This window comes from Salinicoccus jeotgali (assembly GCF_055379195.1).
Genome location: NZ_AP043830.1, coordinates 1,657,403 through 1,713,644 on the forward strand (window position 1 = coordinate 1,657,403; position 56,242 = coordinate 1,713,644).

At 43.8% G+C, this 56,242-nt stretch carries 62 protein-coding genes and 4 pseudogenes (2 of these 66 cut by a window edge); 35 read left to right on the forward strand and 31 right to left on the reverse strand.

Annotated elements, in window-relative coordinates; all coding sequences use genetic code 11:
- The 4 genes from ACZ43I_RS08585 to ACZ43I_RS08600 all read left to right on the forward strand — a co-directional run.
- Positions 1–189: the final stretch of an MFS transporter gene (locus ACZ43I_RS08585; protein ID WP_464761466.1), read on the forward strand. The gene continues 993 nt to the left of window position 1, outside the view; the window shows 189 of its 1,182 coding nt (coding positions 994–1,182); its start codon lies off the left edge, out of view; its stop codon occupies positions 187–189.
- Positions 190–223: 34 nt separating this feature from the next.
- The gene (locus tag ACZ43I_RS08590) at positions 224–781 is read left to right on the forward strand and encodes a cysteine hydrolase family protein (protein WP_464761468.1); all 558 of its coding nucleotides are present in this window, start codon (positions 224–226) and stop codon (positions 779–781) included.
- Between the two features lie 63 nt (positions 782–844).
- Positions 845–1,768, forward strand: a complete 924-nt coding sequence (locus ACZ43I_RS08595) for a manganese-dependent inorganic pyrophosphatase (RefSeq protein WP_344700626.1) — start codon at positions 845–847, stop codon at positions 1,766–1,768.
- 12 nt (positions 1,769–1,780) lie between these two features.
- Entirely contained in the window at positions 1,781–2,041 is a 261-nt protein-coding gene (locus ACZ43I_RS08600) for a GNAT family N-acetyltransferase (RefSeq protein ID WP_344700625.1), read from the forward strand.
- 131 nt (positions 2,042–2,172) lie between these two features.
- Here the strand turns inward: ACZ43I_RS08600 and ACZ43I_RS08605 are convergent, their stop codons facing one another.
- Entirely contained in the window at positions 2,173–2,460 is a 288-nt protein-coding gene (locus tag ACZ43I_RS08605; protein WP_344700624.1) for an alpha-amylase, read from the reverse strand.
- The gene (locus ACZ43I_RS08610) at positions 2,461–3,480 is read right to left on the reverse strand and encodes a lactonase family protein (RefSeq protein WP_344700623.1); all 1,020 of its coding nucleotides are present in this window, start codon (positions 3,478–3,480) and stop codon (positions 2,461–2,463) included.
- A gap of 139 nt (positions 3,481–3,619) precedes the next feature.
- On the opposite strand from ACZ43I_RS08610, the gene ACZ43I_RS08615 reads away from it, so the two are divergent.
- Positions 3,620–4,006, forward strand: a complete 387-nt coding sequence (locus ACZ43I_RS08615; protein ID WP_344700622.1) for a YolD-like family protein — start codon at positions 3,620–3,622, stop codon at positions 4,004–4,006.
- A gap of 24 nt (positions 4,007–4,030) precedes the next feature.
- Here the strand turns inward: ACZ43I_RS08615 and ACZ43I_RS08620 are convergent, their stop codons facing one another.
- Together ACZ43I_RS08620 and rpmG are read right to left on the reverse strand one after the other, a co-directional pair.
- The gene (locus tag ACZ43I_RS08620) at positions 4,031–4,903 is read right to left on the reverse strand and encodes a bifunctional 5,10-methylenetetrahydrofolate dehydrogenase/5,10-methenyltetrahydrofolate cyclohydrolase (protein ID WP_344700621.1); all 873 of its coding nucleotides are present in this window, start codon (positions 4,901–4,903) and stop codon (positions 4,031–4,033) included.
- Between the two features lie 115 nt (positions 4,904–5,018).
- The gene (gene rpmG, locus ACZ43I_RS08625; RefSeq protein ID WP_344700620.1) at positions 5,019–5,168 is read right to left on the reverse strand and encodes a 50S ribosomal protein L33; all 150 of its coding nucleotides are present in this window, start codon (positions 5,166–5,168) and stop codon (positions 5,019–5,021) included.
- A gap of 342 nt (positions 5,169–5,510) precedes the next feature.
- Between rpmG and ACZ43I_RS08630 the strand changes: the two genes are divergently transcribed.
- A complete protein-coding gene (locus ACZ43I_RS08630; protein WP_344700619.1) occupies positions 5,511–6,431 on the forward strand; it encodes a metal ABC transporter solute-binding protein, Zn/Mn family in 921 nt (306 codons plus the stop codon).
- Between the two features lie 42 nt (positions 6,432–6,473).
- On the opposite strand, the gene ACZ43I_RS08635 is transcribed toward ACZ43I_RS08630, so the two are convergent.
- Positions 6,474–6,650: a hypothetical protein gene (locus tag ACZ43I_RS08635; RefSeq protein ID WP_344700618.1), complete on the reverse strand. Its 177-nt coding sequence runs from the start codon at positions 6,648–6,650 to the stop codon at positions 6,474–6,476.
- A 130-nt stretch (positions 6,651–6,780) separates the two neighbouring features.
- On the reverse strand, positions 6,781–7,179 hold the full coding sequence (locus tag ACZ43I_RS08640; RefSeq protein ID WP_344700617.1) for a secondary thiamine-phosphate synthase enzyme YjbQ: 399 nt from the start codon (positions 7,177–7,179) through the stop codon (positions 6,781–6,783).
- 68 nt (positions 7,180–7,247) lie between these two features.
- Between ACZ43I_RS08640 and ACZ43I_RS08645 the strand changes: the two are divergent.
- Positions 7,248–7,665, forward strand: a pseudogene (locus ACZ43I_RS08645) (DUF2188 domain-containing protein).
- A gap of 32 nt (positions 7,666–7,697) precedes the next feature.
- Here the strand turns inward: ACZ43I_RS08645 and ACZ43I_RS08650 are convergent.
- The 3 genes from ACZ43I_RS08650 to ACZ43I_RS08660 form a co-directional block, all read right to left on the reverse strand.
- Positions 7,698–8,762: an NAD/NADP-dependent octopine/nopaline dehydrogenase family protein gene (locus ACZ43I_RS08650; protein WP_344700616.1), complete on the reverse strand. Its 1,065-nt coding sequence runs from the start codon at positions 8,760–8,762 to the stop codon at positions 7,698–7,700.
- Between the two features lie 95 nt (positions 8,763–8,857).
- On the reverse strand, positions 8,858–9,259 hold the full coding sequence (locus ACZ43I_RS08655) for a (deoxy)nucleoside triphosphate pyrophosphohydrolase (RefSeq protein ID WP_344700615.1): 402 nt from the start codon (positions 9,257–9,259) through the stop codon (positions 8,858–8,860).
- Between the two features lie 222 nt (positions 9,260–9,481).
- Positions 9,482–9,661 (reverse strand): hypothetical protein, encoded by a 180-nt coding sequence (locus tag ACZ43I_RS08660; RefSeq protein WP_344700614.1) that lies wholly within the window; start codon positions 9,659–9,661, stop codon positions 9,482–9,484.
- Positions 9,662–9,768: 107 nt separating this feature from the next.
- Here ACZ43I_RS08660 and ACZ43I_RS08665 point away from each other — a divergent pair, with 107 nt between their 5' ends.
- Positions 9,769–10,650, forward strand: coding sequence for a helix-turn-helix domain-containing protein (locus ACZ43I_RS08665; protein ID WP_344700613.1), 882 nt, complete (start codon positions 9,769–9,771; stop codon positions 10,648–10,650).
- Between the two features lie 33 nt (positions 10,651–10,683).
- Here ACZ43I_RS08665 and ACZ43I_RS08670 read toward each other — a convergent pair whose 3' ends face one another.
- Together ACZ43I_RS08670 and nagE are read right to left on the reverse strand one after the other, a co-directional pair.
- Positions 10,684–11,796, reverse strand: a complete 1,113-nt coding sequence (locus tag ACZ43I_RS08670; protein WP_344700612.1) for an iron-containing alcohol dehydrogenase — start codon at positions 11,794–11,796, stop codon at positions 10,684–10,686.
- Positions 11,797–11,887: 91 nt separating this feature from the next.
- Entirely contained in the window at positions 11,888–13,369 is a 1,482-nt protein-coding gene (gene nagE / locus ACZ43I_RS08675; protein ID WP_344700611.1) for an N-acetylglucosamine-specific PTS transporter subunit IIBC, read from the reverse strand.
- Positions 13,370–13,516: 147 nt separating this feature from the next.
- Here nagE and nagA point away from each other — a divergent pair, with 147 nt between their 5' ends.
- Complete coding sequence (gene nagA, locus ACZ43I_RS08680; protein ID WP_344700610.1) at positions 13,517–14,653, forward strand: N-acetylglucosamine-6-phosphate deacetylase; 1,137 nt, start codon at positions 13,517–13,519, stop codon at positions 14,651–14,653.
- 149 nt (positions 14,654–14,802) lie between these two features.
- Here the strand turns inward: nagA and ACZ43I_RS08685 are convergent, their stop codons facing one another.
- Together ACZ43I_RS08685 and ACZ43I_RS08690 are read right to left on the reverse strand one after the other, a co-directional pair.
- Complete coding sequence (locus tag ACZ43I_RS08685) at positions 14,803–16,419, reverse strand: BCCT family transporter (protein ID WP_344700609.1); 1,617 nt, start codon at positions 16,417–16,419, stop codon at positions 14,803–14,805.
- Between the two features lie 26 nt (positions 16,420–16,445).
- Entirely contained in the window at positions 16,446–16,583 is a 138-nt protein-coding gene (locus ACZ43I_RS08690) for a hypothetical protein (RefSeq protein WP_464761476.1), read from the reverse strand.
- 106 nt (positions 16,584–16,689) lie between these two features.
- Between ACZ43I_RS08690 and exaC the strand changes: the two genes are divergently transcribed.
- On the forward strand, positions 16,690–18,210 hold the full coding sequence (gene exaC / locus ACZ43I_RS08695; RefSeq protein WP_344700608.1) for an acetaldehyde dehydrogenase ExaC: 1,521 nt from the start codon (positions 16,690–16,692) through the stop codon (positions 18,208–18,210).
- The gene (locus ACZ43I_RS08700) at positions 18,211–18,561 is read left to right on the forward strand and encodes a DUF779 domain-containing protein (protein WP_344700607.1); all 351 of its coding nucleotides are present in this window, start codon (positions 18,211–18,213) and stop codon (positions 18,559–18,561) included.
- Between the two features lie 78 nt (positions 18,562–18,639).
- Here the strand turns inward: ACZ43I_RS08700 and ACZ43I_RS08705 are convergent, their stop codons facing one another.
- Entirely contained in the window at positions 18,640–18,945 is a 306-nt protein-coding gene (locus tag ACZ43I_RS08705; RefSeq protein WP_344700606.1) for a thiamine-binding protein, read from the reverse strand.
- 97 nt (positions 18,946–19,042) lie between these two features.
- Between ACZ43I_RS08705 and ACZ43I_RS08710 the strand changes: the two genes are divergently transcribed.
- A complete protein-coding gene (locus ACZ43I_RS08710) occupies positions 19,043–19,216 on the forward strand; it encodes a hypothetical protein (RefSeq protein ID WP_344700605.1) in 174 nt (57 codons plus the stop codon).
- Between the two features lie 31 nt (positions 19,217–19,247).
- On the opposite strand, the gene ACZ43I_RS08715 is transcribed toward ACZ43I_RS08710, so the two are convergent.
- The 6 genes from ACZ43I_RS08715 to ACZ43I_RS08740 form a co-directional block, all read right to left on the reverse strand.
- Positions 19,248–20,120, reverse strand: coding sequence for a DNA-3-methyladenine glycosylase family protein (locus ACZ43I_RS08715; protein WP_344700604.1), 873 nt, complete (start codon positions 20,118–20,120; stop codon positions 19,248–19,250).
- Positions 20,117–20,983, reverse strand: a complete 867-nt coding sequence (locus tag ACZ43I_RS08720) for a peptidoglycan DD-metalloendopeptidase family protein (protein WP_344700603.1) — start codon at positions 20,981–20,983, stop codon at positions 20,117–20,119. The genes ACZ43I_RS08715 and ACZ43I_RS08720 overlap by 4 nt, the downstream gene beginning before the upstream one ends.
- Before the next feature lie 28 nt (positions 20,984–21,011).
- Complete coding sequence (locus ACZ43I_RS08725) at positions 21,012–21,932, reverse strand: ABC transporter substrate-binding protein (protein ID WP_344700602.1); 921 nt, start codon at positions 21,930–21,932, stop codon at positions 21,012–21,014.
- Between the two features lie 95 nt (positions 21,933–22,027).
- A complete protein-coding gene (locus tag ACZ43I_RS08730) occupies positions 22,028–22,429 on the reverse strand; it encodes a PH domain-containing protein (RefSeq protein WP_344700601.1) in 402 nt (133 codons plus the stop codon).
- Positions 22,430–22,454: 25 nt separating this feature from the next.
- Positions 22,455–23,003, reverse strand: a complete 549-nt coding sequence (locus ACZ43I_RS08735; protein WP_344700600.1) for a VanZ family protein — start codon at positions 23,001–23,003, stop codon at positions 22,455–22,457.
- Between the two features lie 18 nt (positions 23,004–23,021).
- A complete protein-coding gene (locus tag ACZ43I_RS08740; protein ID WP_344700599.1) occupies positions 23,022–24,761 on the reverse strand; it encodes an ABC transporter ATP-binding protein in 1,740 nt (579 codons plus the stop codon).
- Between the two features lie 105 nt (positions 24,762–24,866).
- Between ACZ43I_RS08740 and ACZ43I_RS08745 the strand changes: the two genes are divergently transcribed.
- The gene (locus ACZ43I_RS08745) at positions 24,867–25,763 is read left to right on the forward strand and encodes an ABC transporter ATP-binding protein (RefSeq protein WP_344700598.1); all 897 of its coding nucleotides are present in this window, start codon (positions 24,867–24,869) and stop codon (positions 25,761–25,763) included.
- Positions 25,760–26,992, forward strand: coding sequence for an ABC transporter permease (locus ACZ43I_RS08750; protein WP_344700597.1), 1,233 nt, complete (start codon positions 25,760–25,762; stop codon positions 26,990–26,992). The genes ACZ43I_RS08745 and ACZ43I_RS08750 overlap by 4 nt, the downstream gene beginning before the upstream one ends.
- 54 nt (positions 26,993–27,046) lie before the next feature.
- Here the strand turns inward: ACZ43I_RS08750 and ACZ43I_RS08755 are convergent, their stop codons facing one another.
- From ACZ43I_RS08755 to ACZ43I_RS08770, 4 genes are all read right to left on the reverse strand, one after another.
- Positions 27,047–28,594 carry an FMN-binding glutamate synthase family protein gene (locus tag ACZ43I_RS08755; RefSeq protein WP_344700596.1) on the reverse strand — a complete coding sequence of 516 codons (1,548 nt, stop codon included), beginning with the start codon at positions 28,592–28,594 and terminating at the stop codon, positions 27,047–27,049.
- 190 nt (positions 28,595–28,784) lie between these two features.
- Positions 28,785–29,453 (reverse strand): peptide-methionine (S)-S-oxide reductase MsrA, encoded by a 669-nt coding sequence (locus ACZ43I_RS08760; RefSeq protein ID WP_344700595.1) that lies wholly within the window; start codon positions 29,451–29,453, stop codon positions 28,785–28,787.
- The gene (gene nagB, locus ACZ43I_RS08765; RefSeq protein WP_344700594.1) at positions 29,450–30,175 is read right to left on the reverse strand and encodes a glucosamine-6-phosphate deaminase; all 726 of its coding nucleotides are present in this window, start codon (positions 30,173–30,175) and stop codon (positions 29,450–29,452) included. Before nagB ends, ACZ43I_RS08760 begins: the two co-directional genes overlap by 4 nt.
- Before the next feature lie 18 nt (positions 30,176–30,193).
- Entirely contained in the window at positions 30,194–30,793 is a 600-nt protein-coding gene (locus tag ACZ43I_RS08770) for a pyroglutamyl-peptidase I (protein ID WP_344700593.1), read from the reverse strand.
- Between the two features lie 180 nt (positions 30,794–30,973).
- Here ACZ43I_RS08770 and ACZ43I_RS08775 point away from each other — a divergent pair, with 180 nt between their 5' ends.
- From ACZ43I_RS08775 to ACZ43I_RS08835, 13 genes are all read left to right on the forward strand, one after another.
- A complete protein-coding gene (locus tag ACZ43I_RS08775) occupies positions 30,974–31,435 on the forward strand; it encodes a DUF2243 domain-containing protein (protein WP_344700592.1) in 462 nt (153 codons plus the stop codon).
- Positions 31,436–31,437: 2 nt separating this feature from the next.
- Entirely contained in the window at positions 31,438–32,214 is a 777-nt protein-coding gene (locus tag ACZ43I_RS08780; protein WP_344700591.1) for a cytochrome c oxidase assembly protein, read from the forward strand.
- A gap of 149 nt (positions 32,215–32,363) precedes the next feature.
- Positions 32,364–33,323 (forward strand): AAA family ATPase, encoded by a 960-nt coding sequence (locus ACZ43I_RS08785; RefSeq protein ID WP_344700590.1) that lies wholly within the window; start codon positions 32,364–32,366, stop codon positions 33,321–33,323.
- Complete coding sequence (locus ACZ43I_RS08790) at positions 33,313–34,515, forward strand: DUF58 domain-containing protein (RefSeq protein ID WP_344700589.1); 1,203 nt, start codon at positions 33,313–33,315, stop codon at positions 34,513–34,515. Before ACZ43I_RS08785 ends, ACZ43I_RS08790 begins: the two co-directional genes overlap by 11 nt.
- Entirely contained in the window at positions 34,512–35,711 is a 1,200-nt protein-coding gene (locus ACZ43I_RS08795) for a P-loop NTPase family protein (RefSeq protein ID WP_344700588.1), read from the forward strand. Before ACZ43I_RS08790 ends, ACZ43I_RS08795 begins: the two co-directional genes overlap by 4 nt.
- Before the next feature lie 156 nt (positions 35,712–35,867).
- Entirely contained in the window at positions 35,868–36,500 is a 633-nt protein-coding gene (locus tag ACZ43I_RS08800) for a superoxide dismutase family protein (RefSeq protein ID WP_344700587.1), read from the forward strand.
- Positions 36,501–36,703: 203 nt separating this feature from the next.
- Positions 36,704–37,333: a YkyA family protein gene (locus tag ACZ43I_RS08805; RefSeq protein ID WP_344700586.1), complete on the forward strand. Its 630-nt coding sequence runs from the start codon at positions 36,704–36,706 to the stop codon at positions 37,331–37,333.
- Entirely contained in the window at positions 37,334–38,203 is an 870-nt protein-coding gene (locus ACZ43I_RS08810) for a polysaccharide deacetylase family protein (RefSeq protein ID WP_344700585.1), read from the forward strand.
- On the forward strand, positions 38,193–39,371 hold the full coding sequence (locus ACZ43I_RS08815) for a putative glycoside hydrolase (RefSeq protein WP_344700584.1): 1,179 nt from the start codon (positions 38,193–38,195) through the stop codon (positions 39,369–39,371). Before ACZ43I_RS08810 ends, ACZ43I_RS08815 begins: the two co-directional genes overlap by 11 nt.
- Positions 39,372–40,019: 648 nt before the next feature.
- Positions 40,020–40,589, forward strand: a complete 570-nt coding sequence (locus ACZ43I_RS08820; protein WP_344703140.1) for a hypothetical protein — start codon at positions 40,020–40,022, stop codon at positions 40,587–40,589.
- A 760-nt stretch (positions 40,590–41,349) separates the two neighbouring features.
- Positions 41,350–42,255, forward strand: a complete 906-nt coding sequence (locus ACZ43I_RS08825) for a P-loop NTPase fold protein (protein WP_344703142.1) — start codon at positions 41,350–41,352, stop codon at positions 42,253–42,255.
- An 86-nt stretch (positions 42,256–42,341) separates the two neighbouring features.
- Positions 42,342–43,301 carry an IS30 family transposase gene (locus ACZ43I_RS08830; protein WP_380710055.1) on the forward strand — a complete coding sequence of 320 codons (960 nt, stop codon included), beginning with the start codon at positions 42,342–42,344 and terminating at the stop codon, positions 43,299–43,301.
- Between the two features lie 36 nt (positions 43,302–43,337).
- Entirely contained in the window at positions 43,338–44,258 is a 921-nt protein-coding gene (locus ACZ43I_RS08835) for a hypothetical protein (RefSeq protein WP_344700747.1), read from the forward strand.
- A 215-nt stretch (positions 44,259–44,473) separates the two neighbouring features.
- Here ACZ43I_RS08835 and ACZ43I_RS08840 read toward each other — a convergent pair whose 3' ends face one another.
- Genes ACZ43I_RS08840 through ACZ43I_RS08850 form a run of 3 tightly spaced genes read right to left on the reverse strand, consistent with a single transcriptional unit; the run spans position 44,474 to position 47,920 of the window.
- Complete coding sequence (locus tag ACZ43I_RS08840) at positions 44,474–45,094, reverse strand: CadD family cadmium resistance transporter (protein ID WP_344700746.1); 621 nt, start codon at positions 45,092–45,094, stop codon at positions 44,474–44,476.
- Positions 45,091–47,559, reverse strand: a complete 2,469-nt coding sequence (locus ACZ43I_RS08845; RefSeq protein WP_344700745.1) for a heavy metal translocating P-type ATPase — start codon at positions 47,557–47,559, stop codon at positions 45,091–45,093. Before ACZ43I_RS08845 ends, ACZ43I_RS08840 begins: the two co-directional genes overlap by 4 nt.
- A complete protein-coding gene (locus tag ACZ43I_RS08850; protein WP_046513385.1) occupies positions 47,552–47,920 on the reverse strand; it encodes an ArsR/SmtB family transcription factor in 369 nt (122 codons plus the stop codon). Before ACZ43I_RS08850 ends, ACZ43I_RS08845 begins: the two co-directional genes overlap by 8 nt.
- Positions 47,921–48,882: 962 nt before the next feature.
- Between ACZ43I_RS08850 and ACZ43I_RS08855 the strand changes: the two genes are divergently transcribed.
- Entirely contained in the window at positions 48,883–49,497 is a 615-nt protein-coding gene (locus ACZ43I_RS08855; protein ID WP_344703263.1) for a TetR/AcrR family transcriptional regulator, read from the forward strand.
- 16 nt (positions 49,498–49,513) lie between these two features.
- On the forward strand, positions 49,514–50,251 hold the full coding sequence (locus tag ACZ43I_RS08860) for a CPBP family intramembrane glutamic endopeptidase (protein WP_344703264.1): 738 nt from the start codon (positions 49,514–49,516) through the stop codon (positions 50,249–50,251).
- Positions 50,252–50,565: 314 nt separating this feature from the next.
- On the opposite strand, the pseudogene ACZ43I_RS08865 reads toward ACZ43I_RS08860, so the two are convergent.
- The 3 genes and pseudogenes from ACZ43I_RS08865 to ACZ43I_RS08875 all read right to left on the reverse strand — a co-directional run.
- A pseudogene (locus tag ACZ43I_RS08865) lies at positions 50,566–50,676 on the reverse strand (cysteine hydrolase); the annotation flags it as partial.
- 120 nt (positions 50,677–50,796) lie between these two features.
- Positions 50,797–51,381, reverse strand: coding sequence for an AbiV family abortive infection protein (locus ACZ43I_RS08870; RefSeq protein WP_344703266.1), 585 nt, complete (start codon positions 51,379–51,381; stop codon positions 50,797–50,799).
- Positions 51,382–51,398: 17 nt separating this feature from the next.
- Positions 51,399–51,530 carry a helix-turn-helix domain-containing protein gene (locus ACZ43I_RS08875; RefSeq protein WP_425568392.1) on the reverse strand — a complete coding sequence of 44 codons (132 nt, stop codon included), beginning with the start codon at positions 51,528–51,530 and terminating at the stop codon, positions 51,399–51,401.
- 312 nt (positions 51,531–51,842) lie between these two features.
- Between ACZ43I_RS08875 and ACZ43I_RS08880 the strand changes: the two genes are divergently transcribed.
- From ACZ43I_RS08880 to ACZ43I_RS08890, 3 genes and pseudogenes are all read left to right on the forward strand, one after another.
- Positions 51,843–52,067: a helix-turn-helix transcriptional regulator gene (locus ACZ43I_RS08880; protein WP_344703268.1), complete on the forward strand. Its 225-nt coding sequence runs from the start codon at positions 51,843–51,845 to the stop codon at positions 52,065–52,067.
- Positions 52,067–52,354, forward strand: a complete 288-nt coding sequence (locus tag ACZ43I_RS08885) for a hypothetical protein (protein WP_344703270.1) — start codon at positions 52,067–52,069, stop codon at positions 52,352–52,354. Before ACZ43I_RS08880 ends, ACZ43I_RS08885 begins: the two co-directional genes overlap by 1 nt.
- A 133-nt stretch (positions 52,355–52,487) precedes the next feature.
- Positions 52,488–52,706 (forward strand): annotated as a pseudogene (locus ACZ43I_RS08890) (IS3 family transposase); the annotation flags it as partial.
- Positions 52,707–52,788: 82 nt separating this feature from the next.
- Here the strand turns inward: ACZ43I_RS08890 and ACZ43I_RS08895 are convergent.
- Positions 52,789–53,676: pseudogene (locus ACZ43I_RS08895) on the reverse strand (IS256 family transposase); the annotation flags it as partial.
- A gap of 236 nt (positions 53,677–53,912) precedes the next feature.
- Here ACZ43I_RS08895 and ACZ43I_RS08900 point away from each other — a divergent pair.
- The 3 genes in view from ACZ43I_RS08900 to ACZ43I_RS08910 are tightly spaced (at most 3 nt apart) and all read left to right on the forward strand, a layout consistent with a single transcriptional unit that may run on beyond the window.
- Positions 53,913–55,070 carry an ATP-binding protein gene (locus tag ACZ43I_RS08900; protein WP_344703272.1) on the forward strand — a complete coding sequence of 386 codons (1,158 nt, stop codon included), beginning with the start codon at positions 53,913–53,915 and terminating at the stop codon, positions 55,068–55,070.
- Positions 55,070–55,798 (forward strand): DUF6602 domain-containing protein, encoded by a 729-nt coding sequence (locus ACZ43I_RS08905; RefSeq protein WP_344703274.1) that lies wholly within the window; start codon positions 55,070–55,072, stop codon positions 55,796–55,798. Before ACZ43I_RS08900 ends, ACZ43I_RS08905 begins: the two co-directional genes overlap by 1 nt.
- A 3-nt stretch (positions 55,799–55,801) precedes the next feature.
- Positions 55,802–56,242 carry the 5' end (the start) of an SMODS domain-containing nucleotidyltransferase gene (locus tag ACZ43I_RS08910; RefSeq protein ID WP_344703276.1) on the forward strand. 1,026 nt of this gene lie beyond the right edge of the window, so 441 of the gene's 1,467 nt are visible here — the first part of the coding sequence; it begins with the start codon at positions 55,802–55,804; the stop codon falls past the right edge of the window.

A 56,242-nucleotide genomic window follows, 5' to 3' on the forward strand; every position in this document is an offset into this window, starting at 1 on the left:
TTGCCGGCTGGCAATCTGATGGCTGGCATCATGTTCAGTCTCGGCAGTATCGTCGGGCCGGTCATTGGAGGTGCGGTCATCAGTGCCAGCAAAGGGTCCCTCTACTTCATCTTCTTTGCCGCAGCAATCACCCTGGTTCTGATGATGGATATATTATTTAGATACAAGCGCCCAAATGTGGCACAATAAAGGCAGCACTACACCCGACAACATAAAGGAGGAAATGAAATTGAAAAATGCATTATTGGTCATCGACTACTCTTATGATTTCGCTGCACCCGACGGCAAATTGACAGCGGGAGAAGCAGGGCGCGCCATCCAAGGGGACATCGCCGAAAAAATCAGGGAAGCCCACAAAAAAGGCACGCCCATCTTCTTTATGATGGACCTTCACTACGAAGAAGACATGCACCATCCAGAATCCCGGCTGTTCCCGCCGCACAATATAGAGGGCATGCCGGGACGCGAACTCTACGGCACCGTTCTCGAGGCATATGAGACCATCAAGGGAGACCCCGATGTATTCTTCCTCGACAAGCGACGCTACAGCGCATTTGCCGGCACACCTCTGGATCAGCTGCTTCAGGAAAGGGGCATCAACACCGTAACGCTGACCGGACTGGTCACAGACATCTGCATCATGCACACGGCGGTTGACGCCTACAACCATGGTTATGGCATCGTCGTGCCGGAATCATGTGTGGCCTCCTTCAATCCGGAAGGGCACCGTTACGCACTCGACCACTTCAAAAATACACTTGGTGCCACAATAGAACCCTAGCTGAATGCATGGTCCGGTGATAAAATGGGAATAGTAGAACATAACCTAAAGGAGAATGTAACCATGACTCAAACGAAGATATTCGGTCATCAAAATCCAGACACAGATACGATCACTTCCGCCATCGTCGCAGCGGATATTGAATCCAAGCTCGGCAATGATGTGAAAAGTTACCGCCTTGGCGAAGTGAACCCTGAAACACAATACGCACTCGATGAATTCGGCGTATCGTCTCCAGAGTATCTGGAGACGCTTGAAGCGGGCACCCCCGTTATATTGGTCGACCACAATGAATTCCAGCAATCTGCAGAAAACATCGAATCAGCTGAAATAGTGAAGGTTTTCGATCACCACAGAATTTCGAACTTCCACACGGAAGGGCCGCTCTACTACCGCGCAGAACCGGTTGGATGCACTGCAACGATATTGAAGAAAGTGTATGAGGAAAACAGTCTGGAGATTTCCAGGGAAATGGCCGGGCTCATGTTGTCGGCCATCATTTCCGATACGTTGCTATTCAAATCCCCTACAACGACGAAAGAAGATGAAGCGGCGGCAGAAGCACTCCAGAAGATTGCCGATGTTGATATCGAATCCTTCGGCCTGGCAATGTTGAAAGCCGGCGCTTCAACAAGTGATAAGTCAGCCGAGGAATTGATTACAGGAGATGCAAAATCCTTCGATATGGGAGGTAGCACGACGCGTATCGCTCAAGTGAACGTCGTCGATGTCGATGAGGTATTTGAGAGGAAAGCGGAACTTGAAGAGGCGATAAGGGCTCAGATCGAGTCAGAGGGCTATGGTCTGTTCGTCCTCGTCGTCACTGACATCATCAATTCCAACTCAAAGATACTTGCCCTTGGGGAAAATTCAAGTTCCATCGAAAAAGCATTCGATGTTGCATTGGATGAAAACTCGGCAGTTTTGGAAGGCGTAGTATCACGCAAGAAGCAAGTGGTGCCGCAGATCACAAAAGCATTATCCTAGGAGGATGATAATATGATGAAGAAAGAACCGGGCAAACTCTATATTGAAGAAGACGGCCAGTCCATCGCAGAACTGATCTATACAGATGAAGAAGATTACTATGATGTAACCGGCACCTATACAGCACCAGAACAGCGCAACAGAGGCCTTGCAAAAGACCTCGTCGATGAAATTGTCGCAATGGCCCGTGAGAACAATAAGAAGATCAAACCGACATGTCCCTATGTACCGCACGCCATACGCGGTTCAGAGTACGATGATATAAGGATGTAAATCAACAAAGGACCCGCCACAAAAGTGGTGGGTCCTTTGTTTTGAAAGGCAATTTCAAAATCAAATAGTTGAAAAGAATGAAAAATGGTATGAACAAATAATATCACAAATATTCTGAATAGTAAATATGATTATTCCTTTAATATCTTACTTATTACACTCTCTCTGCCCTTCTCGAGCCGTTTTGCTGAGCATTCATCTTTAATCTTATAACCCAGTTCCTCTGTAGCTCTTGCATAGGAAACTTCGTCGATGTAATTCGTCAGACCCGCCTGGTCGAAACAGGCGGGATGGACCAGTTGTCTTTTATTATGATCGATGATGACGCGTTCTGAGCCACTGGTTCGATCAGCAAGCGGCAAGAACAGCAGCAGAATCAAAAACAGAAGCAGAAAAAGCCATAAAAACTTTTTATTCATCTATAAAAACCCTACGAAAACGCCTTCCGGGGCTTCTAGTTCGCCCTCTTGACGGGCAATCATCCCTGCTTCATCGATCTTGAATAGTACTACATTATGAGAGCGTTCATGGGCGCACACAAGAAAATTACCATCAGGAGTAATATTGAAGTCCCGCGGCCAGTCTCCATTGGTCGATTCGATCTGGATGCGTTTCAGTTCCTTACCATCAGATATGATTTCAAACACTGCGATGCTGTCATGCCCTCTGTTTGAAACATAAATGAACTTTCCGTTTGGGTGTTTCCGTATTGCCGCCCCTTGCGAATGTCCGTTGAAGGATTCCGGAAGTGCCGAATATGTCTTTAGTGGGGAAAATTTCCCGTCTTCATAGGAAGCGACGATCACTTCATTCGATAGTTCGGTAAAGATATAGGCATAACGGCCATTGTTGTCGAACACCAAATGTCTTGGTCCACTGCCTGGGGCCACATTTGATTCCGCCACTTTAACAAATCGGTCATCCTTGATCTCAAGCGTTACAATCTTATCTGTGCCAAGGTCGACCGCTACAATATATTTTCGGTCGGGAGTCTCGGCGACAAAGTGCGAGTGCGGATTGTCCTGACGTTCATGGGGGCCTTCACCCTCAGCCTGGAAAACATCCAGCCGTTCTGTCACCACACCACGCTCATCGACGCGATACAGACGGATTTCTCCTGACAAATATACCGCATCGACAAGATAATTCTGGTCTGATGTCAATGTCAGATGACACCCGGAAGCGCCTTCCTCGAGACAATCTTCTATCAGGTTGAGTGCACCGGTGTTCGGGTCGCTGATATCGTAAGTTGCGATGCCTGATTTCGTTTTGCCCTTTTTAATCGCATACAGACGGTCTTTATGAATATCAAGGTACGTTGCATTCGGTGTTTCCGCCGCTACCCTAATATTCCCGAACACACCTTTTTTCAGGTCAAGGTCAAATTGATAGATGCCCTTGCCATGCTCCTTTGTATACGTTCCGATGTATCCAATCATGCATATTCCCCCTAAGGTTCAGTTTGCCTTTATATTAGCATACCTGCTGATTTTAGCTAAACGAAAATATCCGCGGTTGCAAAACAGAACATATGTTCGTATAATAAATGTATAACTCTACTGGAAAGAGGGGATCGCTATGGATTACCGGCAAATGCCCATCGACCAGCTAGACAGCAATATTCCAAAAGGGCGCGGTATGATCAAGTGGGCACCGTTCGCCACCATGCCGGAACAATTTGAACGGGTAGAAGCCATGATCGAGGCGCAATCAAAGATAAGCCGCCCGGAACTATCTGACGACCGCCTGGCGGAGATGGACCGCGCCATGAAAAAGGCAATCCATGAAAAGCGCAATGTTCGCGTCGAATATTATTATGATGGGTTGCGCTTTCATGTCGATCTGCAGATTCTCAGGGTGGATAGATGGAGTATGATGCTGATCGGCCAACGTCTGGCACCTGAAGACGAAATGGTCTTCATCTCTTTCATCGACATCCTCGACATCACCATGCTCGAATATTAAAAAGCCGCACATAGGTGCGGCTTTTTAACGTTCCAAAAATAGAACTGGCTCTTTTTGGTAATCGGTCGCCATCATCAGGTGATAGGCGAGTACAGTTGTCGTAATGGCGCCTACTCCGCCTGGTACCGGAGTGATATAGGACGTCTTATCACGCACTGCGTCATAATCCACGTCCCCAACCATTTTACCCGCATCATTGAAGTTGATGCCGACATCCACCACAACAGCCCCTTCTTTCACGTGATCTGCTCCGATCAGGTTGATGACACCGGCAGCACTGACGATGATATCCGCCTGGCGGCACTTTCTAGCCAGGTCATTGGTATAGGCGTTGCATGTCGTCACTGTCGCATCATGGTTCATAAACAGCAATGATAATGGTTTTCCAACCACTTCACTTGCCCCTACCACGACTACATCTTTTCCTTTCAGAGAAATGTTGTAGAACTCAAGCATCTCCATTACCCCAGCAGGGGTACAAGGTTCCAGACGATTCTCTTCATCCGTCACTACTTGCCCCAGATTAAATGGAGTCATGCCGTCGATATCCTTTATTGGATTCATCAATTCCTCGACCCGCTTCATATCTATATGCTTCGGCAGAGGTTGGAGCAGCAATATGCCGTTGATGGAATAATCTTCATTTATCTCCCTGAACTTGCTGAGGAAGGAACGGGCCGAGACATCATCTGGAAAGTGGTATTGTTCTGTCTCAATAGAAAATTTCTCGAACCTTTTAATCGCCGCCCGTTCATAGGAAATCGAATCAGACCTTTCCCCTACCCTGACGAAAGCCACTTTTGGACTGATGCCATGCTTATCAGACTCACTAAGCGCCTTCTTTATCTTTTCGGAAAGATGTGCAGCAACTGCCTTGCCATCCATAATCGTTGTCATAGAAAATGCTCCTTTGCAGCCTTTTTATCAAATATACCATACTTCACCCCGCTCCACGTAACGGACACTGTCGATCAGTGAAAATAAAAAAACCGCCCAACAGGGCGGCTTAATATTACTTCGTTTCACGGTGCAGTGTATAGTTGTTTGTTCTTGGACAGAATTTTTTCATTTCAATACGCTCAGGATTGTTTTTCTTGTTCTTTGTCGTAATGTAGTTGCGGTCTCCGCAGTCTGTACAAGCCAAAGTTACATTTACTCTCATTCGTTACGCCTCCTTTACTCATTGCCTGTTCCATTTCACACTCATGGTGAGGAACATCCGAATTTCATTGATATTGCAGTCATACCATGCCCGGTTCCTTTTTGAAAGACATCACGGACTCCATTTCAACTGGCCAGTTGATCATCCATTCGGGATGAAACGATGGTATTCGGACAGTATTGCCCTTTTTTGAACCGCCTTAACCATTTTAAAGGTTTATTCAATTTTTTTCAACACTTTTATGGACGAACATAAAAAAATGGGCAAATGCGCTTGCCCGTCCCCACATCATACGCTATAATTATAAATCGTAATCATTCCGTTATATTGAGGGGCTATGCCATGAAAATTTATACAATGACAGCTTTATCCATTCTTATTCTCCTGCTCAGTGCGTGTGGGACGGGCACGGCAGGTGAAGAAAAATCAGAGAAGTTAACCGTCTATACAACAGTTTTCCCCCTTAAAAGCTTCACCGAATCGATAGGTGGCGATACAGTACAGGTGGAATCCATCTATCCCACTGGCGCCGATGTCCATACTTATGAACCCACGCAAAAGGACATTTTGAGCTATGCTGAAGGGGATCTCTTCATCTATACTTCTAAAGCGCTCGATCCTGTTTCAAAGAAGATTGAAGGTTCCATCGGTGACCACACCGAATTCTTCTCTGCCGCAGACAGCATTCCGGAGTCCGCTTATCTCCATACAGAGCATGATCATGATGAGCATGCACATGAGGAAGCGGGCGACCCGCATATCTGGCTCGATCCGAAGCTTTCAATCGAGATGGCGAAATCAATCCAGGATCAGCTGATCGAGATGAATCCGGATCAAAAAGAGTTGTATCAAGACAACTATAAAGCGTTGGAAGACGATCTTGAATCGATCCATGATGCGTTCACTGAGGTTACAGAACAGACCGAACGCGATACAGTATACATTTCCCACGCCTCCCTCGGCTATCTCGCCAACAGGTACCACTTCAATCAGGTGGGCATCTCCGGCTTGAATAACGAGGAACTTTCCCAACAGGAATTGACGCAGATCGTCGAAGAGATCAAAGCGCATGATGTGCCTTATATCCTCTATGAACAGAATATCACATCCAAGGTTGCCGATACTGTCAAAAATGAGACGGGTATAGAACCATTAGAGTTCCACAATCTTTCAGTCCTGTATGATAGCGATGAAAAAGACGCCACCTATCAATCCGTCATGCAGCAGAATATAGAAGTCATCGATAAGGCGTTGAATGATTGATGACTTGTCCCAAATGAAAAAGCTGGCCTGGTAGGCCAGCTTTTATACTTGATTCGGTTCTGCTTCAATTTCTTTCTTCAGCCTTTCAGTGAACTCCCTTATCTCTTTGACATCCTGCTTCAGGAAAAATGCCAATACTGCTACACCAATCACTCCTACTACGATCAATACAGCAATGAGCTTGAAGAGGAATGAGAATAATGATTTAATCGCTTCCATGATGAACCTCCATAAAATGATTTACTGGACTGTACCCGTTCCACTATATTTTAAGCAATACATATCAAAGACATCAACCAAATACTTGAAAACTTCGCATTGTCGCCTTTTCGCCAGAGCGCTTCATCCTTCAGTCACCAATTACTTTAATATGGACCCGTCGTGTCCTCGGTCCATCGAACTCTGCAAAATACAGACTCTGCCATGTTCCGAAAATAACTTCGCCCTTTTCGATTATGAGTGTTTCACTCGCACCCGTAAGGGATGATTTCATGTGGGAGTCCGAATTCCCCTCAAAGTGCTGATATGCCGGCTTGTTGTCGAAGGTAAGATCCATCCCGTATACAAGGTCTTGCACAACATCCGGATCCGCATTTTCATTGATTGTGATTCCTGCGGTCGTATGGGGAGTGAAGATCGTCATGATTCCTGAGCGCACACCACTTTTTTCCAAAGCCTCAAGGGCATAGCTGTCAATATTAACAAATGTCGTACGTTCATGTGTATCGACTTCAAATGTAAAAAGCATATTATCACCTTTATCCTTCCTTTTTCCGGGTATAATGTTACTAGAAAACGATGAAAGGGGATATTCAAATGCCTTATACCATGAATGACTACCCGGATTCCTTAAAGAATTTGAAAGAACTTGAAAGAAAAAAAGCGATCGACATCATCAACGCCATGATGAAGGATGGATACGATGAGGAACGTGCCATCCCGATCGGAACCGAGCAGGCGGAACAATGGTATAAAGACGCTTCCCAAAAAGAGCTTGATGAACTAAAGAATAAAAAAATTACGCAACACAAACCCGACCCCCAACTCACAAGGCGGCAAAATTGCAGATAATGATGTTTCGGTCTTTTATGAAGACGATGAGTGGAAAGTGCAGACCCAAGGGGCAAAACAACCCAGCAACACTTATGATAATAAGGATGACGCCGTTAGGCGCGCTAAAGAAGTTGCCAAAAACCGTGGGGCCCGCACACATATCCACAATAAAGATGAGTAACTAGAGCTCCGGTCAACTGACCGGAGCCCTAGTTATACTTGATGATTCAGGTTACGCGAGGCATCAAGACCTATCTTTTCAAGTGTTGTCCCCTCACTCATGAAATCGACTTCCAACATAAGTGAAGTCAGATGAATAACTGCATCAATCGTCGGCGTGTGGACATCAAGTGCTTCCGCAATGCTTTTCCAAAGCACGAGCCCATGCCCGACGTCCTCGACGATATACCGGTTGTCAAGCGCGGTGGGACCTACAAGATCCTTAAGCACCGGACTTTCATTATATTGCGTCTTCAGCGTTTTCCCAGGTTCAAAATATGTGCTTCTCTCGGATCTCCCTGCTTTATCCAGCACTTCAAAACCGAGTTTTTCGCATATTTCCTGGCGTTCTTCATCAATCGCTTCTATAGCTTTCACTGTGTGTTCCGTCACTCCGTCTCGGTACAAGTAGAAATTTTCACCATCATTGTCGATGACGCCGGCATTCAGGATGGAAGGGGCTGGATGACTTTCCGGATTGCCATTGTTGAGCGTTGTCTCAAGTATGTTCTCAGCCGGTACGAGCGTCTCGTAAAGCACATGCAGTTTCGAGAGCATTGCTTCCGTATCGCTCGCAGGGTAGGCACTGAACAGATTATGACGGCTCCTTAATATGATGTCTGCGTCGTTCGCCGCGTAGTCGTACCGCGCAGCATAGGTCAATGACATCGATTCCCCTATCATGACAGACACCCCCGGAAATGCTCGCGCAAGCTGTCTGGATAACTTCATGCTGCTCATTGCGCTTGCACCGTTGACGAAAATCATCTGGCCATCTTCAAGGTATGGCATGATTTCTTCAAACATACGTGAGAGTATATGGGTCGGCAGACAAGTCATGATGACCTCGGCGCCTGCCACCGCTTGCTTCGGGTCCCTTGTGAATGTATTGATCCTGATTGGTTCCCCCTTAAAATGTACTTTGCCTTCTGTAATGTCGGTGTGCGGATCTTTTATGGCCGATGGTGAATGGTACAGGGTGACCGCATGCCCACGTGATGTCAAGTCAGCCGCGGCTACGATGCCACCATTTCCTGCACCGATTATGGAAACTTTCATTGCAGATGAAACACTCCTTAGAAAATTATAGTTCATATTATACTGAATATTCCATCATTTAGCCACCAAAAAAAGCCCGGATGTGTATCCAGGCGTCATTTCGGCTGATCATTCTTTATTTTTTCTATAGCTGGTATATCGGCAGGTGCCCAATCGAGTGAGTCGATTGCCGTCCTCGGCAGCCATTTCATATCAATGTGTTCAAGAAGTCGGATATCGCCCGAGAGCTGCTCTGCATAATATGTAGTCAATTCCACAACGCCGAAATCATATTCATGTACCGTCGTCACAATTTTATCCCGAACGAGGATATCACACTGCATCTCTTCCATCAGTTCACGCTTTAATGCCGCACTGGGTGTTTCGCCCTCTTCGATTTTGCCTCCTGGGAACTCCCACTTCAACGCCAGGTTCTTACTTTCTGGACGCTGTGCGCACAATATCTCATCCTTGTCATTGACTATTACTGCACCGACTACCCTGATATATTTTTTCATCTGTATCCTCCAAGATATGTTCTGCGATCATTATAACAGATCCATCGCATGGGGAATCAAGATTTATAGAAAGGTTTATGGTATTCTTATGCCTATCATCACCATATACACAGGGCAAAAACAAAAAAAGACCTTCTGCCCTGAAAAGGTTAAGAGGTCGGGTGCATTTGAGGGCAGAAGTATCCAATTAAGGGTAAGGAAAAATGAACTTACTGGGAGTACCTAATAAACATCGATAGGGGCTGGCCGTCCATCAGGAAGGTAACCAGATCCTCTTCCCAAAGTACTGATCACTTCACGGTCGTGCTTGACGACGCTCGCTTCCGCCGTTGGTTCATCGACCACTGCTGTTGAGCCTAATAGCATAGTGCTCAATATTAAAGCACTGAGTATCTTTTTCATGCCCTCACCACCTATCTGTTTATAACTACATTATGGATGATTGCAAATATTCAATCAATATCCACATCCGGGAAAACTGTGAACAATTCATCAGGAAGGGGCTCGACATGGAATACTACACCCGCTTTAAGGAAATGCGTCAGCAGAAAGGGCTCACTCATCTGGAAGCAGCCGAAGGCATATGCGGCAAGACTACGATCTACCGTTTTGAACGGGGGGACGCAGCACTCTCCGCTCCCATACTCCACAGATTGTGCCGGCGCCTTGGCATAAGCATGCAGGATCTTTTCATCGATGAAGCTTCTGAATACGCCCTAATCGACCACTATCTTGATATGATGCGCGAATATGTCTATTTCAGACATGCCGATCTGCTCAAGGTGACGCTTGAAGATGCACAAGAAACGATCAATATAAGGTCGGAATTCGACCTTCAATACCGCAATTACAAGCGTCTCTTCCGTACATATACAGCAATCATGCTGAGGAATGAAGGGCGTCTTGAAGAGTCCGAGCACATTCTCACGACCTTGATCGATGAAACGAAGGCCACCAATATGTTGGAGCTTGAAATCATCAATACGCTCGGTGATCTGTACATCATCACGGATCGCTCCGAAGATGCCCTTATGCTCTACCATAAGCACCGCAACCGCATCCTCGAATCAAGGCATATGAATGAAATGGACCGCTATATGATCATTCAGCTCTACTACGGCTATGCCATCAGCCTCTACAACAATTTCTTCTACGCAGAAGCAGTCGACATCTGCTATAAACTGCTGATCCGGATAGAAGAAAACAATTCACTCTACTATCAAGGCAAGGCAAACCATCTGATGACACTCATCCATGTGGCATTAAACGAGCCAAAATCTGCACGGCATTATCTGGCGAAGGCAGAAGCTGCTTTCTTCCTTGAAAATCTGCAGAATAAGATGGCTGAACACATCGAAATCGCAAAGAACGCAATAGAAGCACTGGAATGATCATTCCAGTGCTTCTTTATATACATCAAAAAGCTATGCCTGCTTTTGTTCAAGCATTTCGATGATTTCACCCCGCGAGAGCTGCGCAATATTATTCTTCATATTCGCCTGCCGCATACTTTCGTCAGCAATTACAGGGATATCCGCATGATCGATGCCAAGGTCCGAGAGTGTCATGCCAAGCCCCAGATTCTGCTTCAGTCCATTGAAGGCACGTGCGAGGTCTTCTGCATCCTCAAAACCGATGTCCTTTGCATGGTCGTGAAGCTGTGGGTTGGCTTGAGCGTTGACTTTGAACCATTCATCCAGGGAAAAGGCACATGCTTCTCCGTGGGGAACGTCGTAGTGGGAGGTCAAGTAGTAGCTCATGGCATGGGACCCGGAAGTCCCCGTCTGGCTGAATGCCATCCCTGCCATCATGCTCGCAAGGGACATGTTGGTCCGCGCCTCCCTGTCCGAAGGCTCGCTATAGGCTGCAAGCAGATTTTTAAATGCCAGATTCGCTGCACGTATCGCCAAAGTGTCGGAGACCGGGTTATGTTTGGTGGATCCAAGGCAATCCAGCGCATGACAGATGACATCAATCCCTGAAATTGCCGTCACCTTCGGCGGGCACGTCAACGTCAGTTCCGGATCGACCAGCGCGACTTTCGGATAAAGTCCAGGTCCGATAAGCGGTACCTTCAGTCCTTGTGACTTATCACTGATGATGCTTGAAGCTGTGACTTCAGAGGCTGAACCGCTTGTCGAAGGGATTGCGATGACTGGTAATGCCCGTGTGAAATCGGTATGTTCGATGATGGACTCAGGTTCCACACCTTGCATATATGCAGCTGCTGCAGCTTTCGAGGCATCCATTGCTGAACCGCCGCCGACGGCGATGACAGCATGGGCATCATGCGCATGGAGTGCTGCTGCAATCTCCGAAACATTTTCAATGGTCGGATTGGCCTCAATATCGGAAATGACCGTTTTTATTTTCTCACCGAGTTCGGTCTCGATGAACTCCGCTAACCCATTCTTCACTTGGGAACGCGTCGCCACCACAACGAGCCTGCTGTACTCGAGATCCGAGATGATTTCACCAAGCTGTGAGATGATGCCTTCGCCGAAACGGATGTCAACCGGATGTTTGAAAGTGAACATGAATATCCTCCTTTATGTTATCTGACTGCTTCCATTGTACCTCAATAGACTGAAAAAACGAAAAACAGGACACCATATGGTGTCCTGCATTCTATACGAGACGCTTCATTTCTTCTGCAACATGTTCGACTTCCGTACCGACGACGACATGGACGTTGTTGCGTCCCGGTCTGATGACGCCATGGGCACCTGCTGATTTGATGACTGCATCATCTATTTTAGCTTCATCCATAACATTGATGCGCAGACGCGTCGTACAGTAGTCAATTGTATCGATGTTCTCTTTGCCGCCGAGTCCGATGAGGATCTGGTCTGCTTTTTTAGAGTACTTATCGTCGAAGGAGGATGACTTCTCATCTACTCCCTCAACTCCTTCCACTCCTTCTCCAGTCGGCGCTTCTGCCGCCAATACCGAATCATCGCGGCCTGGTGTCTTAAGATCGAGCGCTTTGATGATCACCCTGAAGATGACATAGTACAGGACAAAGAATACGAGTCCCTGCAGGATCAGCATGTAAGGCTGGTTGGCGATAGGTACTTGGGTGCTGAGCACAAAGTCGATCAACCCGGCACTAAAACCAAATCCTGCTGTCCATTCAAACGATGCTGCAATGAACAGGGACAGCCCTGTAAGAGCTGCATGCACGACATATAGCAACGGCGCCAGGAACATGAAGGAAAATTCAAGCGGTTCCGTTACGCCTGTAAGGAATGCCGTCAATGCAGACGCAAGCAAAATGGAGCCAGCGGCTTTTTTGAACTGTGTCTTAGCCGTATGGTACATCGCAAGTGCAGCACCTGGTAGCCCGAACATCATGATCGGGAAGTAGCCGGCCTGGTAACGGCCTGTGATGCCCCGCTCACCTTCATTATCCCAGAAGTTGCCGATATCGTTGATGCCGACTGTATCGAACCAGAACACCGAGTTCAATGCGTGGTGCAGGCCGGTCGGAATCAGCAATCTGTTGAAGAAACCGTAGAGGCCGGCGCCGACGGCACCCAGTCCACTGATCCATTCTCCGAATGAGAAGAGACCATTATAGAGCAGTGGCCATACATAGTACAGCACACCACTGAGCACTATCATGACGAATACAGCAATGATCGGCACCGCACGGCGCCCACTGAAGAATGCAAGATAGTCAGGCAGTTTCGTGCCGCTGAAGCGGTTGTATAGAGCCGCACTGATCAAGCCTGTAATGATACCTAAAAATACGTTGTTTTCAATGACTCCGAAAGCGGCCCCCACTTCTTCCAGTTCAATACCGCGCAATAAGGCAATCGAATCTGCCTTCAGCAAGTTGGTCACGACAAGGAAAGATACGAGACCGACAAGTGCCGCCGCCCCATTTTTATCTTTCGACATGCCAAAGGCAAGCCCTACTGCAAACAGGATTGCCAAGTGGTCGAGAATGGCGCCACCTGCATTGATCAGCATGCCGGCGATTGCGTTGCCGCCACCCCATCCATCAGGGTCGATTGCATACCCCAGACCTAGGAGCAATGCCGCTGCCGGCAGTACTGCAACCGGTAGCATGAATGCACGACCCATATTTTGAATATAACGCAACATAGCTAAATCCCCCTTTAATAAAATAAGATATAATGACTGTAACTCGGTTTATCTTAAATATAGCACATGCCGAGCAGTTGATATATAGAAATTTATTTTCAATACATTATAATAGTATTATAAAATATCTTTTGAAAGGATGATACAATGCAGCGCCTTATAAAAAATGCACGCCTCATCACTCATGAAGACACGTACGGTGATCATTGGCTGCTTATCGAAAATGATAAAATAAAATCGTTCGGTCCGATGGAGACTTGCCCGGATGTAGAAACAGTTTTTGATGCGCAAGGAGACAATGTCCTGCCCGGTGGCATCGAGATGCATATACATGGTGCCGATGGCGTGGATGCGATGGATGCGGACGAAACTTACTTAGAGAAAATTTCAGCCCATCTCCCGAGTACAGGTTCCACATCATTCCTGGCTACTACCATGACCTCCCCGATCAAAGACATTGAACGGGCTCTTGAGAACCTGTCCGGCTACACGTACGCGGGAGGGGCAAAAATGCTCGGCATCCACCTGGAAGGGCCGTTCATCTCAAAAGCCCACCCGGGCGCACAAGATCCAGCCCACATCATGCAACCTGACCACGCGTTGGCACGTCGGCTCCAGTCCCTCTCAGGGAATCAGATCCGCCTGATGACATACGCTCCTGAAGAGGATCCCGGCGACTTCATAGAGACACTGAAGGATTTGTCGATCATCCCTTCAGCCGGTCATACAGACGGTTTGTTCGACACATTGAAAGATGCTGAAACAAAAGGCCTCAGCCACATCACCCATCTGTATAATGGTATGCGCGGCCTTCATCACAGGGAACCCGGCACCGTCGGCTTCGCCTATATGGGGAATGCTTTTACAGAACTGATTGCAGATGGCATCCACTGCAGGAAAGAAATGATGAAACTGACCTATGACATCATCACACCAGACAGACTCGTCATAATTACAGATGCCATGCGTGCCCAAGGATTGCCGGACGGGGAATATGACCTCGGCGGCCAAAACGTCCATGTCAAAAATAGTGAAGCGCGCCTCGCCGATGGAACGCTCGCCGGCAGCGTATTAACGATGAAACAGGCCATCAGGAATATGAGGGAAGTCACCGGATGCACATGGCAGGATATCGTTAAGATGACCGCCTATAATCCGGCTGTTGAACTCGGCTTGACTAAATCAAAAGGCGTCATAAGAGAAGGCGCCGACGCCGATCTGGTGATCTACGATGACGCGTCAAATCTGAAGCACACCATTATAGACGGCGAAATATACTATTAGAGCCTCAATTCGCGTTCGTCGCCAAAACCAACGGGAGTTAGGCACCCAATTCGCATTCATCGCCCAAACCAACGGGAGTTAGACGAGATGTTCATCTCAACCTACACTTCTCCACACAAAAAAGCTCCGGAAATTTCCGGAGCTTTTTCCTATTCCCACCAATTGTCGCGTTTTGCGTATGTGATGGACAATGTTTTTCTCTCTTTTTCTTTATGTGCGCTCTGTCTTGCTTCCAGCTTGATGCGATCTTCGCCCAACGTCTTGAGGAAGGAGACCATCAGCATGATGAAGATTATGATGAGTGGCGCACCTGCAACGATGGATGCGGTCTGCAGCAAGCTCAATGAGTCGTCCCCACCTATCAGCAATAATGTGAATGGCAGGAAGGATAACGCAAATGCCCAGAACAGGCGGTTCCATCTATACGGTTCACCATCAACCTTGGTCTGGGTGGATGATGCAAGAATGTAAGAGCCTGAGTCGAATGTCGTCGCCAAGTAGAGAAGCGCCGTGATGATGAAGATCAAAGTCATCAACTTGCCAAAAGGCAGTTGGCCGATGATTGCCATGATCGCCGCTTCCCCACTTTGGTTGTTCAGGACATCCGTCACCGAGAATGTACCGGAAATCTCAAGCCATAGCCCGAAGTTCCCGAGTATTCCGAAGAATAGTACACACCCAAGTGTTCCGTAAAGGATTGTACCGAGCACAACTTCCTTCAATCGACGGCCTTTGGAGATCCTTGCGATGAAGAGTCCAATGAATGGCCCATAGACTAGCCACCATGCCCAATAGAATACCGTCCAGCTTTGAGGGAAATCGGTCTTTTCTATGCCTTTTAGGCCACCAAATGGTTCAAGCCAAGTTGCCATCCGGAAGAAGTCTTTCATCATCAGACCGATACTTGAAACGGTTGTTTCCATGATGAAGATTGTCGGTCCGACGACGAAAATGAAAGCAAGCAGGATAAACGTCAACCATAAGTTCATGTCACTCAGTACCCTGATTCCTCTTTTCAGACCGGAATAGGAACTGATCGCAAAGATTATAGTTGCGATGATAAGTATGCTGAGTCTCAGCACCAGCCCACCGCCGTCTATACCAAATAAGGATTCTACGCCGGCTGCAATCATCGGCGTACCAAGACCCAATGTCGTCCCTGCCCCGCCGAGCAGACCGAATATGAAGAGCACATCAATCAGTTTACCGGGCCATCTTGTTGTATACTTCCCAAGAATTGGCTCACAAGTAAGACTTATTTTAAGTATGGGATTCTTTTTAACATAGAGACTATAGGCAATCGGGAGCGCTGGCAGCACATAGATTGCCCAAGCAATCGGTCCCCAGTGGAAGATGCCATATGCAGCTGCATAGTTGATCGCTTCTTCACTTTCCGGGGCGATATGAAACGGTGGAGCCTGGTAATAGTATACCCATTCAATCGCACCCCAATAGAGGATGCTGGAGCCGATACCTGCTGAGAAAAGCATAGCCGCCCAGCTGAATGTTCCAAATTCAGGTTTTTCATCAGCTTCGCCAAGTGTAACCTGTCCGTACTTGCCGAATGCTATGTAAAGCACGAACAGAAGTGCCGCGACTCCAATTCCAAGGTAAACTGCACCCAACCCGCCAGTCACTAAATCGTTAAGCTGCAGGATGATCGCTTCACTCGCTTTTGGAAAAGCGATGAGCGGAATTATGACAGATAAGAGAATAATGATTGAAGCTATAAACGTTGGCCAATCCATCAATCGAATTTTTTTCATTTCCTCACCTCGTGTAATTTTTTGAATTACTCTTTATAAGTACTTTCCGCCAACTTTCTTATAGTAACATAAGTACAGAGAGAAGCAAGCGCTTGCATGGACTTCACCATAGCGTTGAATGGCACTGCTGTAGGCAGTGCCACACCTTTTTCTGTCATTCCCATTATAATCCAGATATAAATAATCACAATACTTTTTAAAAATGTAAGCGATTGCAATATACTGAATATTAAAATATAATAGCAGTATAACAAACTAGGAGGTATGGCAATGGCATTCGATTTTCCACATAAAAAAGATGCTCAATACAAGATCAATACGCAGTATGAAAACTTCATCGGCGGTGAATGGGTACCGCCTGTAAAAGGGGATTATTTCGAAAATGAATCACCGGTCATCGGTGAGAAGGTATCCAAAGTACCCCGCTCGACGAAAGAAGATATAGATAAAGCTGTAGAAGCTGCACATAAAGCACATGCAGAATGGGGATTGACCTCACCTACGGAACGGAGCAATGTCCTGCTCCGGATAGCAGACCGCGTGGAACAGAACCTGGAGGAACTGGCGGTACTTGAAACATTCGAGAATGGTAAGGCTGTGCGTGAAACATTGAATGCCGACCTGCCCCTCGTGGTCGATCATTTCAGATATTTTGCAGGCGCAATACGCGCACAAGAAGGCGGCATATCGCAAATCGACAACGATACGGTAGCCTATCATTTCCATGAGCCACTTGGCGTGGTCGGTCAGATCATCCCGTGGAACTTCCCGCTTCTGATGGCATCCTGGAAACTTGCACCGGCCCTTGCCGCTGGTAACTGTGTCGTGCTGAAGCCGGCAGAACAGACGCCTTCCACCATTCTTCATCTGATGGAACTGATCAGTGATATCGTACCAAAAGGTGTCATCAACGTAGTTAACGGCTTTGGTTCAGAAGCTGGCCAGGCACTTGCGACACACGATAAGGTCAACAAGCTTGCGTTTACAGGAGAGACAACAACTGGCCGTATCATCATGCAGAATGCCAGTCAGAACATCATTCCGGTTACACTGGAACTCGGTGGTAAATCACCTAACATATTCGCCAAAGACCTTATGGATGAAGATGATGACTTCCTGGACAAGGCGATTGAAGGCCTCGTCATGTTCGCCCTGAATCAGGGTGAAGTCTGTACTTGTCCTTCTCGCGCAATCGTCCACGAAGATATATACGATGCCTTCATGGAACGGGTCATCAGCCGTGTTGAACAGATAAAGGTCGGCAACCCGCTTGACGAGAATACGATGATGGGTGCACAGACTTCCAAGGAGCAGAAAGAAAAAATCAGTTCCTACCTCGATATTGGTAGGAAAGAAGGGGCAGAACTATTGACCGGTGGCAACATCAAAGAAGTTGACGGGGATATCGCTGGCGGTTATTATTTCGAACCTACCATATTCAAAGGCAATAATAAGATGCGCATTTTCCAAGAAGAAATATTCGGTCCCGTGCTCGCCGTAACGACTTATAAAGATGATGCTGAAGCACTCGAAATCGCGAACGACACGCTCTACGGCCTAGGTGCAGGTGTATGGACACGCTCACAAAACAAGGCCTACAGATTCGGTCGCGGTATCCAGGCGGGACGCGTATGGGTGAATACGTACCATGATTATCCTGCGCATGCTGCATTCGGTGGATATAAGATGAGCGGTATCGGCCGCGAAAACCACCTTATGATGCTCAGTCATTATCAGCAGACGAAAAATCTGCTCGTCAGCTACGATGAATCACCAAAAGGATTTTTCTAAATGCCTGAACTAAAAGCAATAGATGCCACCGAAGCGGCAAAAGAACTGATCAGGGATCTGAAGAAAGAGCACGGAGATCTCATATTTCACCAATCCGGTGGATGCTGTGACGGTTCCAGTCCCATGTGCTTGAAGGAAGGCACCATGATCATTGGTGATGCGGATGTCAAGCTCGGTGAGATAGAAGGCGTTCCTTTTTATATGCATCGTAGGCAGTATGAGTATTGGAAACATACCAGTCTAACGCTTGATGTCGTAGAAGGCATCGGCGGCATGTTCAGCGTCGAAGGACCGCGCGGTGTGCGCTTCCACATCCGGAGTGAACCAATTGACAGTACAGAATCATCCTGATCGACACGAAGCAAATCTGTCGATCCAATAAAGAAGGACGAAGGCTTATAAGCCTTCGTCCTTCTTTATCATCGAATATTACTCTTCATCATCAAATTCATAGTAATCGGAAAGAACGTTCTTGATTTCAATCTTCTCTTCCGACTGGACCAATTTAATGTTTGATACGACTGTATCGCAGCCTTCTTGAGCCAGATGGCCATTAAGTTTCTTGACCAGTTTCAGCAGTTCATCGATGTCACCTTCAACTGTCGTTTCCATCGGCCCGATGAAATGCGTCAACTCACTATTTTCGATCAACTCGATTGCACCCTTAACATGAGAGAATGCATCGCTTGTATTTGGATGATGGGGAAGCAACTGTATGCTCATGATATAATTCATCCTGTCACCTCCTTTTCAATATTTAGTTCCGATTTTATGATACCATTATAAAAAAGGGTTTCAAAGAAACCCGCGTTTATATCGAAGGAGCTTTCATATGAGCAAAAACACATTCAAATGGTTGAACTTCACTTTGACTATCATCGCCCTATTTGCCATCTATGTGTTCCTCGATGGTATCATCGATCCATCAATGCATGGCTTTATGTTGATCGGCCTGATAATAGCTGGTCTGGTTTCGCTTGTGCTTGTACTGCGCAATGAATCCTGAAAAATCCCGCCTTTTTATGGCGGGATTTTGTCTAGAATAGTATATGCCACATGTAGAGCGTCGCATAGGCACCATAATCGCCCCAGTCTTCAATGACCGATGCGATATACGCTTTATCGGGCCGCTCTTCTAATCCATCGGTCAGTCTAATTGCGTTGCGTAATCCTGCATCCCCAATCGGCACAGCGTTCCTGTACTTAAGGGTACGCATCAGAACAGTGTTGGCGCTCCACGGCCCGATCCCTTTGAAGCTGGTCATATATTTCAATACTGTATCATAATCACCCATATCAAGGAGCTTCCCTTTTGACAGCTCCCCATTCTTAACCCCTGCCGCGCATAATCCCAGGTACTCGGCCTTCCTATAGGAGACCTGCATGCCACGTAACGTCTCCGGATCAAGCGACGACAATTCCTCCGAAGTCGGCATCAGCCAATACTTCTGTCCCTCATATTCGACATGATGCCCAAAATGTTCCACTATCCGACGCTTTAGTATATATGCAAATGCCATGTTGATCTGCTGGCCAAGAACTGCCCACATGAGTGCTTCCATGATGTCCGGTTTACAGGTCATGCGATAGCCTGTACGTGCCTCTATAATCTGTGACAATCGCGGATCTGCTTCTGCAAATCGATAAAATGCCTCCAAGTCGTAATCAAGATCGAGCCAGTCAACTACATACTCCCTGATATGTTCTTCCTTGACGCCTTCATTGTAGAGTATAACGACGGAGACCGCATCCCTGCTCTGCTCCGTGACCTCAAACAGCACTGCTTTTTTATCAATATGGACTGCTCGCCTCAACTTGCCTTCATGCGCTTCATAGAGGCAATCATCCTGCTTGGCCATGAAATCATAGGTCATCGCATAGTTGAATGGTCCATTCGCTTCTATCCTCATCGTCTGACCCGTCCTTTCACCGTATCTCCCTGCCTTGGTTCCTGACCATCAGCGAATTGGATTCTAATGGCATTTGCCCTATCAGGATCAGCATGATCCATCACATGGAAATGGAGATGCGGGGTATCCGAAGCCCCGCTGTTGCCGCATTGGGCAAGGGGCTCACCGACTTCTACATGGTCGCCTTCTTTTACTGTGATGGAGTGTTTTCTGAGGTGAGCAAGCATGGTGTATTCGTCATACTCGTGGGATAGGATGATATAGTTTCCCTCAGGCTTCGACATATCTGGGCGACCGGGCAGATTGTCTGCTACGCCATCAGTCACATGTATCACCGTGCCACTGCGCGGCGCTGTCACTGCTGAACCGAATGCGTGGTATGCCTCGTTCTTCCCTTCATCATCGCTGTGGGATTGCCCATCTTTTTTTCTGATGAAATCGTAGGCATAGCGTTGGTGGGCATACGGATAATGATAGTTCAGGAACAGATCATTCCCACCCCATAGCACGAACCACTCCGCTTCGAACGGCAGATGATAGGCATTGATCGACAGTTCGCGGTCTGTCTCATATTTCTCGTACACATCGAATTGGATGCCGATGATTGTTTCATCCTCGTCAAAAGCGACTGTAATCATGCGCTCTTTTGCTTCATCCAGCCATTGATATCTGTGTATGCCGGCTTCAAGGGAGTTTTGTAGGTTCAGTGTGAATTGCCTGCCATCCTGGAAATCATTGGCTGCAGCGACGAAAGTGTCCAGATCCATCTGATTTTGGAATGTTGCCGCGGTCTGGCTGTATATGGCTTCAAAATTACCTTCTGAAAAATGACCGCCAAATGCTTCGGGTGATAGGTTTGACATGATGCATCTCCTTTCAATACTGCAGTGCTCATTTGACTTTGTTGATGATCTCTTCAGCCTGATGCTTGACTGAGGAAAGATCGTTAAGCCTGTAGCTGTCGTAATCCTGCATGATGACTTGTGCTTCGCTGATGCCCGCCTGTTCTGCGATGTCTGCGCGCATTTCGTCATCCTTATCTTTGACGTTGACGAATAGATAGTCGGTATCATATGCCCCAATCGCGTCCAATTCGATCGGCAACGGTCCCTCCTCCAATGCCTCTTTAAGTGCTTCGTCCATGCTGAAATCGAGCACGTCGTACACCGCTTCAGTACCGAAGGCGGAAAACTCGCCACGGATGATATACCCTTCCGCCTCTTTAGTCAGGACGATCGCCTTTTTACCGTTTGCCATATCGCCTGCGCTCCGCTGGATGCGTGTCATCTCTTCAAGCCACCCATCACCGATGTTTTGTGCTTTTTCCTGTTTATCCAGGATGACGCCGAGGTTATACAATTGCGTCAGATAAAGGCGCTCCCTGAAGGGACTGAAGATTGAAGTGCTGTAGCTGATCTGCACTGTTGGGGCAATCGATTGGTAGTCTTCTATGTACGCGTCGGGCGCATAGGTGATGATCAGGTCCGGTTCCACGGCTTTGATTCCTTCGATATCACCGTGTTCCAACAGAGTGATTTCAGGATCTATCTTCTCTTCAGCAAGCCACGTATCTGCAACCACGTCACCCACACCTGCAACATCGGCATCCAACAGTTCCGCGTTGCCGACATCTACACCGCGCAGCAGCACGACGCGCTCTGGATTTGCTGGTACTTCAATCTCTTCCGTGTGTTCGGTCACGATCTGTCTCGTCGCTCCATCTTCTGAGACGCCCGTCTCCCTGAAGCCGCTGCATGCCGAGACCAAGAGCATCGTAACGATGAGCAATAGTCTGATTTTCATCTTATGCATCTTCCATCCTTCCTCTGATCCCTTTCATTATACATGAATGGATTTTACAGGGGAAACCAAAAAGGACAGGCATAAGGGATAAGCCCTTCTGCCTGTCACACTGCGTTTTCTTCATGACTCACGGAAATTTCTTCATCCAGTTTCAGCCTTTTCGCCCTATATCTGTAGATGAAGTCGAGAAATTTATCCAGCTTACCGTCTGATACACTTTTCATGCTGATGACGATCTCGTTGCCAATCCATATATGGATGATGTTGCCGACCAGCAGCAGATTTTCGGTCGTGATGCCGGTGATATCCTTGTACTCGACAGCGTGGGTCTCAATTTCCTCTGTCCGCTTCAGTTTGATGAACAGCCTGTGCGTCGTAGGTATGATGCCGCCGTGGAAGGAGTGGTGACCGTCCTTCTCGTATTCTACAGTACCGATCAGTTCCGGGCCGACGACTTCATCTTCGTAAAGTGTCATATCATCGAGATCTTTTAATCTGTTATGCATAAACATACCCCCAGATTGTTTATAATCATTTACCCTTCCTGACTCTATTATAAACTATTCCGAATTTTAAGACAATGACCCCGGCCAACATTCCTATGATGCCGCCCAATGTATTCAATATGACATCATCCACGTTGGAGATGCGACCGATCGGTAATGCATACTGCAGAAATTCTATAGCGGCTGAGAACAAGAAGGCAAAGAATACAGTGATGATCTCCTGGCGGATAATCAAAAACAGAAAGAAGCCAAACGGCACGAATAACAGGATGTTCATGCCGATCGAGTTGATGATCGCATAGTCAGCTGCATATTCGAATGTATCCAGAATACTGTAGAACGGTACCAGCTGAGTGACCTTTTCAGGATTCGAACTTGGCAGCAGGGTCAACAGCAGGGTACCGATTATCGACAACATCAGACCGATGAAGATCAAGTAGTGCACTTTCTTGTTTAGAGTATCAAGTTTGCGTCCAGTTCTTCTATTGATGGAGAGCGTCATGAAGATGATCAGGAACGAGAGCAGTATAAATATCGGAATGATTGATTGGAACGCTTCAAACAGCTTTGACATATATTACCCCCTGCCTCTTCATCCAAATTGTTGTTCTGTAAATGTTTTATACATATCATGCGATGCCATCAATTCCTGATGGGTACCGCTGCCGGTGATGCGGCCTGCTTCGAGGAAAAAGATCCGATCCGAATTGACGACGGTCGACAACCTGTGTGCAATGACCAGCACAGTCCGTCCTGCCATCAAGTCATCAAGTGCTTCCTGCACATATTTCTCGGAACGGGAATCCAGGCTGGCTGTCGCCTCATCCAGCATCAATAATTCAGGATCCTTCAAAAATGCCCGCGCGATGCCGATGCGCTGACGCTGACCACCTGAGAGGCGGATGCCCCGTTCCCCGACCTCGGTATCGAGTCCGTCTTCAAGCTGGTCGATGAACTCATCCGAGTAGGAACGGCTTACCGCAAGTGCGACTTCTTCCTCAGTATACTCCGCTGCCTCAAGGCCATAGGTGATATTGTCCCGGATTGTTCCGGATATGATCGCACTTTCCTGTGCCACGTAGCCGATATTGCGCCTCAGTACAGGGAGCGGGATATTGCGGATATCCACCCCATCTATACTGATGCTGCCGCTATCGATATCATAATACCGCTCGATCAGTGAAAATATGGTCGATTTGCCGCTGCCGCTCGGCCCCACAAATGCGACCTTCTGGTTGGGTTCAGCCTTCAGGCTGACATCTACAAGCACCGGCGTCGACGCGTCATATCCAAATCCGACATTGTCAAATGTCAGCGTTCCGAATTCAGGCGTCTCGCCGGCGGATTCATTTTTCTCTTCTTCCATGCCAAGTATCGTGATGATGCGGTCCGTCGCCCCAAGCGCCTTATTGTATTCGGTGAAGAACATGGCGAACATCGTCATCGGCATGATGATCTGGAACAAGTACAGCAGGAACGCAACAAGCGTACCGATCGAAAGTGTCCCCTCCGATACCCTCAATCCGCCGTAAGCGATGATCAGGATGATGACGAACATCATGACAGTGCTCATGATCGGCGACAAGAAAGCGTTTATCTTCGCTTCCTTCATGCCAAATTCGAATAATCTGCCGATGCCCGCCTTTCCTTTTTCACGTTCATAGCGCTCCCCGTTGAATGCCTTCACAAGGCGCATCTCACCCAAAGTCTCCTGGATCAGACCTGTAAACGATGCCGTCTCATCCTGAAGTGCCCGTGATATGCGGCCCATCCGCCGGCCAAGGGGCAGTATGATCACGATGGATATCGGGACTGCGATGAACATTATGAGCGACATGCGCCAATCCAGTATGAAAAGGATGACCACTGCCCCGATGATTGAAATGATGCCGCTGATCAGCTGGGGGAAATGGCGGGTGATCAAGTCTTTTATGATTGCAGTGTCGTTGACGACTCTGCTGACTGACTCACCGCTCTTCGTCCGGTCGAAATACGGGATCGGCAGTTTAAGGAACTTATGCCACACACGTTCCCTGAGTCCCATGATGATCGTCTGGCCGATATGCGCCAATATGTAGTAGGACACTCCGTCGAGTACGGCACTTATGAGGAAGACACCGATGATTATGCCGATCAGCATCCCTGAAATCATCTCTGGACTGTAGCCATCGATGAATTGCTGCGTCAATAGAGGCACGATCAGCGACCCGATTGTGCCGAACAAAGTCAGCACCATGCCAATGATGAAAAGCCGCCTGTTCAGATCCGTCTGCCTGAGGAGTGCCGTGAAATCACGGAATGTGGCCCGGTCTTCCTGATTTTTCTTTGCCATCCTTTAATCATCCTTCCAAATTGTTTCCAACTGTTACAGTATATATTACTAAATCATTTTGCTCTATGATAAACTATTTTTATATCATACAAAGGGGGAACGTCAATGACTTTGGAACTTTCAGGGTTATCCAAAAACTTCAATGGGGAACCAGCAGTCGATCATATCGATCTCAATGTACCGACAGGCAGCATGTATGGATTTTTAGGGGGGAACGGGGCCGGTAAAACAACTACTTTCCGCATGATCCTCGGCCTGCTCCAGCCAAGTGAAGGGCATATCACCTACAACGGTGAAAAGATCGACTACAATGTAACCAATCAGATCGGCTACCTGCCTGAGGAACGTGGCCTGCATCCAAAATTGAAGGTGGATGAACAGATCCGCTACCTTGGACAGCTCAAGGGGATGTCGAAGCAGGATGTCGATAAACGGCTCGATGAATGGCTTGAACGCTTCGAAGTGCCGGAGAACCGGACGAAGCGCATTGAAAAGCTGTCAAAAGGCAACCAGCAGAAAATCCAGCTCATCGCCTCGATTATCCATGACCCGAAACTCATCATACTCGATGAACCTTTCAGCGGCCTCGATCCAGTCAACGTTGAAATATTGAAGAATGCAGTCAAAGAACTCAACAGCCGCGGTGCCACCATCATCTTCAGCACACACCGCATGGAACATGTTGAAGAGCTGTGTGAATCCATGTGCATCCTGAACAAGGGGCGTCAGGTCGTCAGCGGCAGGATCGACGAAATACGCAAAGACTTCGGCCAAAAGGAAATCATCATCGAAGGTGAACATGACATCTCTTTCCTAAAGGACATGTCTGGAGTCATCGACATGAAACAGATACGCAACAGATACATATTGAAGATTGAAGATGAGAGCTATGCGGAGCCGATTTTCAATGAAATCGTCAAACTTGGCTACTTCAAGCGTTTTCAGGTCAACGAACCATCGATCAACGACATTTTCATTTCAAAGGTGGGTTATGGGATATGAGTAAATTTCTGGCGACTTTCCTGCAGACCTATTCCTCCAAAATACGTGCAAAATCCTTCATCATCAGCACGTTGATCATAGTGCTTGTGATCTTCATCGGGGCGAACTTCGATAAGATAATCGACTTCTTCGATTCATCTGAAGAAGTAACGGCCGTCAAAGTAGAAGGTGATGAAGCAATCTATAGCCAATTCAAAGGCACGATGGACGCGCTCGATTCAGGTATACCTGTGGAACCTTATGAAGGCGATGTGGGTAGTGCGGAAGTGCACCTTTCAATCGAAGATACAGCACCTTTAGCGGTCACCCTCCACAGTGATAATGAAATTCCATCCGAACAGGTCAATAAAATCGAAACCGCACTCGGTCAGGTTCAGCGCAGCAATACCATCATGGCACTCAACTTGTCCGAGGAAGAAGCAGAGCGTCTGAACGCAACCCCTGACATCAGTTATGATATCGCTTCAGAAAGCGGTTCAGCGGATGAAGGAAGCCCAGCATCAGACGACGTGCCCGACATCAATCCATTGAACGCTGTAGTCTTCTACGTCACAGTAATCGTCATGTTTTTCATCATCATCAACTATGCCAGTCAGATCGGCACTGAGGTTGCGATGGAGAAGACTTCGCGCGTCATCGAGATGATTGTATCAAGCGTACCACCGGTCACCCATCTTTTGGCGAAGATCAGCGCAATGATTCTGGTCAGCCTGACCCAACTGTTCATATTCCTCTTGGCCATCGTTGCTGCAGTCTGGATTTTCGACTTCGGCAACATCATAGGTGACCTTGGATTGGAAGCGAATGAGCAGACGGTGACGCTGATTGTATATTCCGGCATCTATCTTGTGCTTGGCCTTGTGCTCTATCTATCACTCTCTGCGATGCTTGGTTCATTCATCAGCCGCATGGAAGACTTGCAGCAGGCGCTGCTGCCGGTGACGATGCTTGCCCTCGGTGGCTTCTATATCGCCATCTTCAACATCTGGGGTGAAGCGGACAACATGCTCGTCAAAGTTTCGAGTTTCTTCCCACTGTTCACGCCATTTGTCATGCCGCTCCGTGCAATGAATGCTGAGACAAGTCAGATGACACTGCTCATCGGCGTCGTTATCCTGATTGTTTCGATTGCGCTCGCAATCATACTGGCTGCAAGCATCTACCGCAACAGTGTCCTGTCGACTTCCGGCGGGATATTCAAGAACTTGAAACGCATACGGAAAGAATAAAAGACAGCTCAATTTTGAGCTGTCTTTTCATATGTTTTAAGCGAGGCACACTGTTCACCTACCGTGCACCTTAAATTGGTCCTTATAGATGAGGTGTTCTTTAGTGAATTTTGTTGGCGAATCAATACCGGCTATCGCTGCCAGATCAAATAACCCTTCCCTCAGTGAAATCAGGTAATTACATACACGGTACTTCTTCTCTTCGATATCGAGCGCCTGCTCTAATTTCGGATCGGTGGTCGCTACTCCGACCGGGCATGTATTCGTATGACATTTATGCGTTCTGATGCACCCTGTACTCATCATGAAGCCACGTGCGATATTCACCAGGTCGGCACCCATGGCAAGGGCCATCGCAACCTTATCCGGCGTCACAAGTTGACCGGAGGCAATGATCAGCGTGCGCTCCCGGAGGCCATATTTTTCAAGCAGCTGGTCCATATAGGGCAAGGCTGCAAATGTCGGCAAACCCACAGAAGCAGCCAGTTCATAATACGTTGCTCCTGAACCACCATTACCGCCGTCGATGGTTATAAAGTCAGGGATGATATCTTTTTCCTTCATGACCTTCACCATGTCTTCCACTTCCGCTTCATTACCGACACTCAGTTTTATACCTACTGGTTTTCCACCGACTTCCCGCATCTCGCTCAGAAAATCGAGTAGTTCACCAGTGTTTCTGATGTTTTCGAAACGGTTGGGGCTGTCAACGGTTTGCCAAGGATGAAGGTTGCGGATTTCTGCTATTTCTTCAGTGACCTTATTCGCCGCTACGTGGCCTCCCCGGGGCTTCGCACCTTGCGCAAGCTTCAGTTCGAATGCCTTCACCTTCTCCTTGCCCGCTTTATTCCTGAACTCTTCCCAGGAAAACTCTCCGTTTTTGGTGCGGACCCCAAAAAGCCCTGAACTGATCTGCATGATCAGATCGACATCCCCTTTTTCATGGTAGGGCGACACGCTGCCTTCACCGGTGTTCATCCATGTACCGCCGGCCATGCCGAGCCCTTTCGACAGTGCTGTTATGGCATGACTGCCGAGCGACCCAAAACTCATTGCGGACTGTCCAATGAGTCCTTTGACCCGAAATGGTTCCGCAACTGTGTTACGGCCGATCACGATGGCATCCTCATCACTCAATAGATACGGATCAATCTTCTCGTCATGGCGATGTTCATCACGGCTGATCAGTCCTTCTTGGGTGATCTGATATAATTTCGTCTCCACTTTTCTGCTCTGATCGATCTTAAGTTCACTATGCTGCAGCGGAAACATCTTATTGACAAGATATAGGCCAGGTTTCTCGAAATCCCTATCTGAGCCGAATCCTATCATCCTGTCTTTATATTTTGCCGCTTTATTGACGAAGACGAACTCATTCCGGTTGAATGGCCTGTCTTCACTGTCGTTGTTATAGAAATATTGACGCATCTCTGGTCCTATCATCTCAAGTATGTACCGCATTTTCCCGAGCACCGGATAATTCCTGAGTATGGAGTGTTGGGTCTGACGCTTATCCACAAAATACAAATAGCCAAAAATCACCAGCGGCGTAAAAAAGACGATGGCCAGTAACAGAACGATTATAATAAGTAATGTGTTCATGGTTATCCCCCCCTACTCTATATTCTTCCATTATAATACTTAGAATTCAATATGATTTATAGTGTGGCTCACCCTCAGTGGATAGATGTCTGTAAAGCTCTCTTAAGTGGATATGTACAAAAAACCCTTTCACCATGAAATCATGATGAAGGGTTCGATAAAGCAGTGATGCACATAAGTCGCCAGCCACTTACCATCTAAGGCCGGACAATATTGATTTCAGCTCATTTCGTGCATGGAGCGGAAGGGGCCAACGGCTGATTTCGGCGAGGAGCTCCACCCGTCCGACATGCCCGCCAACCAGTCCATTCAACCTCGTTGCGAATGTGGAATCCATCAGTTCGGATTCATCCTCAATCAAAAAATCAATCTGCGACAATGCTCCTGGATGACGCTTCAAGTAATATTTCTGATGCCGTGTTTCGGCAGGAGTGAAATTCGTGAACTGAATGATTTCCGTTTTGATGGACGCACCGGTTGCCGCTTCCATTTCATCTTTTACTTCCCTAGCAGAAGCTGCCTGGCCATCTCCCCGGACACATAACAGGGAAATATATTGCCGTCCTTTGTAGGCGGGGAGATCACTTTTATGGTTGCGCCAGAAGTGGCGCAGAATGTCTGCATAGGAAATGATGTTTGGATCATAATCCACTTCAACCATTTCTGTATGGTCACCCATATTACGGTAGGTTGGATTCGGCGTTGTGCCGCCGGCATATCCTGTACGCGTCCTCAACACACCGTGAAGCGCCCCGAACCGGGCATCCGGCCCCCAGAAGCATCCCATGCCAAGGGTTACAGTATCGGATCCGGATCCGGACCACCCACTTTCAAGTTCATGCAATGTAAGTGGCGTCACAATTTACCAATGGCCGCTTCATCTGCCAGCACAGTGACATCATCATGGCGCTGCAGCACGGTTGCAGGCATATCCTCGGATTCCTCTCCATTGATCATGCCATCGATCGCTGCCGCTTTACCTTCTCCAGACGCGATCAGCAGAATTGATTTTGCATCCATAATGGTATCGAGCCCCATACTGATGGCACGCGTCGGCACCTCTTCAATCGTATTGAAGAAGCGGGCGTTGTCCTTGATTGTCGTTTCTGCCAGGTCGACCACATGGGTTCTGGAATCGAACGCAGTGCCAGGCTCATTGAATGCGATATGCCCATTGCGTCCAATGCCGAGCAGCTGAAGATCGACCCCGCCAATTTCTTCGAGCATACGGTCGTAGCGCTTCACTTCCGCATCAAGATCTGTTGCTGCGCCATCCGGGATGAATGTATTTTCCGGTGGAATCGAGACATGGTCAAAGAAGATGTTCTTCATATAATGGTGATAGCTTTGTGGATGGTCACTTGCCAGACCGACATATTCATCGAGATTGACGGTATAGACATGGGATAGGTCTACACTATTCTCGTTCAGCATCTCTGCTAAAATTTCATACATCTTTTCTGGAGTGGAGCCAGTCGCCAGGCCCAGCACCACACGATCGGAATTGACGATCTTATCATATATAGCCTCTGCTGTTTTTTGACTCATCTCATTATAATTTTCTACGCGTTCCAGTTTCATTGTTGATCCTCCTGATTTTCATTTAATATTTTTAATGATATGTTCAACCGCATCGTTGATATCCTGCTGTGACCAGCTTGGTATGTTGAGCTCACTGCCAATCTCATGGTGGGCCGGCACATGGATGAAACCTGCTTTGACGTCCTTTTGCTGGCGCTTCAATATATAAAGCGTCGTATACATGAGCATATTGCACAGATAGGTGCCTGCTGAGTTTGAAATGCGTGCCGATACCATGGCGGATTTCAGGGCTGATTCAAGCTTCTTGATCGGCAATGTTGAAAAAAGACCGTCAGGACCACTCTCCTCTATCTTCTCTCCGTCAGGCTCGAATCCCGTGTTGTCCGGACGGCCATCCATGCAGTTGACGGCGATGCGTTCAATGTCGATGGTATGCCGCCCGCCGGCAAGCCCGAGGTTAATTATCGCATCCGGTGCATATTCTTCGATATCTTCTGCAGCCTTCGCACTAAGCGTTTTAAATTCCACCGGATAGACACGTCCCACTATATGGAACCCTCCGATCTCCTTCCCATCAAAATATTCGACGGCTGAGCCTGTTGGATTTTCCTTGAATTTCAAAAATGGTTCAAAACCGGTAAGGAGCAGTGTCTGCATTCATACCATCCTTTCAATTTCCTTTTTCGCTTCTACTATACCAAAGATGAAAGTAAACGCCTACAAAATAAGTATCCCCCTACATGACACAGCTTATCTTTTATTGTTTACTCCAAGGTTATCTCATGAAGAATGCGGGTATTTTAATTGAAACTCTTTTCAGATAACGGAGGACGGATAATGAACTACAAAAAGCAATCCAGTTTCAAGGGCCAAACTGCATGGTCCGGCCTGTTATTTGGCATCGGTCTGATGGCGCTTGTCGATGAAATCATTTTTCACCAGTTGCTGCAATGGCATCATTTCTATGATTGGGATACCCCATTCATTGGAATCATGTCGGATGGATTACTCAACGCATTCGGACTTTTTGCGCTGGTCGCAGGGCTATTCATGTTCGCGGATCTAAAACGCAAACAAGCCATCTCCCTCAGGCGATGGGCGAGCCCCGTCTTCATCGGGCTCGCTGGTTTCCAGCTGTTCGATGGCATCATCAACCATAAGCTTCTGCAGATTCATCAAGTCCGCTATAATGTCGACATCCTGCCGTATGATCTTGCCTGGAACATTTTCGGCGTCATTCTGCTGACTATCGGTCTCCTGCTGCTTTATACAGAAAAACGCGGTGGGAGGTCTAATTAAGTATGCATGCCATGGATAATATGTCGTCGTTCCTCGTGTTTGAAGCCGCAGCGGCTTGCTTGATGTTGGGGGCACTCATCATTTACCCGGCGCTGATGCATCGTGCCAATAAAACACACCGCAGATGGCCCTTACATCGCCCCGTCTTCTGGGCACTGGGTGTTTTGGCTGCAGCAGCGGCACTGGTGGGTCCCCTTGCCCAGCTTTCCCATAGCGACTTCACCGTCCATATGCTCGGGCACCTTCTGCTTGGCATGCTCGCCCCGCTCCTTATGCTGATGGCCAAGCCGATGACTCTGCTGATGCGTGCACTCGATGTCCGGCATGCACGCAGGTTGAGCAGAATCTTAAACTCCAAGTATGTGCACTTCATCAGTAATCCTGCAGTGGCTTCGTTACTTAATATCGGCGGCCTCTTCCTCATCTACAAGACCGGGTTGTTTACAGCAATGCATACATCCGCCTGGCTGTTTGCACTGATTCATCTGCATGTCTTCCTTGCCGGCTACCTATTCACGATGTCGATAGTCTACATCGACATCACCACACGCCGCTACAGTTTCATATACCGGGCAGCCGTGCTCATCATTGCGCTTGGCTTCCATAAAATACTGTCAAAACTGATCTATGCCGCACCACCTGAAGGCGTGCCACAAGCTGAGGGTGAGACCGGTGCCATGCTGATGTATTACGGCGGTGATGTCATAGACCTGGCCCTGATCATCATACTGTGCAGCCAGCGGTATCAGTCACGGTCACCGAAACCGGCAGTACGATAAAACTTTAAAAAGAATCACCCACCTCAAGGAGCCACCTCCTATTACTGACTTTTAAGGTTTAAAACATTCCCTATCATAATTAATTTCAAAATATTGTATATTTTGAAGGCAACCTTTAAAATGACAGTAATGAGACAAGGGGGAATATTATGAATATAAAGGAAAAGCTTGATGCATTTAAGAATGAAGTCGGTAAAGTGATGGTCGGACAGGAAAAAGTAGCGGAACTCATATTTGTAAGTCTGCTGCAGAGAGGGCACATCCTATTCGAGAGCGTGCCCGGAACAGGTAAGACCATGTTGTCGAAGACAGTGGCCCAAGCGGTCGGCGGCACATTCAAGCGCATACAGTTCACACCCGATATACTGCCGTCCGACATTACAGGACTTAACATCTATAATCCGAAAACGCAGGAATTCGAATTGCGCATCGGACCGGTCGACACCAACATACTGCTCGCTGATGAAATCAACCGGGCAACACCAAGGACCCAGTCCGCCCTACTTGAAGTAATGGGCGAAAAACAAGTCACAATCGACGGCGAGCGCATCAATATCGAGGAGCCATTCATCGTCCTGGCCACCCAAAACCCGATTGAATCCAGCCAAGGGAACTTCGATCTGCCTGAAGCCCAGCTCGACCGTTTCCTGATGAAGATAGACCTCGGCTACCCCTCCCGGGAAGAAGAGAAGATGATGCTCGGTCTCCATGGCCACACCCATCCGTTGGATGCCGTTACACCCATATTTACAAAAGATGAAATCGTCGCGCTGCAGGATGAATTATCGGAAGTTGAAGTGAATGATACTATACAGGATTACATTCTTGACTTGATACATATGACACGGGAACATGAGCATGTCGAAATCGGCGTCTCACCGCGCGGCACACTTGCGTTGGTCCAAGCCGCCAAAGGGGTTGCACTCGTAAGGGGACGAGATTATGTCATCCCTGAGGACATCAAGTATATAGCACCGTTCGTCATCAGCCATCGTCTCGTTTTGAACATCGAAGGCAGCACTCTCACCACCCCGGCAATCATCGCGCAGGAGGTTATCGCCACCCTGGAAGTCCCGGTCGAATATGGAGTGGTAAGAAATGAAGTTTAAAGCAGATTTCAAGGATTCCCGGGCAATGAGTTTTTTTATTGGAGCCGCCATCATCCTGTTCCTGCTGAACGTATTTTATACCATCAACTTGAACGCCATGCTCATCGCCTCACTCGGCCTCTTCATCTCATTTGCATTGCTGAATCATCTATATGAAACGCACATGCCAAAAAAGCTCAAAGTTGAAATAATCGATAAAGAAATGCGCATGTATAAAAGTCAAGGGGGAAAAATGCGCATCAAGATTGTGCAAGAGGGGATGCTTCCGATACTTGACGGCCAGCTAAGCATTACAGCCCGCGACAATATCCGGTTCGATGAAGAACACAATAACGGTACCCGGCATCATACCATGACTTCAGTCCGCTTCACGGTGATGCCGAGAAGTTCAACCGTCATTGAAATCCCGTTTGTCGGGCATGCCAGAGGCGTCAGTAAGATTATAGGCGCCAGAATGGAGATCCCCAGGATCTTTGGCTTCAGCACCTTCGAACTCAAGCAGAGCGGCACCGTAAATCATGAAATCATCGTCTATCCGGATCGATATGCCACCCACAACGACCAGATGGCGACCCCGCCCATCCAGGGCAGTTTCCAGCAAAAAAACGCGCTGTTCAATGACCCAATGCTGACGACGGGGACGCGGGAATACTTGCCGCAGGACAGTATGCGGGATATCCATTGGAAAGCGTCTGCCCGAACAGGAGGGCTGCAGACGAAGCGCTATGAAAAGACGACGAAAGTCACTTGGATGATTCTGATCAATCTGCAATCCGATGTCTCATATATGCCGCCCGAGAACATTGAAACCATCTTCGAGAAGATTGCGTTCATCACCAGTCAGGCTGCCGAAAACGGCATCCCCTATAAGATCATCTCGAACATGGTCACTTTCGACAACCGCTCTTTCTTCAGTCTTGAAGAGGGCAGCGGCGCCCGCCACTATAAAAGAACTCTAGAAGCGCTATCACGCATCAATACAGTCACCTATACCGTGCCTTTCGAGCGGTTTTTGAAGCATGTGCGCCTGCATGAAGAGATTCCTGCCCATGTCATTTTTACAGGAAAGGCAGATGCAGCCATCGAGGCTGAATTATCGATGTTCAGAGCAAAGGGCGCACACATATTCCAATTGGATACCCACGGCGTCGCCCCTTTTGAAGCCCACGGCGTCAGGGGGGTGTCGGTATGAGCCGGATGAAATATAATCTTGGACTCGCCCACACCTACTTCACCGATATGTTCCCGCTGCTGTTCGTTATAGTGCTGATCAATGTCCACAACAACAAGGCGCCCCTTGTGCTGCCGTTTGTGGCTTTAGTCGCAGCCGCTTTAATCGTAAGCTTCCTTATTGTCGGGCGAGTGGATATGAACCGCCTGTATTTCATGTTGCCTGTGTTGCTTGCGGCCGCATTCCTATTTGGTTTCAACTGGTTGGCCGCACTCCTCACCGCCTACATCCCGATACTCCGGCTCGAATATCTACACGATGATTCTAAAGGGACACCGTCGCCTGCTGCACTCATCACGACCTTCCTTCTGCTGATCGGCACAAACCTTATCGGTACCTCAGAAGCAATCGCCCACACCCAGCTCTTCCATGGCATATTCCTTGGTCTGCTGCTGTTCTTCTTCATCGGCAGGCTGATGGTCCACCTTATCGGCAATGGGTATGCCGCCACAAGGAACATCTCGATACTCCTTATGGCAGCAGGCACATTTATAGTGCTCGGAGGTATCTTCAGCCTCATCTACAATTATGCAGCCTTCGCCATGAAATATTTGGTGGTACTGCTTTTAAACGGTATGATATTCCTCCTCCGCCCCCTCTTTAACGCACTTGAAGATGTCGAATTGGAAATGCCGAAGATGGAGTCTGAAGAACAATCTGCTGAAGAAGGAGAATCGGTACAGGAACAGCTTGAGCAGGGCACCACATTCAACCATGTGCCATTCGACACAATTATGATGATTCTACTTGCGGTGGCCATCATTGTCGGGCTCTATATCTACTACAGGAAAAGGGAACAGCCTACTGCTGAGGAGTCATCTGCACACACTTCCGCCAATGCATCGGTTTCACATTCTTCATTGCCGGAACATAAAAAGGTGAAAGCACCGGATGACCGCGTCAGAAAGGTATACTTCAATTTCGAGAAATGGTTGGCTTCAAAGGGCATGGGACGATACCGCAATGAAACGATAGAAGAATGGATCGATCGCCTAGAGCTCTACACGCTCATCGACCAGGATCGGCTCGACACCTATATGGAAACGCGCTACAGGAGCCAGGATGCAACCCATAAGGACTATATGGCATATAAAGATAATATACGAGTCATGAAAAAAGCCATAAACAGCCATGTGAAGGGCCGCAAAGTTGATTGATCATTCTGAAATCATAAGGCTTTCGATAGATGTCACCCAACCAACTATGTTAAGGTGAACGTGTAATATGCAAAATGCATCATCATTGTTCCCCCGCCAGTTGGTTTAGAGCTTCAATTTCAACGTCTAAAAACACTATCGAAAGGAGCATGTATCATGATGAAGCGCTGGCCGATACTACTACTTATTGCAGGACTGCTGTTGGTGATCAGCGCGTGCAGCGGAAATGAGGAAGGCAGTTCAGATGACACCAGTCAGGAGACTGATGAGGCGACAACAGAAAGTACTGAAGAAAGCACCGAAGAGAGCGCCAGTTCAAATGGCGAAGAGATGACCGTTCCCCTAAAGGATGCTGACGGTGAGGAAGTTGCTGAAGCAACATTGACACCTGCCGAAGCTGGTGTCACGGTCACACTGACCGGTGACGGAGTGGCAGACGGAGAAGGAGAACATGGGTTCCACGTCCATGAAAAAGGCGTATGTGAAGCACCCGATTTCAAATCAGCCAGTGGCCATTACAACCCTAATGACGCCAATCACGGTAAAGAAGATCCGGACGGCCCCCACGCAGGCGATTTCGATAACGTAAAGACCGACTCCAATGGAAACTTGGAAGAAACAGAGTTTACGACAGATCAGATCAGCCTGGATGAAGAGGCAGCTAATACCGTGATGACTAAAGACGGTACTGCCCTTGTCATCCATGAAAAGGCGGATGATTATTCAACGCAGCCTTCTGGTGATGCAGGAGATCGTATCGCATGTGGTGTAATCGCCGAGCCTAAATAGCCCACAGCTCAAATAAGCACGCAATGGTACCATATGTCGCCATCCCCTTCAGCGTTAGGCTGAAGGGGTTTTTCTATTGAACAGTTGAATCACCCCCTTCCCCCTACTTCTTCAAAAAATTTTCTAGGAATATATATAGGTAATATATGAAAAATGAATATAGAGTGTTATCCTGAGAGATAATAATAGAAAGGAGCTGCCTTATGACACGTTACATACGCTATACAACAGGGGCACTGTTGTTTTTTCTTCTGGCTGGCTGCAGCAGCCCGGAAGACCAGTTGAAGACGACGATCGAGCAGACTGATGAAGTGAAGGCTGAAATCACCGAAAACCTTCAGTCATTGAATGATCTCGACGCAAAAATGCAATCCGTATTTACTGATAGCCTTGAAGAGGATCCATTCAAGGCTGAGGATTCAGCGCTCGCGGACAACCGCAGCAAACGTTCCGATAAGCTACAGGCGCTTGAAGACAACACCGAAACATTCATCTCCAAGCAAGAAAACCTGGAATCGATTGAATTACCATCCGAGGATTCGGAACTCCATGATGATTATAAGACAGTCCAGGAGGCATATGGTACCCTCCGTTCCCACCTGGAATCTTTCACTGAAAATTATCAAGGTGCACTGGACACTCAAAAATCCGTCTTCGAGACATTAGCATCGGAAGATGCAGACTTCAAGGCACTGGAAAATGGAATCGAGGACATCAATGAGGCTTACGACCCTGTACAAAAGGAATATTCTGCGCTCGACGAGGCACTTATCAATCTGGAAGATGCGCATCAGGCCGCTCTGGCCACTTTCGAAGAAAGCGGGGAGAATTGATTGGAACATGTAAAATATACATTCATAACTTTACTGCTTGTTTTTCTCGTCGGCTGCGGCAATGAAGACACTTCAAATGATGATGCACAATCTGAGGCAAAAGATACAGAGGAGATGAGCGAATCTAAAGAGGAGGCAACTTCATCGTCTAATGCTTCAGAAGATGCCAACGAAGAAGAGAGTGAAGAGCAGGCTGATGCGTCATCCACGGCAAAGCAGGCCTATTATGTGGACCCGGCTTCCTACCGCATCTTGCCGCTCGATGATGACGCATCCCGTGTGGCGCTATTGACTATAGATGACGCGCCGGATCAGCACGCACTCGAGATGGCCGAAACATTGAAGAAACATGACGCGCCGGCCATATTCTTCGTCAATGGCATGTACCTCAATACGGAGGAAGGCAAAGATACGCTCCAAAAGATTTATGATATGGGGTTCGAAATCGGTAACCATACGATGACACACGCGAACTTAAGCAATCTGGACCCACAAGCAACGGTTGATGAAATCATCCCGGTCAACGATATGGTCGAAGAGATCACCGGAGAACGCCCACGCTTCTTCAGAGCACCGTTTGGCGTCAACACCGATGCTTCGATCCAGGTGACTGAAGATGAAGATATGACATTGATGAACTGGACATACGGTTATGACTGGGAAGCCGAGTACCAGGACGCAGATGCCCTCGCTGATATCATGGTCAATACCGAACTGCTCGATGACGGGGCCAACCTGTTGATGCATGACCGAACGTGGACAAAGGATGCCCTTTCAGAAATCATCTCCGGATTAAGGGCGAAAGAATACGAATTGATCGATCCGGCTAATATCCAAAGTGCAAGGGAGGAAGACGCAGATGAAGAGTAAAGTGATGCTTTTATGTTTGATCCTTGGTCTGATGATGCCAATTACGGCTAAAGCGGAAGGCTTGAACCTGAATGAAGGGCCTCTGCTTAAAATGCCGGAAACCATACCTGATAAATTTTCATACGATAGCGGCGTCGATATTCCCTACCCAGAAGACGGCGTTAAAGGTATTTTCGTCACAGGCTATTCCGCCGGAGGTGAACGCATGTCGAATCTTGTATCGCTCCTCAACGATACAGACTTGAATGCAATGGTCGTCGATGTCAAGGAAGACGCCGGAAACATCATGATGCCGCTGGAAGGCGCAAGTGAAATGGCCCAGGAAAATATGCAGAATTACGTCGATCCGGATCAGTTGATGGAGACGATGGACTCCGAATCCATCTACCCCATTGCACGCATCGTCGCATTCAAGGATTCCAACCTGGCCAAGGCCCGCCCAGATCTATCATTCACCCACGATGATGGCACCGTCTGGAAAAATGGGCGCGGCGAGAGTTTCGTCAACCCATTCCTGAAAGAAGTGTGGGATTATAATGTGGATATTGCGATCCAAGCTGCCAAGCTCGGTTTCAAAGACATCCAGTTCGACTATGTTCGTTTCCCGGAAGGGTTTGAACACCGTGCCGACTCCTTAAACTACGATGCAGCAGAATACGATGACGGGAATGATGATGATGTCCAGCAGCGCGTCAATGCCGTCACCGACTTCGTCGAATATGCCCGCGAAAAGCTTAAACCCTACAATGTTGATGTTTCAGTCGACATTTTCGGCTATGCTGCTACAGTACCGGAAGCACCTGGAATCGGACAGAACTTTTCGAAGATATCCAATAATGTCGATGTCATCTCATCCATGATCTATCCCAGCCACTGGGGCCCGGGAGATTTTGGCTTCCAGACACCTGACCTTGAACCATACGGCGTCATCGACTCCTATATGGAAGTCGAAAATGAGGTCTTGGATTCCCTTGATTCCCCACCACTCTCCAGACCATGGATCCAGGATTTCACTGCCTCCTACTTGGGTGCCGGCAACTATCTGAATTATGGCGTCGATGAATTGGAAGCCCAGATCCAGGCACTCCATGACAACGGTGTCGATGAATTCCTCCTGTGGGATGCAACCAATAACTATACAAGAGGCGTGGATTACACCCCTGAATGATGATCGAGTTCAGTCCGAATAGATGTTAAAGAATAAAAATATCTCTCCAGTCTTTTTAGATCAGAGAGATATTTTTATATCGTCAACCTTCATTATTATTTAAGTCCTCCCGATACAGAAGTTGTTTTTTATGTGCTTGTGGGGCATCGATTACTTCATTAGTCTTCGAAAGAGATTCTTAGGCACCCAGAAGTGTTTCTAATTCATCCAATATCCAATTCGGTTCTGTTATATCTGTGTCCACTGACCTTTTCCGAAAAGTTGCGCTAACACCTGACTATTTCCAATTCACTAAACAGACCTTCTAGGTTTCATCTTCTTCTAAAAACTCATGTATTTTCAATTAATATAGACAATGATTAGTACACTGGTTTTTGGACTCAATTTATATGAATAAAGGACGATCTCATGCATACATAAAATCGTCCAATTAACGGTCGTTATTTAGAATGATTTTTACAACTTTTACTTACCATTAAATTTAATATAAAATATTTATGCAGATGTATCATAATAATTTTCTATATCAGAATGCAAATCTAAACCTACGCACTGTATTACTTCGATGAAGATTTAATTTTGAAGTGTTACACTTTTTAAAAGTATCTATGATTTAATAGAGAAAGGACAATATAGGGGGAAAGATCTATGTGGGAGATAATAATCAATAATAATAGTAATAATGTTTTGGGTTCCATTATAACTGGTCTCTTTACCTTTTTTACTGGTTTAATTGCTATAGTTGTAGTTCGAAAACAGTTAAGAGATTCTTTAGACTCAAAGTCAGGCTGGAGGCAAGAATTATTTAAGGTGTCATCAAAATCCAGGCTACTTTCAGACGATGTATACATATTATATACTGTTCTTAGATTTAGACCTCATGATGAAGCTAAAAAAAAGGATTACACATCTATGCCACCCGAAAACTTTAATGAAATGACTGCTTATATCTTTAAGGAATTAGGCGCTATTGAAAAAAATATTGATACTGGTATCCAATGTATAGAGCATAGCGATGATGAACAAAAAAAATATTTAAACCAAAAAGATTCACGAAAATTAAGGTTGTTTGCCAGATATCTTCTTAAAAATCATTGGGAAACACTAGGAAATGGTTGGCTAAAAAGATGGTATTGGCATAAATTTGAGGAGAAAAAAATGATAAGTGATTTTTATTATTTAATTAAAGAAAACGATAAGAAGGTAGAAGAAAATTGATGACAATAATGTCTATTAATATTAAATGGGATTCTTTGTCTGTCGGACTTCTTATTAATTCTATCGCGTTTTTATCCTTATTTTTTTCTCTGAGTATATTAATAGGATTATTTTATTTTTTCTCTGGCAGTGTTGAAGCGAAAAAAAAGACCTTCGATTACTTTATAACTATTTTTATATCTATAATCATTTGTTGCATACTACTGATAACTATCTCTATTACTTGTTGGATAGTTATAAATGTGATTTATGATTTATTTAACCAACAAATCTCATAATTTACATCAAATATTTCAACTCCGATTTTTCCCTCCATTTCTCTCTATATTCTTTCTCAATTTATTTACAATTTTCATCGGATACATGAGGTGTGTCCGATGGGGTCATTCAATCGTAAATATAAGGTGTATGTATTAAATTTTCTCACACGAAGCAGAACGATTGCTCGATAAAAGTTGATGGGTATATGCATGATCATCTATTCTATTTTTGTGAGTGCTATGGGATACTGCTTTTCCCCACAATACGGACAAGACCCCTTAAAATTATTCGGAACGATGAGAATTTCCAAATATATAGTATAATTTAGGTAGAAATCTCATAATAAGGAGTAGGATATATTTATTAAAACTGATTGATAATAAAGTTACTATAGAACTACTATATGATGAACATTAATATAAATATTTAAGAGTATGGAGAGTGATGCGTTATTACTAATGAATTCAATAAAGAGATCGACTATTTTTACGATACTTATATTAATTGTAAAAAAAAAACAGGGGTAACTTTTTTGAATGGGAGGTGGGGGAGTGGGAAAACATACTTTTTAAATGAATTGAGAGAGAAGAGTAAAAAATATAAGTATATTGAGATGGACTTTTGGGGCGAAGAAATTTCAGATCAAAACTTTACTTTAATAGCAAAAAAACTAAAACCCATAAAGTTTTTTTTCTACAAGTTAACTTATCCAATAATAGTGATAATAATTTCTGCAGTAATAACTTTATTACTTTACTTATTAAGTTACTTATTTACAGGCGACATTTTTACTACCTCAATTTTTACCAACAGCATACTACTATTCTTTTATTTTTTTATAATAGCTTCATTGCTTCAATCCAAAGATTACTTTTCTAGTTCAGATATTTTAGAAAACAGGTCTAAAAAAATAGTTGAAGATTTTTCAGATAAAAACAAAATAATTGTTATTGACGATTTTGATAGAATATCTTCTCAAGATCGTGAAAATCTATATGCTATTATCAATTTACTTAAAAGTAACCAGAATAAGATTATTATAGTTGGAGATATAATACAAATAGATAAAGATATAAGGGATGGTTTCGTAAGAAAAATTATAGATTATAGATATGACATAGATAATCTTCATAGTACGCAGTATTTATATAGTAAAATTGAAGAGAAACTGCAAAAGATAGAAATTGACACTTCCTCTATTGAAATGATCCTTTTGAGAAGTGATTTTACCAATAAGAAAAGAACATACCGAGATTATGAACAATTTTCCGAACTGATAGATGACCATGTTTCCAATAATAGCAACATAGAATACATCAATTCTAATGAAAAAATTTATCTATTATATTTATATCATTTTTACTACGATGTATATAATAAAATTATTTCATTTCGCCGATTGTAAAATTAAGCTAGACACCTAAAAAGGGTCACGCGTGATACACTCAAAATGAGTTTTCCGACCAAAGAAAATCATAGGAGTGATCACGCATGACCTACACCCATATTACCACGGACGAGCTAGTAATCATAGAAGCCTATTTCCATCAAGAGACCCCGACTTCACAGATTGCGAAACGGATTGGGCGTGCCCGTCAGACGGTCCATAATGTCATCGCATATCTCAAGGACGGGCACACTGCGCTGGAGTATTATCGGCGCTATAAGGAAAACAAAAGCCGGTGTGGTAGAAAACGGATTGTTCTACCGACCGATCAGCAGAAACATGTTGAAAAGCAGGTGGCGCAAGGCTGGACACCGGATGTGATTGTCGGTCGGCAGGAGATGCCAATTGACTGCTCGGGCCGTACACTGTATCGAATGTTCAAACGAAAAACCTTTGATGTAGCCACACTGCCGATGCAAGGCAAGCGAAAACCAAATGGCCATCAGGAACGCCGGGGCAGACAGGCCTTCAGGCGAAACATCTCTGAAAGAACAACTGACTACCCGGCGTTCAATGAAGAATTCGGCCATCTCGAGGGAGATACCATCGTCGGTGTCCGCCACAAGAGTGCCGTCATCACGCTGGTTGAACGCCTGTCTAAGGTCATTATCACCTTGAAGCCTGAAGGCCGGACGGCACAGGCAATCGAGTCTGCCATCAATACGTGGTGTCAAGAGATGCCCAGAAACCTGTTCAAGTCCATCACTTTCGACTGTGGTAAGGAATTCTCCAACTGGCAATCGATGAGCAACCAGAACGATCTGTCCATCTACTTTGCCGACCCAGGGACACCGTCTCAACGGGGATTGAATGAACATTCCAATGGCCTGCTCAGAAAGGATGGACTGCCCAAAGACATGGATTTCAACACGGTCGATCAGATATTTGTCTCGTCTGTCGCTTCAAGAAGAAACCACATACCGAGAAAATCATTGAACTACCGGACACCATTGGAAGTCTTTTTGAGTTACATGGGTGAAAAGGAACTGTCTAGCTTATTTTGACAAACGAAATTTATAAATTATGATCGAATTCCATTTTTGGAAATTTTGCAGCCTAAGCAGTCAACCCAAGAGGAAAGTAACAAAAATTTTATGTGTGAATTACAAGATGAATACCAACTGAATAGTTTGCTGTATCCATTCATAAACAATAAAGTTGTAGATTCACCATCCTTATTTAATGGATATCATGATTTATATATAGTTGGTAATGGGAAGAACTTTCATAATATAAGATTGGTACTTGAACATAGTAAGGTTTTATCTGCTGAAAGTTTTAAGGAAGTAACAGAATTGGATTTCCAATCACAAACTTTATTTAGATCAAGAGTCTTTAGACTTATGTCAAGACATCAAGAAGATAAAAAACTTTTAATAGACTATTTAAATAGTATCGTAAATCTATTATTCGATAAGAATCAATACAATGAAGATACTATTTTTAACAACTTAATCGCTGCTACACTTTACGATTTGAAAACTTTTCTAATAAAAACTCCAGAATTTAAAGAATGGTATAAGGACATAGCCTCCAATATTGATTTAAATAAACTATTTTTCTTAAAAGTAAAATTTGATCGAGAAAATAGTGTTTTAACCGATAAAGAATACGAATCTATCGTACAGTCGAAAGAGATTATTTATAATGACGAGCCATTTTATGGCACATTACACTTGCTAAAAAATTATAACGAAAAAAGGTTCAGTGAATTAATTAGGGATATTATTGGTAGTGATGACGAGAAATTTTATGGAAAAACAAAATCAAGCTTGTTAACTGTAATTATAAGAAACGGCAAAGAAGAAATTCCAATGGTACACGAAACGATAATTAACTCTCCTAAATTGAAGATTGAATTTTTAGCAAGGATAAAAGAAATTGAGCATACACAATCAAGAAAAGATCTTTTATCATATTACAATAATGCTATGGATTATTCTGAATTTTCTCTTATATAATTATAGATGAGACCAACTGCTAAACTAGATTCAACAGTTTACCACAATAATCATACCGTGTACTTAGGGTAGGCCCTAAACATACACATAGTATGTATTGATTTGACTGTATGTGACTTTTGACTTTATTTTGCACTTATTTAAGTGATATTTTGCACTAAAATTAAGCCGATATCTCACATTAAAAGAGAGATATCGGCTTATAAAATTTCCTATTAAAATAGGAATGAGAACAGAGCGTTGAATGTGCCATTTTCAAATAGGATATAAATTCCTAATCCTATAAAGACGATTGGAACGATCCAACGTTCATATTTTTCGATTTTATCTGAAACAAAATCCAAGGAAGCCAATCGATAGCTGATTAGACATAGAACACCAACCATAATCATGAAAACAATGATGGCAATAACGATTTCCATCATATTTAAAGTTGTAAAGTATGGTATATAGATAGAAAAATCATCCGCACTGGAAGCCAGTACAATGAAAGTGACCGTTATAAATAATTGATTAAATCTGCCTGAAGAGAAAAGGGAGAGAATGTTATCTTCATCTTCGTCCTCTTCCCCTTTGATCCATATTTTGATACCCAGGTAAAGTGGCAGCAATCCAAGCAGGCCGATCATCCATTGTTGAGGAATAAAATTGGCTACTCCCAATGCGACCAGAAGACTTGCGCCTATAATAATGACTGTCCCTATATATTGTCCAATCCAAATATGTTTTATTTGATTACTCTTTTTGATTTGCGAAAACAGAAGAATCAATATAACGAGGTAGTCGATTCCTGTCGCTACATAAACGGCAGCAGCTGTAAATGCCGTTACAATCATAGTTCCAACTCCAATTTTTCAGCATCAGTACTTTTATTTATCTGGGAAGAACCCAAGCTTAATTCATCTTCCTTCACACGCATAAGCCTCAAACCATTCATGGCCACCACTAAAGTGGCACCCATGTCCGAGAGAATCGCAATCCATAGTGTCAGCCATCCTGGGATGACCAACAATAGAGCAATCAGTTTGATTCCAATGGCAAAAGCGATATTCGCTTTGATGATGTTCAATGTTTTGCGGCTGAGCTTGATGGTAAAAGGCAGTTTCTTCAGGTCATCGCCCATTAAGGCGACATCTGCTGTTTCAAGGGCGGTATCTGTACCGGCGCCACCCATAGCGATACCAACGGTGGAAGCTGCCAGCGCCGGGGCGTCATTGACCCCATCGCCGACCATGCCTACATGACGATAATCAGTTTTTAGTTGCTTAATTACATCCAGTTTATCCTGCGGGAGTAATTCTGATTGAATATCTGTGACACCAACATGTGCACCAATCGCACTGGCGGTACTATGATTATCTCCCGTAAGCATGACTGTTTTTTCGATGCCTGCCTGATGAAGTTTCTCTATCACTGCTTTACTTGATTCGCGGACTTCATCCGCGACCGCAATGATTGCCTGAACTGTATTTTTCGTTCCTGCAACCATGACGGTCTTACCTTGTTCCTGAAGTGTTTTGATATCACTTTTAATTGCATCATTGAAATTAGTTGCCGGTATCTCTTCAAATAATGCCGGACTGCCAACATAATACATTTCATTATTGATTTTACCCCGTATCCCTTTGCCTGTAATGGAAGAAAAGTCTTCGACAAAGATATCAGAATAAGGAAGGTTATAACTGTCTGCCTTCTTTATAATAGCGGATGCCAATGGATGCTGGGAACGATCTTCCAATGCTGTGATGACTGCCAGCATTTCCTTTTCATCAACTGCATTGTCGATTAAACGATAATCGGTTACAACCGGGACGCCTTTTGTGAGTGTGCCGGTCTTATCAAATGCAATGGCTTTTAATCCACCCATTTCTTCGAGGTAGACCCCGCCTTTTATAAGGACTCCCTTCTTGGCAGCGTTTCCGATTGCTGAAACAATTGCTATCGGCGTGGAAATCACCAATGCACATGGACAACCTACAACGAGAACCGCTAACCCTTGATACACCCAAGTGGACCAACTCGCACCGAAAAATAACGGGGGTACAATCGCAACCAGCACTGCGACACCCATAATGGCAGGCGTATAATATTTTGCAAATTTATCAACGAATGCCTGGGCAGGAGCACGCTCACCTTGTGCTTCTTCCACCAGATGAATGATTTTGGCAATGGTCGTATCTTCAACCAATTTAGTGATTTTAACTTCCAGTAAGCCTTCTTCGTTCAGTGTCCCTGCAAATACTTCATCATCGAGCGATTTTTCAACCGGCACTGATTCACCTGTGATTGCTGCCTGGTTGATTACAGAGTAACCATTGACAATTACGCCGTCCATAGCAATTTTCTGTCCAGGCTTAACAATCATGATATCGCCCACAGCAATATCATTGACGTGCACTGTCATTTCCTGTCCGTTGCGTCTGACAAGTGCCTCTTTAGGAGCAATATCCATCAATGAACTGATGGATTGCCTTGCTCGATCCATCGAGAAACGCTCCAACGCTTCACTGATGGCAAACAAGATGACAACAATGGCGACCTCGGCCCATTCTCCGATGATGACACCGCCAATCACTGCGACTGTCATCAGGGTTCGCATATCAAATTCAAACCGGACTAAATTCTGGAGACCCGTTTTCAGCATTGAAGCCCCTCCGACAATCATGGAAGTGATGAATAGCAGTGGTGTAAGAATATTGTCATCACCATTCACCAACATTGAAATGAAGCCAAAAGCGATAAACAGTAGCGAATAGAGCAGAGTGCTGTGCTTTTTATAAAATGGAATGGTTACTTCCTTTTCTTTTTTGTCTTGTCCACTTTCTTCCCGGGATTTCTCAGGCACCACTTTGAGATTTTCAAATGCTCCTGCTTCTTCCAGTTCCTCAACCGTTGCAGAACCATATACAGAAATTTTTGATGCGCCAAAATTCACCTTCGCATCTTGAACTTCAGGTAGTTTCTTCACATTGTTCTCAAATGTGCCAGCACAATTTGCACAGGAAAACCCCTGAACACGGTAAACATTTTTTTCTTTATTAACTTCTGGTTGCGCTTGACGACTAGACTTTTCAGGCACCACTTTGAGATTTTCAAATGCTCCTGCTTCTTCCAGTTCCTCAACCGTTGCAGAACCATATACAGAAATTTTTGATGCGCCAAAATTCACCTTCGCATCTTGAACTTCAGGTAGTTTCTTCACATTGCGCTCAAATTTCCCTGCACAGTTCGCACAGGAAAACCCCTGAACACGGTAAACTTTTTTTTCTTCTTCAGTCAGCTCTGCAATCCCTTCAGACATTGGTTATCACTTCTTTCCTATGTATTAATGCAATCGTCATGATTTCTTTAATATGCTGATCTTCCAGAGAATAGAACGCGAGTTTCCCTTCTTTCCTGAATCTAACGATGCCTTCTTTGTAGAGCGTGCGTAAATGATGAGATGCACTTGCTACAGTCACACCGAGTATATTTGCGATGTCACAGACGCATAATTCCTCTTCCTTGCATAAGGAATAGGTGATTTTTGCCCTATTCACATCGGCAATAGCCTTAAGCATCTGTGATATACCGGCAATATCGACAGTTTGTAAATTCTCTTGCATCCGGTTAACCTTTTCTTCGTCATAACAAAAAACTTCACATGTTTCTTTCTTATTCATACATACACCCCGTCATTCAAATATTTGTTTGAATATAGTATATCATCTTGTTTTCTTTATTCAAGCAGATGTTTGAATAATAATAAATTTGTATAAGTTTTTCGCGACATAGAAAGAATTTTCTGAAATAAAACTGAAAGAAATTACGATATCGTAAGTGAACTTTATTGTGATAAATAATTTATTCGTTCTTAAAAGTACACTTTTAAGAACGGTTTAAAAACATTTGAAATAGATTAAAATAAACGTTCTTAAACATATAAAAATAGTTTACGAACGTTCAATATTTTGCATATACTTTTACGAACGTTATTCAGTTATAATTAGAAAAATAATATTCTGGTTAAACACTTTGTAGATGTGTTTTTCTCTCTTAAATTTTTGATTGATTAGAGTAGACCCTAAATAGACAATATTAGGATATTGATTTCACTGGTTTTGTCACTTTTGATGTTATTTTGCACTGATTTAGGCGATAATTTGCACTATAGTTAAGAAGCCCAGCTAATCTTTTCACGAAGAAAGCTGGGTTTTAAAGTTGATTATGCAAAATAAAACTTAAAGTATATGCAATTTATCGCCAAAAATAACATATAGTACAAAAACCCAATAAGTTTTTAAGATATTGTACAAAGATAATTGTACGGGTTTTGTACTTAAAATCTATAGTAAAATCAACTTGTCACTTTAAGAGGTAAATTGCACTAATTTTGAGCGTTATTTTGCATACTCAACATAGAAAATTAGCCATCTTCTTGAAAAGATAAGCTAAGATTTTTAACTTTAGTGCAAAATAATATCATAATCGACACAACCTTTTATAAACGGTCAAACTTAGTTTTAAAAACACACATAAATTATATTCTCAGATTCAGAGAACAGACTGACAATTCTTATTCTAAAAATTAGTATCTTATGATAATATACTAACTAACTAGTTAGTTAGTATTGGAGGTTTAAACTTGAAGAGAAATCCTAAGAAGACACAAGAATTAATATTGAAAGAAGCTGCAACTCTATTTGCTTCAAAAGGATTTGCCGGAACCAGAGTAGATGAAATTGCAAAAGTCAGTCAGGTCAACAAAGGTATGATATACCATTATTTCAGCAGCAAAGGTGGACTATACGAAAGTGTGTTGGCAAATCAAATGCAGCAAATGTTTCAAAAAATGCAGCATCCTCATGGAGATACCGAATGGGATATTATACAAAATGCTGCTGAGGACTATTTTAACTATTGTTACTCTCATCCTGAATACATCTCTTTAATGCTGTGGGAAATGGTTTCAAAATGGGAGACACTTAATCTAATTACAATTGACTTTGAAAATGAAACAAAACAATTTTTGATTGAAACAATTGAAAGGGGGATTCAAAAAGAAATTTTCCATTCTGATACAGATCCGAGAATGTTTATGTCACTTTCTATTGTTCAGATTTTTTGTTTCTTTCCTCTGTTTCGTCATCCTAACCTATTGAACCCGGGAAGGGGCCGGAAAATGCAGGACTCAGATATTAAAAAATACAGACAGCAGGTTATCGAACAAATAATGCGTTCGCTACAGCCTGATCAATGACTAAGGAGGACTAATCATGGCGTTATTATTTGAGTATAGTTTAAGAATATTTCCAGGATTAGTTCTTATCACGCTTATCTTTTTACTCTTCCCGAAAAATGCAGTACTTACTAAAATATTTTTGCTGATTTTTGGTTTTATACTAATGCGTGATGCAATGACACCCATGGGATTATGGACATTTGGTATTGATGAAGGTACTATATGGCTGCGATTTATTGATGATGGATTTATTTTAATAGCACTGGCATTGACTTCATTAGTATTAACAGTTGGAATTCTATATTTTAATAAATCTTTGAGGCAGTATATATTATGGTTCGGAAGGTATAAAATAACATCACTTGTAGTTGGTTTCATCGGTGGAGTAGTTGTAATTATTCCTTTTTACTTTATGTATATGGGCACATCCGCTGAAGAATTAGGTGGTGCTGTTTCTTTAGAATTGCTTCTGCCGCTTTTGATATTTTCATTATTTGGCAACTTTACGGAAGAAGTATTATTTAGAGGATATCTTCAGGGGTATCTTGAGACACAGCTCAGCTCTTGGCATGCTGTACTTCTTTCAGGGCTGATTTTTGCGATGGGACATATTTTCCTTGCTGTGACAGTGACTGATTTAGGTATAGCGGTTATACTATTTACTTTATATGAAGGTATTATTTGTGCTGTTGTGCGTAAAAATCATGGTGTTATAGCAGCTACGATTACACATGGAATGACCATATTTATTCTAGCCTCTGGTTTGTTGTAAATTCTTTTCTTTATTAATTCAACTTTCGCATCCAGAATGTTAAACGTTTATAAAAGTACAATTTTACGAACGACTTAATAACACTTTGTTTAAGATTGAGTAGATAGTACCTTTATACAACCTGGTTATTTTAAGGATTCTATTGGTTATATAACCTTTACTATCATAACAAGGAGAGCAAAACCTTTTCTTCTTTAACCAAGTGACTCTATTAAATATTGATTTTACTATAGTCAATGAACTTTCAGTTATATAGAAATACATTTCATTTTAATAATAGCTTCTTTAACCAAAGCACTCTTTATTTAAAGAGGTTATTCTATAAAATTGCTTATTAACTTCTCTGTTGTTAATATTGTGGCAATTCCATCGTGCAATGTAGCTAGAGAGATATTGTGTATTGTAGCTGCATCATAATATGGTGGTGGTTGGTTTTTCTCATTAATTTCTGCTGATTTCATAGTCTTCACCACCCTTAAGACTCCTAAAAACATTATAGAAAAATTTTTCTTTTTTAAAAATATCAATAACTAACTTTAACAGAGTCAATCAATTAATAGACTCTCAAATATTTCGTCAGTAATTTTTGATCTCTCTATAGAGTATTTAGTATATCCTACTAAATTATCGTCAAAAGATTCAATTGCAAATAAGAGGATGTCTTTTGAAAATTGTTTATCAATACATTCATGTGGAATCATAAGACCACCGTCTTCATAATCACAGTATATCGATTTCTCTCTCAGATCTTTCAACTGCCCACTGTATGACATGCTATATATTTCTTCTAGTCTTTTCATTCCAATAGCATTTACTAGTCTTTCACCCATACTGATGGTATAGTTCGAACCCATTATTTGCTTCCTCTTGTGATCCCTCAGGGGGTCTTTCTTTACTTCAGTTTGTCTTGTAGTAAAAAGACCCACGTGAATTTTTCCTACTTCTTCAATAACAGCAATTGATAAGAATAATGATGTAGAAAATGATTTCATTTGGAATAGCATAAAGGAATCTTTAACAAGTTGTATGACATGATCAATACATTTATTAAAGTCTTCTGATTCTATTTTAAAATTGCTTCCCCTGCAGAGTGTCCTTTCAACTTCCTTTATTGATTTATCTTTATCCATATTGTATCTCCTTTTATTTACAGGGATTTTAGGTCATCTTCACTATGTTTTCTGTCATTAATAATCCGGTAGATTGTGCCTTTAGACAATCCTGTTATTTTAATGATCTCATTGATTGTATAACTCTTACTATCATATAAGGATAGCAAAACCTTTTCCTTACCTTCTGGTGTTTTTGGTCTACCTCCGGATCTTCCTCTTGCTCTTGCAGCATCTAATCCTTTTTTCGTTCTTTCACTTAATAGTGAATTTAATTTACATAGATTTTAGAAGAAGGAGAAAAGTATTTAGCCTCAACGCATCAAAATTGGCTTTTCGATGCTGGAATTAGTTTTGCTTATATTAGATAATCATTAAAAATTGAAATGATATTTAAATTAAAATTTGACATCACGTCTTAAGTAAAGTATGTTTTACTTATGTAATATATTTTTTACTTTTCGTTAGAAAGGGATGATTTTATGAAGAAGGAGAAGGAGATGATAAATAATCTATATATCCTAAGAGCAGAAAAACGTTGGACGCAAAAATACGTTGCAGACCAACTTAATGTAACTAGACAAACGATACATTCATTAGAGTCAAATAAATATAATCCATCTTTAAAGCTAGCTTTTGAGATATCCTTATTATTTGATAAAAAAATTGAAGATATTTTTAAATATGAGAGGAAGGATGAAGATTAATGATTAATATATTAATTGTAATTTCCATGATAATTGCTGGATTTGGGATAGGTAAATATATAAGTTTTGCGAAGTCAGAAGGAACAGATGAAAGAGGGCAAGCTGTCCTAGCTAAAGCCTCACATGTCACAATGAGTTTTCTATTTCTTACTTTTGCACTTGTAGTTATAATAATTGTTTTTTTAAATGCTTCTAGAGAGTTATTAGGACTTATATTTATAATAGCATTATCTCTACTCATTTTTATCAATGCTGTTACCATTAGTTATATAAGTAAGAATGTTTAATAAATGGAGATATAAGGTCACATCATTAATATTGAGGTGGCTTTACTTTTTGTCTAATTTATATGATAAAGGGAGACCTTAATCAAGCAATCGAATATCAAATCCGTGAGATCACTTCAGTATATTTGCTCGGCAATCGATGTCCCGTCGGGGAAACTGCTGGGATAACGCGCCAATGGAATCCTTCTTTGGTCACTTTAAAGATATCGTTGATCATAAAGCGTGTGAGACATTTGAAGAATTAAAGCATAAGGTGGAGGACTATATTACGAGGTATAATAATGAACGCTATCAATGGGGATTAAAAAAGATGACCCCGATTCAATACCGGGGCCATCTACTCACTGCATAGGTCTTTTTTTAAACTGTCTACATAATAGGTTACAGTTCATAATTATGTGTAAATGAAGGCATGCCTTTTCTTGTAGTGTGCATTACCCGCTGAACATTTCAGCTAATTCTGCACGGGCCTGGTCAAAACCAATATGGCACCGTGTCGCGAACCGTTGGTTATATGCTTCAAATTGAGTGACCAGGAAACGGTCAAGGGAGTCCTCGTTCGGGAACTGCTCTTTGCGCTTACTGTACCGTTTGATCTGCTTATTGAATGACTCAATCAGATTTGTGGAGTAAATGCTTCTCCTGATTGCTTCAGGGAAATCATAAAAAGTGAACAGATCCGGATTGGCTTTCAACGATTGCGTGACTTTGGCGTAAGATTTCTTCCACTTCTCGATAAACGCGTCCAAAGCCTGCTCAGCTTCGGCCTTATCCGTGGCGCGATACAGGGACTTCAGGTCCTCACAGATTGCCTTCCGGTCCGACACACGGACCTTGTGGGAAATGTTGCGTCCAACGTGAATGAAACATGTCTGGTATTTCGCTTTTGGAAACACCGAATGAATACTGTCTTTGATACCTGGAAGCCCGTCAGAAATGAAGAGCAGGACTTCCGTCACGCCCCGTGCATGGATATCTCCAATCAATTCTTTCCATACATACGCAGATTCCGTCGGCGCGACAGTATAGGCCAGCACTTCCTTGGAGCCATCCTCCCGGATGCCCACAGCGATATAGACAGCCTCTTTGGTCACTGTCTCCCGTTTGACGGGCAGGAATGTCGCATCCAGGTACACGCACACATACCGCTCGGATAACGAACGCTGGCGAAATGCCTCCACTTCTTCTGTGACCGCCTGGGTCATATTTGAAATGGTCTGGGGCGTATAGTGATGCCCATACATCCGTTCAATCAGGTGGGAGATTTCAGACATCGTCACCCCTTTTTGAAACATATGGATGACAAAAGATTCCAATGTGTCAAGTGTGCCACGACTGTGCCACAGATTTTAATAAATCACTAAGCTGAAATGAGAAGCCATTTCGGCTTTTATAATTTAATCTAATTTTTGAATAGTTTTACCTTCATCATTAACACACTTGAAGAGATAAAAGTATTCAATCAATAAGTTGCTTGAACACTTCTCATAAACTCCTCTTCTTACAAAATATTACACTTAAATGTTATAATATATCCAGAACAATAAGGAGAAAGATTATGCTTGATAGTGTAGTTCAAAATTTAATAGATGAAAAACGTGAAGGAACATATTGGGATTTTAAAAGAGAATACCACCATAATAAAGCAAAACTACTTCATGATATTATTTGTCTAGCAAATAATCTTGAAAACAGAGATGCCTATTTAATCTTTGGTATAAATGATAATGGTGTTATTACCGGTATTGAAGAAGATATTAAAAGGAAAAATCAAGAACATTTCACGTCGTTTTTACGAGGGAAAAAATTTGCCGGCGGTATTATTCCCTATGTGGTTCTAAGAACAATTTTTATCGAAAATCATGAAATAGATGTACTGGTTATTAAAGAATCAGATAAAGTTCCTTTTTATTTAGAAGAACAATTCAAAGAAGACAACACAATTGTACATGCGGGGAGTATTTACTCAAGAATTGAAGATAGAAATACTCCAATTAATTCAACAGCTGATTCATCTCATACTGAATTATTATGGAAAATTAGACTTGGACTTCTTCCAACACCAATCGATAGACTTAAAGCGATACTCTTACAAAAAAATAAATGGAGAACAAATCAAACAGGATATTATTTTGACGAAGCACCTGAATTTACGATAGTAGAGAATGAAGAACAAAGAGAACAATATGATAAACTTTCTCCATCTTTTTATGCTTATAATCAGATGAATTCACATATGTCTTATTCTCATTATGAGTGTAGGTACTACAATACCATTTTATCTGAGAGTCAAACTGCTATTCTAGACTCTGGTCGGTATCACTCTCCTATCCCAGAACGTGGCTTTATCAATGTAGATCAATATGGACAGGAAAGCTTATCATATAGATATTTTATTGAAGATACTCTTTTATATAATTTACATCATTTTTTGTTCGATAGTGACTCTTACGAAGCACATCATGCTCGTCAACGCTTCCTAGAAATTATCCTTATATTTAAATCTGAAATTGAAAAGAATGCTTTTGAAAATTTCATTAAAGAAGATCTCCAAGGATTTTTATACGAGTTAGAATATCAATCTGAAGATGATTTACTCTCCGACTTAGATACTGAAAATGAGAGAGAAAAAACTGTCTTTAATATAGAAATAAAAACTGGAAAGTTATTAGTTAACAAGTTAAATGAATTCAAGACTGGTGGAAGGAGTTTATAATGACATCCATAAAAGCTTTATTAGATAACAAACAAAAAGCATTAACCGCAAAGTTAGAATCTGTTATATCTCATCCAACTTCGAAAGGTGATAATTCTGAATCAGCTTGGATTAACTTCTTTAGAAGTTTCTTACCAAGTAAATATTCAATTGACAAAGGATTTATATTTGATTCAACTGGTAAGATAAGTGAACAAATAGATATTATCATTTATGATGCTTTATATGCACCACTTATTTTTGAGACTGAAACAGGAGAAAAATATATTACAGCCGAAAGTGTATATGCTGTATTTGAGGTCAAACAAAAGATTAATAAGTATCAACTTGAATATGCACATCATAAGATTATGTCTGTAAAAAACTTATGTAGAAGCTCAAGACCCATGATAGTAGCAGGAAATTATGTAGCGGCTCGGGATTTAACAAAAATTATTGGAGGAATTATATCTTCTAATTCTATAAAATTTAATTCTATAAAAGATTATTTATCACTGTATCCTTCAATTGATTTAGGATGTGCAATTAATAGCTTTTCATTTCTAACTATCAAAGATGATGATGAGAATCTTCTAGATATTAAAAAATCAAATGACGATGAAGTTATTTTATCGTTTTTCTTCATTATCTTAGACGAACTTTATAAAATCGGAACAGTCCCTGCATTAGATATTAGAAATTATGCTAATTCATCATTAGAGGGGTTAAAACTAGAGAGGGGCATATAGTGATTGGGAAATCATCAATATTTTTATGATCTACTATCCAATATTGAGCCTAGTAAATCAACTAAACGTTATGTTAGCAGCTTACAAAAAAGTTTGAGGAGTTTTTTAGAAAGCAACGAACAATATAAACATATACACGTAGACACATTTATTTCTGGGTCATTTGCGAAGAATATTGCAATACGTCCATCAATAGATGAAGATAAACAAGATGTAGATATTATAATTGTTGTTAATTATAATAAAGATAGTTCACCAGAGTATATTTTAAATGAGCTCAAAGACATATTGAGTAGTCAATCAAAATATAAGTATAATAGACTTCAATCTAAATCAGTTGGGATTGACATGGCTAACTATCATGTAGATGTAGTTCCTTTGGTCAAGGATGATGACCAATTTTGGATAGGAGATAGGAAAACAAATGAATGGACGCTAACTGAT

Excerpts from the sequence above, each read along its gene's own strand:
- ACZ43I_RS08590 (WP_464761468.1), top strand. The coding sequence starts at position 224 with ATGAAATTGAAAAATGCATTATTGGTCATCGACTACTCTTATGATTTC.
- ACZ43I_RS08595 (WP_344700626.1), top strand. The coding sequence starts at position 845 with ATGACTCAAACGAAGATATTCGGTCATCAAAATCCAGACACAGATACG.
- ACZ43I_RS08600 (WP_344700625.1), top strand. The coding sequence starts at position 1,781 with ATGATGAAGAAAGAACCGGGCAAACTCTATATTGAAGAAGACGGCCAG.
- ACZ43I_RS08605 (WP_344700624.1), bottom strand. The coding sequence starts at position 2,460 with ATGAATAAAAAGTTTTTATGGCTTTTTCTGCTTCTGTTTTTGATTCTG.
- ACZ43I_RS08610 (WP_344700623.1), bottom strand. The coding sequence starts at position 3,480 with ATGATTGGATACATCGGAACGTATACAAAGGAGCATGGCAAGGGCATC.
- ACZ43I_RS08615 (WP_344700622.1), top strand. The coding sequence starts at position 3,620 with ATGGATTACCGGCAAATGCCCATCGACCAGCTAGACAGCAATATTCCA.
- ACZ43I_RS08620 (WP_344700621.1), bottom strand. The coding sequence starts at position 4,903 with ATGACAACGATTATGGATGGCAAGGCAGTTGCTGCACATCTTTCCGAA.
- rpmG (WP_344700620.1), bottom strand. The coding sequence starts at position 5,168 with ATGAGAGTAAATGTAACTTTGGCTTGTACAGACTGCGGAGACCGCAAC.
- ACZ43I_RS08630 (WP_344700619.1), top strand. The coding sequence starts at position 5,511 with ATGAAAATTTATACAATGACAGCTTTATCCATTCTTATTCTCCTGCTC.
- ACZ43I_RS08635 (WP_344700618.1), bottom strand. The coding sequence starts at position 6,650 with ATGGAAGCGATTAAATCATTATTCTCATTCCTCTTCAAGCTCATTGCT.
- ACZ43I_RS08640 (WP_344700617.1), bottom strand. The coding sequence starts at position 7,179 with ATGCTTTTTACATTTGAAGTCGATACACATGAACGTACGACATTTGTT.
- ACZ43I_RS08650 (WP_344700616.1), bottom strand. The coding sequence starts at position 8,762 with ATGAAAGTTTCCATAATCGGTGCAGGAAATGGTGGCATCGTAGCCGCG.
- ACZ43I_RS08655 (WP_344700615.1), bottom strand. The coding sequence starts at position 9,259 with ATGAAAAAATATATCAGGGTAGTCGGTGCAGTAATAGTCAATGACAAG.
- ACZ43I_RS08660 (WP_344700614.1), bottom strand. The coding sequence starts at position 9,661 with ATGAAAAAGATACTCAGTGCTTTAATATTGAGCACTATGCTATTAGGC.
- ACZ43I_RS08665 (WP_344700613.1), top strand. The coding sequence starts at position 9,769 with ATGGAATACTACACCCGCTTTAAGGAAATGCGTCAGCAGAAAGGGCTC.
- ACZ43I_RS08670 (WP_344700612.1), bottom strand. The coding sequence starts at position 11,796 with ATGTTCACTTTCAAACATCCGGTTGACATCCGTTTCGGCGAAGGCATC.
- nagE (WP_344700611.1), bottom strand. The coding sequence starts at position 13,369 with ATGTTGCGTTATATTCAAAATATGGGTCGTGCATTCATGCTACCGGTT.
- nagA (WP_344700610.1), top strand. The coding sequence starts at position 13,517 with ATGCAGCGCCTTATAAAAAATGCACGCCTCATCACTCATGAAGACACG.
- ACZ43I_RS08685 (WP_344700609.1), bottom strand. The coding sequence starts at position 16,419 with ATGAAAAAAATTCGATTGATGGATTGGCCAACGTTTATAGCTTCAATC.
- ACZ43I_RS08690 (WP_464761476.1), bottom strand. The coding sequence starts at position 16,583 with ATGGGAATGACAGAAAAAGGTGTGGCACTGCCTACAGCAGTGCCATTC.
- exaC (WP_344700608.1), top strand. The coding sequence starts at position 16,690 with ATGGCATTCGATTTTCCACATAAAAAAGATGCTCAATACAAGATCAAT.
- ACZ43I_RS08700 (WP_344700607.1), top strand. The coding sequence starts at position 18,211 with ATGCCTGAACTAAAAGCAATAGATGCCACCGAAGCGGCAAAAGAACTG.
- ACZ43I_RS08705 (WP_344700606.1), bottom strand. The coding sequence starts at position 18,945 with ATGAATTATATCATGAGCATACAGTTGCTTCCCCATCATCCAAATACA.
- ACZ43I_RS08710 (WP_344700605.1), top strand. The coding sequence starts at position 19,043 with ATGAGCAAAAACACATTCAAATGGTTGAACTTCACTTTGACTATCATC.
- ACZ43I_RS08715 (WP_344700604.1), bottom strand. The coding sequence starts at position 20,120 with ATGAGGATAGAAGCGAATGGACCATTCAACTATGCGATGACCTATGAT.
- ACZ43I_RS08720 (WP_344700603.1), bottom strand. The coding sequence starts at position 20,983 with ATGTCAAACCTATCACCCGAAGCATTTGGCGGTCATTTTTCAGAAGGT.
- ACZ43I_RS08725 (WP_344700602.1), bottom strand. The coding sequence starts at position 21,932 with ATGCATAAGATGAAAATCAGACTATTGCTCATCGTTACGATGCTCTTG.
- ACZ43I_RS08730 (WP_344700601.1), bottom strand. The coding sequence starts at position 22,429 with ATGCATAACAGATTAAAAGATCTCGATGATATGACACTTTACGAAGAT.
- ACZ43I_RS08735 (WP_344700600.1), bottom strand. The coding sequence starts at position 23,003 with ATGTCAAAGCTGTTTGAAGCGTTCCAATCAATCATTCCGATATTTATA.
- ACZ43I_RS08740 (WP_344700599.1), bottom strand. The coding sequence starts at position 24,761 with ATGGCAAAGAAAAATCAGGAAGACCGGGCCACATTCCGTGATTTCACG.
- ACZ43I_RS08745 (WP_344700598.1), top strand. The coding sequence starts at position 24,867 with ATGACTTTGGAACTTTCAGGGTTATCCAAAAACTTCAATGGGGAACCA.
- ACZ43I_RS08750 (WP_344700597.1), top strand. The coding sequence starts at position 25,760 with ATGAGTAAATTTCTGGCGACTTTCCTGCAGACCTATTCCTCCAAAATA.
- ACZ43I_RS08755 (WP_344700596.1), bottom strand. The coding sequence starts at position 28,594 with ATGAACACATTACTTATTATAATCGTTCTGTTACTGGCCATCGTCTTT.
- nagB (WP_344700594.1), bottom strand. The coding sequence starts at position 30,175 with ATGAAACTGGAACGCGTAGAAAATTATAATGAGATGAGTCAAAAAACA.
- ACZ43I_RS08770 (WP_344700593.1), bottom strand. The coding sequence starts at position 30,793 with ATGCAGACACTGCTCCTTACCGGTTTTGAACCATTTTTGAAATTCAAG.
- ACZ43I_RS08775 (WP_344700592.1), top strand. The coding sequence starts at position 30,974 with ATGAACTACAAAAAGCAATCCAGTTTCAAGGGCCAAACTGCATGGTCC.
- ACZ43I_RS08780 (WP_344700591.1), top strand. The coding sequence starts at position 31,438 with ATGCATGCCATGGATAATATGTCGTCGTTCCTCGTGTTTGAAGCCGCA.
- ACZ43I_RS08785 (WP_344700590.1), top strand. The coding sequence starts at position 32,364 with ATGAATATAAAGGAAAAGCTTGATGCATTTAAGAATGAAGTCGGTAAA.
- ACZ43I_RS08790 (WP_344700589.1), top strand. The coding sequence starts at position 33,313 with ATGAAGTTTAAAGCAGATTTCAAGGATTCCCGGGCAATGAGTTTTTTT.
- ACZ43I_RS08795 (WP_344700588.1), top strand. The coding sequence starts at position 34,512 with ATGAGCCGGATGAAATATAATCTTGGACTCGCCCACACCTACTTCACC.
- ACZ43I_RS08800 (WP_344700587.1), top strand. The coding sequence starts at position 35,868 with ATGATGAAGCGCTGGCCGATACTACTACTTATTGCAGGACTGCTGTTG.
- ACZ43I_RS08805 (WP_344700586.1), top strand. The coding sequence starts at position 36,704 with ATGACACGTTACATACGCTATACAACAGGGGCACTGTTGTTTTTTCTT.
- ACZ43I_RS08815 (WP_344700584.1), top strand. The coding sequence starts at position 38,193 with ATGAAGAGTAAAGTGATGCTTTTATGTTTGATCCTTGGTCTGATGATG.
- ACZ43I_RS08820 (WP_344703140.1), top strand. The coding sequence starts at position 40,020 with ATGTGGGAGATAATAATCAATAATAATAGTAATAATGTTTTGGGTTCC.
- ACZ43I_RS08830 (WP_380710055.1), top strand. The coding sequence starts at position 42,342 with ATGACCTACACCCATATTACCACGGACGAGCTAGTAATCATAGAAGCC.
- ACZ43I_RS08840 (WP_344700746.1), bottom strand. The coding sequence starts at position 45,094 with ATGATTGTAACGGCATTTACAGCTGCTGCCGTTTATGTAGCGACAGGA.
- ACZ43I_RS08845 (WP_344700745.1), bottom strand. The coding sequence starts at position 47,559 with ATGTCTGAAGGGATTGCAGAGCTGACTGAAGAAGAAAAAAAAGTTTAC.
- ACZ43I_RS08850 (WP_046513385.1), bottom strand. The coding sequence starts at position 47,920 with ATGAATAAGAAAGAAACATGTGAAGTTTTTTGTTATGACGAAGAAAAG.
- ACZ43I_RS08860 (WP_344703264.1), top strand. The coding sequence starts at position 49,514 with ATGGCGTTATTATTTGAGTATAGTTTAAGAATATTTCCAGGATTAGTT.
- ACZ43I_RS08870 (WP_344703266.1), bottom strand. The coding sequence starts at position 51,381 with ATGGATAAAGATAAATCAATAAAGGAAGTTGAAAGGACACTCTGCAGG.
- ACZ43I_RS08880 (WP_344703268.1), top strand. The coding sequence starts at position 51,843 with ATGAAGAAGGAGAAGGAGATGATAAATAATCTATATATCCTAAGAGCA.
- ACZ43I_RS08885 (WP_344703270.1), top strand. The coding sequence starts at position 52,067 with ATGATTAATATATTAATTGTAATTTCCATGATAATTGCTGGATTTGGG.
- ACZ43I_RS08900 (WP_344703272.1), top strand. The coding sequence starts at position 53,913 with ATGCTTGATAGTGTAGTTCAAAATTTAATAGATGAAAAACGTGAAGGA.
- ACZ43I_RS08905 (WP_344703274.1), top strand. The coding sequence starts at position 55,070 with ATGACATCCATAAAAGCTTTATTAGATAACAAACAAAAAGCATTAACC.